The organism is Rothia sp. HMSC069C03, from assembly GCF_001811075.1.
Classification (GTDB): domain Bacteria; phylum Actinomycetota; class Actinomycetes; order Actinomycetales; family Micrococcaceae; genus Rothia; species Rothia mucilaginosa.
Map to the genome: position 1 here is coordinate 270,435 of NZ_KZ627137.1, position 56,192 is coordinate 326,626.

Here is a 56,192-nt window from a genome sequence, read left to right on the forward strand (position 1 = left end):
CCTATAGGCGGCTAAAGTCTGATTCCCTTTTAGGACTGGTTGGTGAGGGGCGTCAGGAGGCTCTGCGGTGCCCAGCTGGAGGGGTCAATTTCCAGGAGTAGACCGCTGTGGTCAGAGATGGCTTCGGGGGAGTTGTCGCGGAAGACTACCGCGTGTGAGTTCACCGTGAGCAGTCGGTCAGCGAACACGAAGTCAATGCGCTTGGCGTCCGTGCTACCTTCCCAGCCGGCGATTTCGCGGTGGACGGTGTTTTCGCCGTCGGTGTGTTCCGCCAGCGAGCGGGTATCAATCATGCCGCTGGAGGTGACCAGCGCGTAGCCTTCATCGCTCAGATGCGCGGCGGAGTTAAAGTCGCCGCCGAGCAGTACGGGTGCGGTGAGGGCACATTCTGCCAGGGACTGTGAGAGGCGGGTGTATTCCTGCGCGAAGAGGGGCTCGCCGTCGAAGTCCCACCAGGACATGTGGGTGGTTGCGCACCAGAAGGTGCCCGTCGCAGTTTCGATGAGCGCCGCCTGTGCTGCACGGCGCTGTACCTGGTGGTAGCCGTACTCAGGGGACATGTCGATGGGCTTGATGCCGCGAATCGGCAGGCGCGAGAGAATTGCTACGCATTCGTCGTAGAGGTCCCAACCGATGTGGGCTTCGGTGAGGGTCCACTCGTAGGTTGCGCCCATTTCGTTGAGTGCCTGTACGAGTAGCAGGGCGTAGTTGTCTTCGTGAACCGGCACGCCTGCGCCGCCGCGGTAGTTGAGAGGCTCCTTCACCATGGGAGTGGAGGTGAGCTGGTTGACTTCCTGCAACGCTATGACATCCACCTGCTGTTCAATGATGAACTTTGCGAGGGCGCGGATTTTGGCAATCTGGTGGATTTCGCACCAGCTGTGCGTGTTGAGGGTGAGGAAGCGCATGTATTAAGTCCGGGGTATGTGTGAGGTTGAAGAATGATATGCGCACCGCGTATTGAGGCGGCGAGTGTTTTACGCACTCTAATCTATGGGTGCACTGTTTATGCTATCGATTCTGTGCGCTAGGTAATAGGGGAAAAGTCTCATCTGCAGCAAGTATTTTTAACCAGTGCCGGGAGATGTTTCAGGTTCTGAAAAACTCTTTCAAAACTTCTATTTTTGGTATCTGCGGGTAGGTATGACCTGGCATTATTGTTTTTGTCTAAAACACATTCGGCATTTAGCGCACGCAGGATATGTGGCACCCGTCTCATATACTTTCGTTTGGGAGTATAAAGATACGACGTGACCATCGCAGGATGGCAATGATCGCCAACCCCTGCGTCCGCTCACTCGACAACCCGAAAGGGCGTATAGCCTCATGATGGAAAAAGTACAGAGGTTCGGCTCTGCCATGCTGGCACCCGTTCTTCTCTTCGCATTCGCTGGCCTCGCGGTCGGTATTGCGATCATTGCACAGAACGGCGAACTGATTCCCCTCGCTGCTGATAAGGAAAGCGCGTGGAACCACTTCTGGTCTGTTTGGGAGTCAGGCGCATGGACCGTCTTCAACCAGATGGAACTGCTCTTCGTGATCGGTCTGCCCATTGCACTGGCAAAGACCGCTAACGCACGTGCAGTGATGGAAGCTGCAATGGTCTACCTGACCTTCAACTACTTCGTCGGCACCATGCTCAAGGTATGGGGCAAGGGCGGCACCGGTTTCTTCGACCTGGACTACACCACCGACATCTCTGAGAGCGCGGCAGGTACCGGTCTGAAGATGATCGCCGGTATCAAGACCATGGACACCGGTATCTTCGGTGCCATCATCATCTCCGCAATCGTGGTGTGGGCACACAACCGCTGGTTCGACAAGAAGCTGCCCGACTTCCTCGGTATCTTCCAGGGTTCCCAGTACGTCTACGGCGTCTGCTTCTTCCTGATGATGCCCGTGGCATTCCTGTTCTCCTGGCTGTGGCCCTACGCTCAGCACGGCATCTCCTCCCTGCAGGGCTTCTTCATCGCATCCGGCGCACTCGGCGTGTGGGTTTACACCTTCCTCGAGCGCTTCCTGATCCCGACCGGTCTGCACCACTTCATCTACTCCCCGTTCGTCTTCGGTAACGTTGTTACCCCGAACGGTATCGCTAAGGACTGGCCGAGCCACCTGACCGAGTTCGCAAAGAGCGACAAGCCCCTGAAGGAACTGTTCCCCGGCGGCGGCTTCGCACTGCACGGTAACTCCAAGGTCTTCGCACCCATCGGTATCGCAGCGGCGTTCTACACCACTGCTCGTCCCGAGAAGCGCAAGGAAGTTCTCGCTCTGCTGATCCCCGTCAGCCTCACCGCAATCCTGATCGGTATCACCGAGCCCCTCGAGTTCACCTTCCTGTTCCTGGCACCCCCGCTGTTTCTGGTTCACGCAATCCTGGCAGCAACCATGGCTGCAATCATGTACCAGCTGGGTCTGGTTGGTTACATGGGTGGCGGTCTGCTCGACTTCCTGTTCCAGAACTGGATCCCGCTGTGGGCAAACCACTCCGGCACCTACCTCATGCAGATCGGTGTGGGCCTGTGCTTCACCGTTATCTACTTCCTGGTCTTCCGCTTCATGATTCTGAAGTTCGACTTCAAGACCCCCGGTCGTGAAGAAGACGGCGGCGAGACCAAGCTCTACAGCAAGGCAGAGTACAAGGCTGCCAAGGCTGCTGAGAAGGACGGCGGCGCAGCAGCTCCCGCAGCTGACGGCGACCTCTACGCACCCCGCGCAGCAGGCTTCCTCGAACTGCTTGGTGGCGCAGAGAACATCACCACCGTGAACAACTGCGCAACCCGCCTGCGTGTCTCCGTCGCTGATGAGTCCCTCGTCAGCACCTCGGATGCAGACTTCAAGAATGCAGGCGCTCTGGGTCTGGTCCGCAAGGGCAAGGCATTCCAGGTCATCGTCGGCATGGACGTTCCCCAGGTTCGCGAGCGTTTCGAGACCATGGTGAACGAAGCTAAGACCCTCTCCTAAGAGACTTCAGCTTTCAACCGCCTGACGGCATAACGCCTCATAAGGTATAGACTTCGCCGGCGGTATCGGATAACACCGATGCCGCCGGCGAAGCTGTACCCGGACACGTACCAGGCGCATACCCAGCTCAAATCTGCTGGCATACACACTCAAAGTGAGAGATGACCGTCCTCACCCACCCTGGCCGATGACTCTAGAGCGTGTACTATTTATATATTGCTCACCATCGGATTCAGGAGCTTTGAGTGGATTTACAAGACGTCGTGAATGCGAACCAGCACCGATTCAGTGAAACTGAACGGGAAATTTTGGCATTCATGCTAGAAAACGAAGAGTTCGTTGCAGAGTCAACGATCAACTCTCTGGCACATAAAACCTATACTTCGACCAGCTCAATTATCCGCCTGACGAAGAAGCTGAACTTCTCCGGATTTGCCGAGTTGAAGTACTTCATTAAGTCCTCTCTGAACCGCAGCGAACCTTTCAACCCGCGGTTCATTGAGAGCGGTCGCGAAGATATTCAGCGCACCTACGACTACCTCGAGCACATGGAACTGAGCGGACTGCTCAAGCGCATCCATGAGGCTCGCACCGTGTACTGCTTCGGTACCGGCTACGCGCAGCGCAACGCCGTGCAGGAATTTACCAAGTCCATGCAGGTGTGCGGTAAGTTCTGCCAGGTCATCCCGGCGCGTAATGAGTTCGAAAGCGCCATGAACAATATGACCCAGGACGATGTGGTCATCATTGTGTCTTTCTCCGGTCAGACCGAGAACATGCGCGAACACATTAAGATGCTGGCGCTGCGCCGCATCCCCATGATTGCGGTGACCGCCATTGGTGTGAACTACATGTCTTCACACGCCGAGTACTCCCTGCACTACCAGACGACCCCCACCCAGATCAGCACCCAGCGCAAGCCCTACTACTCCTTCGTTGCGCTGTCGGTACTGCTGGACTACATCGTGCGCCGCTACATTGAATTCGTTGAGAATGAGCGCCGCGAGTCCCTGCAGGACCAGGTGGATGACGTCCTCAACAGCGGGGGCGAAATCGACGCCTGACAAGGCATTACTGTGCCCACCTGCCCCTTCACTCACTCCTCCTGAATCCGACCGAATCCACCTGAGATCACCTGAAAGAGACACCCAGTGACCGCAATTTTCGCGCTCATCGAAAACACCGAGAAGATGCGTAAGTACCTGTTCTGGTACCTCATGATCATCCCCGCGCTACTACTGCTGTGGATTGCTCTGGGCGCAGCGAACTCCCAGATGGACTTCCAAGCAGCCCTGAAGATTCCCTTCTTCACCGTGGCATTCCTGAACGCATGCCTCAGCCTGCTACTGGGCGGCACCCTCAAATTCGCGGGCGCAGAGAACGAACGCACCGAACGAGCCTACGCCCTGTACCTGACCGTACTGCTGGTCATTATCGGTAACCTGCCCGGCGCTATTCTAAGCTTCTTCCTTTTCCGCTCCCTGCGCTTCGGCAACCTGGAAGGCGAACTGGCACCCAAATACCGTTGGGCGCTTCTGCCTGCCCTGGTCTTCTACGTATTGGTGACCGTAGTGCTACTCGCCGCGAACATCGCAATGTGGTCGAAGTAAGCACAGAGGAACAGGCAGCAAGCACGCGGGCACACTAAGCACGCATGCGCACGCTGACACCCGCCCCGTTTGAGGCACCCGGGCAGAGGACCCCGGAAGAACCACCATCTTCGGTGTGTACGCGCAAACGTACACCGCACTGACCCACAAGGACACTCACGACGTGAACCAGATTCCCGAGCCTACCGACGCGCAACACGCACCCGGCACTCCGGCTGATACTGCTCAGCCCGCCGCAGCCGCCGCGACCTCAGCAGAGGAAACCCACGAAGTAGCCGACGAAATCAACATCGCCGAGCTGCCCGCACACCTGAACCCCGCCCACGAGGACTTCGACCCCTCGGTGGGGCTTGAGCGCTGGGCAGAACAGATGGACGTCTACACCGGCCCGGACGCGATGCTCGACTTCAACCAGGTCGACTACGTGCACATCGACCTGTCCGAAGCAAACCCCTCCGGTCTGGCTCAGCTACTCGCCGGACGCAAGACCCGCCTCTCCACGATCCTGCGTGACAAGTCGCAGCTCGAGGCGGGTATGCGCTCTGCCCGCACCCTGCGCACCAAGATCTACGAACTCGCCACCGACCACGGCCTTGACTCCGGCTACTTCGTGGCGGGTACCGCCTCCTGGCTTTCGCACGACACCCGCGAGGACGCCGCCGCCTACGAGAAGCGTTTCATCGCGCCGATTCTTATGGCGCCGCTGAGCATCACCCCGCACCCGAAGGACGACGACTTCGAGCTACGCCTCGCCGGTTCCGCACGCCTGAACCCGGCGATGGTCCGCCAGATCAAGCAGGAGTACGGCATCGACCTAGGCACCATGGACGTGGCGCAGCTGGCGAACTCCATGTCCCGCCTGGACCCCGAGCCTGTTATCGAGCGTATGCGTGCATCCGCCGGTCGTATTCCGGGCATGACCATTGAGTCGAAATACTTCATCTCCACCTTTGCTGACCTGAAGGAAAGCCTGGGCGAGCTGCCGCACACCGCCATCACCCCGCTGGTTCGTGACCTGGCGGCACTGAAGGTTCCCGGCGTGAAGCCGCGCGAGCTCAACGCCCACAACCTGCAGCAGCCCCTGGATCAGCGCGACCCGGCGGAGGAAATGCTCCTGCTGGACGCTGACGCGAATGCCCAGGAGATTATCGACACCGCGGTCAGCGGTTTCTCCTTCACGATTACCGCGGCGCCCGGCACCGAGCCGCTGCGTACCGCTGTGAACATTGCTTCCGCCCTGATGGGTCGCGGTAAGTCCGTGCTCGTGGTGGGCGAGAAGCGCTCTACCCTGGCTGAATTCTCGGCGCTGCTCAAGCGCACCGGCATTGAGAGCCTGCGCTACGACCTGCTTGCCGAGCATGACGCTGAGGCTCAGCGCGCCGAGTTCATTCGCGCGATTGTGCGCAATGAGGGCGCGGAAGAGCCGAACTCTGAGGACCTGAACGAAGAGCTCGTGGTGACCCGTGCCGCGTTGCTCGACCACACTCGTGCCCTGCTGAACAAGGAAGCGAACTGGCAGATTTCTGTCTACTCGGCGCTGCAGCGTTTGGCTGAGCTGACCGCATCCGAGGACGGCCCGGCAACCCGCGTGCGTTTTGACCGCCCCATGCTCGATTCGCTCATGGAGCGTGAGCAGGTGCGCGCCGAGCTGGTGCGCCTGGGTGAGATTGACGGTTTTGCGGCGGCTTCGCGTACCTCCCCGTGGTACCGTGCCCGCCTGGTCAATGACGAGGAAGCCGCCGAGGCGTACGCCCTGGTCATTACCCTCAAGTCCTCCCTGCTGAACCTGCGCGAGGCGATGAACCGCATCAGCGCAATGCTGGGTCTGCGCCCGGGTCGTACCATCGCCGAGTGGGAGTCGCAGCTGGCGATTCTGATGCGCATCCGCGAGACGCTCAAGCGTTTCCGCGCGGACGTCTACGACCGCCCGGTGACCGACCTGATCGCGGCGACTGCCTCCGGTTCGTGGCGCCGTGAGAACGGCATCGAGATGAGCAGTATGCAGCGTTCCCGCCTGCGCCGCGCGGCGAAGGAATACATCCTGCCCGGCGTGAATATTGGTGACCTGCACGAGCAGCTGAAGGTGGTTCAGGCGGAGCGTGCCGAGTGGATTCGCCACATTGAGGCGCCCCGCACCCCGCAGATCCCGGAGAACCTGGATCAGCTGGCTGACGCCCTGAACTCCCTGGTTTCTGAGTTGGCGGGCCTGGGCATTGTCCTGGCTGACACCGTTGAGGGCACCGACTTTGTGCGCACCGACCTGGACGCACTGGATGCGCGTCTGGACGCCCTCATGGCGGACCGTGTGCTGTTGATGACCCTGCCTGAGCGTGACGCTCTGACCCAGAAGCTGCGTGAGCGCGGCCTGTCGGAGCTGCTCGATGACCTGTACGCACGTCAGGTTCCGACCGAGGTTGTTTCCGCTGAGCTGGAGCTCGCCTGGTGGCAGTCTGCCCTGGAATTCTTGCTGCAGCATCACGAGGGTAAGCTGCTGGACGGTGACCGTCTGCGCGATACGGAGTCCCGTTTCCGTCGCGCCGACTACGCCCACATGACCAGCGCCCCGGCGCGTCTGCTGGCGAAGATTGCGCGCGTGTGGACTGAACGTATTGAGTCTGAGCACGACCAGGCGGCGTACCTGAAGAGTCAGCTGCGCGGCTACGAGTTCGTGCTCGAGGAGCTACTGACTCACGCCCCGGTCATGGCGCGTACCCTGCTTCCGCTGTGGACTGCGAGCCCCTTCGCCCTGGCGCGTAAGGTTCCCGCCTCCATGCGTTTTGATACGGTGCTGCTGCTGGACTCCGAGTCGACCCCGCTGGCGGCGAACCTGCCAGCGATTACCCGTGCCGACCAGGTGATTGCCCTGGGTGACCCGCATTCGGGTTATCCCTCGCCGTTCATCGTGTCCGCGCCGACTTTCGGTGCACCCGAGCCGACCGACGAGCAGCTGGACAGCACCTTCGACGTGCTCGCTACCGTGCTGCCCAACCGCACCTTGGCGATGCTGCACCGCAGCATGGACCCGGTGATTCTGGACTACCTGAACCGTGAGTTCTACGGTTCGCAGCTGCATGCGGCTCCGGTGAGCCGCGCCTCCTCTCAGCCTGCCGGTTCGCTGACCGTTGAGTACATTGATACTCGCGGTAAGGTCAGCGATAACGCGAACCTGGACTCGCCCGGTGTTGAGGTGGAGCGCGTCACGAACCTGGTGCTTGAGCACGCGTACCGTACCCCGGATCGTTCGCTGGCGGTGGTGACGGCAAGCCCGAAGCACGCTCAGCGTGTGGCTGAGTCGGTGCGTCACGCCCTGAGCCTGTACCCGCAGCTGGCGCCGTTCTTCGCCGCCGGTGAGGAGTCTTTCCGCGTGGTCGATCTGACCCGCGCTGAGACCCTAGAGCGCGACACCGTGATTTTCTCTCTGGGTGTGGGCCGTGCCCGACTGGGCCAGGCGTCGTACGATTTGGGTCAGCTGTCTGCCGAGCATGGTCGCCAGGGCTTTGTGGTGGCGCTGACTCGTGCTCGCCGTGCCCTGCGCATCGTTTCGTGCATTGACCCGTCGGAGCTGGACTCGCAGAAGCTGCATCATGGTGCGGTGGACTTTTACCACCTGCTGCGTGAGCACGCGGAACGTCAGGCGCGTGAAGAGGCGGAGGCGAAGGCACAGCGCGTGCCGGAGACCCTGCCGCGTAACGCATTCTTGGCTGCCGACGATGCGGACACCCCGGATTTGGGCGACTGGCTGCTGAACGATTTGGTGGCGCGCCTGCAGGCTTGCGGTGTGCGTGTGAGCCGCGGTGAGGGCGATATCGCTCTGATTGCGCACGCCCCGGAGAAGCTGGCTGCTGAACCGGTGCCCGCGCTGGGTGTGGCTCCCGTGGTGTCTTCGCAGCCGAGTGCTCCGGCGGCTATGCCGCTGGTGGCGTGCTCTGATGGCGAGCAGAATTACGCGCGTGCTTCGGTGCGTGAGCGTACCCGTCTGCTGCCGGAGCGTCTGAGCCGCACGGGCTGGAACTACATTACGCTGGGCACCCTGGAGGTGTTCGCCGATCCGGACGCTGTGGTGGCGCGCGTGTTGCACTACCTGGATATGGATGAGGGCGCTGAGGTTCGTGGCTAGTTATTCGTCGACGCCGAAGCCTCGCCGCGGTCACCGCCGTGTGAGCGGCGGCGGTTCGGTGAGTGGGGCTGAGCCTCTGCTGGTGGGTGTGACGACGCCTCCGGCTGCGGCTTCGGGTGCCTCGTCTGCTGCGGGGGCTTCCGCGAAGAAAGCTGATACTCAGAGCCAGAACTCCCAGAAGAACCAGAACTCCCAGAAGGCGGGTTCTCAGAGAGCGGCTACTTCCACGCAGCCGCTGGTCCCGGAGGAGCGTGAGCGTCTGGAATGGATGCGTCAGCAACGTCCCCCGCACTGGGGTAACAATATCGTGTAGCGCCTCCGAGCTGGGAGTGCTTCTTAAACGCCGAGGGGCGGGGCAACCTGTGTTGCCCCGCCCCTCTTCGACTGGTGTGGAACTTCCGTTTAGGAGTTGCCCTTGTCGGTGCTGTAGAAGCCGGAACCCTTGAAGGTCACGCCGACGGTGTTGTAGCGCTTGCGCAGGGTTTCTTCGCCGCACTGCGGGCAGACGCGCAGTGCCTCGTCGCTAAAGGACTGGCGCTGTTCAAAGACGTGGTTGCAATTCTTGCACTGGTAAACGTAGACCGGCATTTTGTCCTTCTGTATCCGTTTTCGCTGTGATGGTTTATTAACGTGGTTTGAGTGTACCGCTTTTGAAAGGTTGGGAGCTATTTGCGTTTTCTTCTCAAATAGCTATTTCTGTTTCTTTTCGCCTTTTTCGTGAGTGATTTTGTTGGTGTGTTCCTGCATATCTTTGCGTTTTGCATAAAGATCCGGGGTGTCAATCAAGAGCGAATCGGGCGTGGGTGAGCCGGGCGCTTTTAGCTCTGTTGGTGAGCGTGGAAAATGCCCCGTTCGGTGAGAATCACCGGCAGAATAGCGTCCCACTGGTCGTAGGGGATAGCTTCGTAAATTTCGTCAGCAAAGACCACGCCGATGCTCTGCTCCTTCAGCTGCTGTGCGCTGAGCAGGGGGATAATCCGGTCGTAGTAGCCGCCTCCTTGACCGAGGCGGTGCCCGCCAGTATCAAAGGCGAGAGCGGGGATGAGGCGCAGATCGGCGTTCACGAATGCCTGTGAGTCCCGTTCTTCGCCTTCGGGTTCGGGGATTCCCATGGGGTTGAGCGGATGTTCAACGGCTGGGTCCCAGTGCACCCAGGCGAGTTTGCGGCCGGGACGCACGACGGGCACGAGGATGCGGTGTCCCTGCTCATGGAGAGCGTTTAGCGCTTGAATAATGGGCGGCTCAGATTTGGTGGGCAGATATGCCGCAATGGTGCCGGGGGAGTGGGTCCGCTGCGCGACCGCCTCGAGAATGTGGTGGGCAAAAAGATCAGCCAGCTGCTGCTGACCGTGTTCGTCACGATGGCTGCGTGCGGTGAGGCGGCGCGGGCGGATTTGGGAGCGGAGAATGTCTTTGTCTAGGGAGATATCGTCTGCGCTGGCACCGGTGTCGGAGTTGCTGGTGGCGGGGGTGGTGTTGAGGTGCATGGTGTGTCCCATCGTCTTTGCGGGTGAGGTCTTATGTGGGGCGGGGGAGAGCGGTTCTATGGGCTAGATTGGCTGGTTTGGGTCATGATGCCTCCGCGCTGAGGGGCGTTTCGAGGCAGGGGGAAAACGTTCTTGTAGATGACAAAAAGCAACCTACTCTGTTGGGCTGTAGATTCTACTTTTTAGTATAGAGATTACAGAAAATAGCATTGGGTTCTGAAGAAGGTATTTTCTCTACAGCCCGAAGAATGTACCTTCACCGATATGTAGTTAGTCACGTTGAAGATTTTTTCATGTCATAGTGTCGATAAATCGCATTGAGTACTTTACAACTTAGGGTATTCTTGTGGCATGGCTACTGAAATTAAGTCTGTTACTAAGGCAGTTATTCCTGCTGCTGGTCTGGGCACCCGATTCCTGCCCGCAACGAAGGCAACCCCCAAGGAAATGCTCCCCGTCGTCGATCGCCCCGCGATTCAGTACGTGGTGGAGGAAGCAATTCGTGCCGGTCTGAACGACGTTCTGATGATTACCGGCCGTAACAAGCGCGCTCTCGAGGATCACTTCGACCGCGTTCCCGTTCTGGAGCAGCAGCTCGCTGAGCAGGGTAAGGACGCCCTGCTCGCATCCGTGGTAGCTACCAATGAGATGGGCGGCGACCTGCACTACGTACGTCAGGGCGACCCTAAGGGTCTGGGCCACGCTGTTCTGCGCGCAAAGCGCCACGTTGGTGATGAAGCGTTCGCTGTTCTGCTCGGCGATGACCTGATTGATGAGAAGGAAGACCTGCTCGCTCGCATGGTGGAGGTCCAGGAGCGCACCGGCGGTTCCGTCGTTGCTCTGATGGAGGTTCCCCGCGAGGCTATTTCCGCTTACGGTGCAGCTGCTATTGAGGCTGTTGAGGGCGAGGACGGTTTCGTTAAGATCACCGGTCTGGTTGAGAAGCCTGCTGCTGATGAGGCTCCCTCGAACTACGCTGTGATTGGCCGTTACGTTCTGAGCCCGAAGGTCTTCGAGGTTCTGGAGGACACCGCTCCGGGCCGCGGCGGCGAGATTCAGCTGACCGACGCTCTGCAGACCCTGGCTCAAGGTGAGGGCGAAGGCGAAAGTGTCTACGGCGTGGTCTTCTCCGGCCGCCGTTTCGACACCGGTGACAAGCTGTCCTACCTGAAGGCAAACGTTATTCTTGCTGCTGAGCGCCCCGAGTTCGGTGACGACCTGCGCGCATGGCTGAAGGACTTTGTTGCAGAGAACTGCTAATTACTCTGCACCCGCTCTCTGATGAGGGCAACCGATAAATACCAACCACGCTGAGGAAGGCGTTCTTTCCGGTGGGGCGTTAGCCCCGGGGAAAGGCGCCTTCCTCGTTTCGCACATATCATTTCGTGTACTGGGTACTGCTGTGAGGGCTCAGTGGTACTTCTGGAGTGAGGCTACTGGGCATCCTCGTGTGCATATTCCTTCCGGGGTATATGCACATATCCAGCCCGATTCTTGCCGCTTATGGAAAGCATCGGGAATATAAGGGTATGATTAAAGTCTAGGGATAAAGGGACGATAGAGGGCGACCTGATATGACGCTGTTGAACACCTCGGGTGTGTTGGTAATTCTGACCGTGATTTTGCTGCTGTGGTTTGTGCCCAGGAGCCTGCGTCGCGCGCCTGCTGGTTCCGCCATGGAGCCTGAGCGTCCCCTGATTAGCGCCGAGCGTACTGCAGAGGATATTCTCGCCTCCGCGGGTGTGCTACTGAATGAGTCGGAGGCGTACCAGTCCTCCGATCATGCGGTGGCGCCGGGCACCTCCCTGCCCTCTTCCGCTCTTCCGCAGGCTTCTTCCCGTTCCTCCCACACGGTGGAGGAATCCGCCCACCCTGCGCCCGATACGGCTTCTATTTCGCAGATTCGCGAATCTTCCCCGACTGCCCCGTACACGGACGAGATTCCGGTCGTGGAGGACGCAAAGCCCTCGCCTCTGTCCTACTTTGATACTTCGAGCCCGAGCGGTATTGCCCTGCTGGTTGCAGCTGGTCTGGGTGTTCTTGCCCTGGTTACCGGTCTTCTGGCGCTCTTTGATGTGCTGGCGTGGGGTTGGGCTGTTCTCTTCCTGATTCTTTCCGGTGGCACGTGGGCTGTCAGTCGTTTCGGTCTGCTGGAGTCTGCAAATGCTCAGATCAAGGCTCGTCGTGCTGCTCGTCTTGCTGCTGCCTCTGAGGAGGAGCCCGGCGAAGAGGGCTCCGAAGATTCTGATGGGGATGGAGAGCCTGCCGATAGTGCCGATGAGTCTGCGGAGGCGCCGGTTGAGGACCCGATTGAAGAGGAAACCCCTGCTCGCCCCGCCACCCGCAAGTCTGCCGGCAACGTTAACCGTGAGGTGGTACGCCCGAGCCGCGCACATGCTGCGGTAGAGGCATCTGAGGATGCCCCCGAGGTTGTTGCTCGTGAGGAGGCGCCCGCGCCTTCTCAGGCTACTCGTCCTGCTCGCCCGGCACCCGCGCGTTCTACCGCTACTGGTTCTACCGAGCGGACTGCGGTGCACCGTCAGGAGCGTCGCCAGCAGCGCCCGAGCCGTTTCCAGCCGATTCGCCGCGGTAGCGTGCTCTTCGATCAGGAGAGCGGCTCCGCTGCTTCCTCCGCGGCTGCGCCTCGTACCGCAGGGCAGCCCCGGGTTGCACAGCCTCAGGTTGCACAGGCTCCGGTTTCGCAGCCTCAGGCTGTTCAGCATCAGCCTGCACAGCCCCTTCAGCATGCTCAGGCGCAGCAGGCTCCCGCTCAGGCACCTGTGCAGCCGGTAGCAACTGCCGCACAGCAGCCGGCAATTCACCCGGATCAGCCGGTGGCTCGCCAGGCTCTGCGTGACGGTTCCCCCGTCCGTCAGGCACCTGCGGCACCTGCTACTCAGGCTCCCGCTCAGCCGATTCCTGAAGAGATTCCTCTGCCGGATGTCCTGGATGATTCCGAGTTCGATGCACTGGATATCGCCTCGCTGAACGACCCGGCTCTTTCGACCGGTGTTACTGCGACCGGCGGTGTTCGTTCGACGAACCGCCACCCCGGTGCTGGCTCCTCCTTTGAGGCGGTGAGCAACACCTGGAACCCGGTTCAGTTGCCCAAGCCGCTGAGTGCTCTGCACCGTCAGGATAAGAAGTAAGCTTTAGCTTTCACTATGTGCAAAACCCCCGACAGTTTACGCTGTCTGGGGTTTTGCTTTTCCTTGTGGTGCTGGGTGGTCTGGGGGTGCTGGCTGGTTAAAAGAAAAGGAACCCCATCCATGGGGCTCCTTTTCTAGCATCACACACAGGAAGAAAGTCTTCTAGACCGATTAGGAAGGCCTTCCCACAAGGCCTGCCCTATTCGGTAATAAAAATATATCCTAATTCCCGTACGGGTGACAAGCTGAAAATAGCGACAGCCTGTCAATAAACTAAGGTTGACCTAAGTAAAATCCGCGCCATTGCAGGCGACAAGGGGCAATAACCCCCGGCTGAAAAAATTTAAAAAAATTTTCTGACCCCTCCAAAAGTCGAATAAGAAGCCTCAAAAAACCTTCAATCAGGTCAATATCGCCCACCCATGAGAGAATAGCCGGGTGAAAGAATGGTTTGACGCACTCCCGATTGAGGTTGCCCTAGCTTTCATGTGGGTGGTCGGAATCGTCCGCACCAGCATCGTGTACGCTCTTGGTGCGCTCGCTGCTGAAGGCGGCGCCCGCCTCGACCGCATCCGCAAAGCCATGGACAGCCCGCTCTACCGTAAAGCGCGCCGCTTGATTAACCGGTGGGGCGTTATTGCTGTGCCCCTCTGCTTTCTCACCGTGGGTCTGCAAACCGCGGTCATCATCACGACCGGCTTCACGAAAATGCCTCTGCGCCGCTGGGTTCCCGCGATGCTGGTTGGAACCTTCATGTGGGCGTGTATTTACACCACCATCGGCTTCGCAATTCTTGCGGCCCTCGGCCTGGAGCCGTGGATGTTCCCCCTCGCCCTTGCCATTGTTATTACGGTGATGGTCATTGTGGCTCAGCTGCGCGAACGCCGCATTAATCGCGAAACCGTTGAGAACACTGCGGATAACATCGCCGAGAACTAGTCCTACCTTCAGCGGGGGATAGGTGCACTATCTCGCAGGGTTGAGGCGGCTCACCTGACCCCACTCATTTGACCCCAATGCCCCCGCCCAAGATGTGCTAGCGTGGAGGGATGAGTTCATCCGCATCCTCCACCGCAGGCACCCCCGAAGAGCAGCCCGTCAACGCCCCTGCCCTCACCGCAATCGACCCCGAGTTCAGCGCGCCCGAAAATGCTACCGACCAGGTAGAAACCGAAGCGCCCACCGAGGCCCCCACCCGCGTGTACCTGCATCCCGAGCAGCTGGCAATGATCCAGACCCCGGAGGCTCTGCCCGTGCCCGTGCTGCAGCGCTCCGTGCTGCGTGTTAGCTACGTGCCGGCAATCATGCCCGGTAAGTGGTTCAACCGCTGGCATGAGCGTTTCGGTGACCGCGTGCAGCTGGCGGAGGTGCCCGTGCGTGAGGCGCGTGGCCTGGACTCTCTGCATCAGGACCTGTGCCTGATTGATCCCGCCGCTAACCCCGCTGCTGGATCCGCAGAAGAGGGAACCGCAGCCTCCGAGGCGCCCGCCGAGGTTAGCGCTGAGGCTACCGAGCACGCCCCCATTGAGCGTAAGGACGTACCCGAGAACCCCTTCGCGCACATGAGCATTGTGCGCCCCGACCGCGAACCGGCAAGCACCGACGGCGAGAAGTACCACAGCATCCGCCTCTACGAGGAGCTGCCCGTGGTCATTTTGCCGGTGGACCATGTGCTCACCGTACTTGATGAGGTGCCCGTGGAGGAGCTTGCCGAAGAGTTCCTGCTGCAGCCCGCCTCCGATATTCCGGCCTATGAAGAAGTCTCCCGCGCATGGCGTGAGAGTGCCGGTCGCATCGTGCCCGAAGGTCTGACCGATAAGGAAACCATCGAGCTGGTTGCCGCCGGTGTGGGTCTGTACATTGTGCCGATGTCCATTGCGCGTTTCTATCACCGCAAGGACCTCACCTACCGCCCCGTTGCGGGCCTGGACGTCTACCCGGTGCACCTGGTTTGGCCGCGTGCCCCCAAGGGCGAGCCGCGCAGCGAAGAGCTCGAAGCGCTCCTGCAGGACTTCATCGGTATTGTGCGTGGCCGCACCGCAACCAGCGAGCGCGGTAGCGAAACCCGACAGGCACGCGCCGAACGTATCGCCGCCGAAAAGGCAAAGGAAAAAGCGAAGGCACGAGCCGCCAACGCCCGCCGCGAAGCACGCGATAAAAAGCGCGCCAATGCCAAGAAAAACGGCAACGCGCGCCAGCACGCTCGACAGTCCGCCAAAGCCGCCAGCGCACGCCGCGGCAAGAAACGCTAACGAACGATAGACGGTAAAATCAAACCATGGCATTAGCAATGGAAACCCGACCCGCAGCCTACGCAGTGATCATTGAGCAGGGCAAGCTGCTTATGACCCGCTGGGTGCCCGAAGACCGCGCGCTCAGCCCCCTCTGGTCCCTGCCCGGCGGCGGCATGGAACCCGGCGAACAGGCCGACGAAACCGCGCTGAGAGAAACCCTCGAAGAGACCGGTTACAGCGTCGCCATTGAAGACATTCTGGGCGTGCACGCCGGACACTTCCCTGTGCGTTCCACCCAGAAAGACCCGCAAGCGCTACCCTTCTGCGCCCTGCGGGTGGTTTTCCGTGCCCATATTGTCACCGGCGAACTGCGCCACGAAATCAACGGCTCCTCCGACACGGCACGCTGGGTACCCATCGCTGAGCTAGACACCATCCGCTACGGCACTCTCATCGACGAGGTCGCCTCCATGATGGGCTACTCCAACGCTGCCAGCTGGGCACGTGAATACCGCGAATTTCTTGCCGACGAAAACGCACGGAAGCTTCCCTAATGAACCGACTAACCCTCACCCGCCGTGCGGCGCTCACCTCCCTGGCGCTCATGCCGCTACTCGCCGCTTGCGGGAATAATGACGCAACCCCGCAGGTGGACCCTTCCGCATCCAGCTACGGTACTCTGCGCATCGGCTACGGTGCTCTGCGTGAGATGCGCGCCGTGGCGCATGTGTACGCGCGCGCCCTGCGACAGGTTGGCTACTCCGTTGAACTTGTTGACACCGACAACAGCCGCGCCGCCGCCCTGCGAGGGCTCATGGTTCCTTCGGCTAATTCCGCCACCCCTACCGCAACTCTGCCCGACGATGAGGAAACCCGCAGCACCACTGCCGCCGCCCCTGAATCCTTGGATCTGGTTATCGACTACAGCGGCGACCTGCTACTCTACCTGACTGACGACGGCAAAATCAGCCCCGCCGCCGCCCATAACGAACGCATCGCCGCCTCCGTGAGCGCCTCCGCTCAAGCGGCAGGCGTGACCCTGCCCCCGGCGGCTACCCCCACCGCGGAGGAGAGCACCGCCTCCGCGCATGCTACGGACGGTACCGCAAGCCCCTCGGCAAGCTCCACCCGCTCCGCTGACCCCATCAACCTGCGCGCTATGAGCACCACCGACATGACCAACGCCATCTCGCGCATCCTGCCCGAAGAGCTCATGCTCCTCAACGGCGCCCACGCCACCAACAAGGATGTACTGGTTACCACCCGCGCCGTGAGTGCCCGCCACAAGCTCAACTCCCTCGCGCATCTGCGTGAGGTGCAGTCTTCTCTGACGTTCTCCATTCCGACCGGGTATTCCAGCGGCACCTACGGCGTGGATTCTTTGCGTAGCCTCTACCGCTACCGTGTGCACGACCCGAAGATCCAGGACAACCCCGCCGAACGCGTCAACGCCCTCACCGCAGACACCGTGCAGGTGACCCTGCTACACAGCTGCGACTCCGCGATTGACGATAACCGTCTGGTTACCCTGGAAGACCCGTCAACGGCACTTTTGCAACAGCAACTGGTGCCCATTATTCGTCGTACCCTGCCAGATAGCGCCCGGACGGCAATTAACCGCGTATCATCTACATTAGACACGGGTAACCTCTCGTTCCTGTTGCGTCTGACTAGCGGTTCCAACCCCATCGCAGATGATGACGCAGCACAATTCATTTTGGATCACCCTAGAAAGTAAAGCATCATGACGAAGTACCGTCAGTCCTCAAAGTTGAGCAACGTCCTGTACGACATCCGCGGCCCCATTCTGGACGAGGCCAATCGCATGGAGGCGATGGGTCACCGCATCCTCAAGCTGAACATTGGTAACCCCGCGCCCTTCGGCTTTGAGGCGCCGGATGCCATCATGATGGATATCATTCGTCACCTGCCCGAAACTCAGGGCTACTCTGACTCCCGCGGCCTCTACTCGGCACGTACCGCCATTGTGCACCACTACCAGAACCGCGGCATCATGAACCTCGACACCGAATCTATCTACTTGGGTAACGGTGTGTCTGAGCTGATCCCGATGACCCTGCAGGCACTGTGCGAGACCGGCGACGAAATCCTGGTCCCCATGCCCGACTACCCGCTGTGGACCGCAGCCACCGCGCTGGTCGGCGGCAAGCCCGTGCACTACCTCTGCGATGAGGAAAACAACTGGTACCCGGACATCGAAGACATTAAGTCGAAGATTACCGAGCGTACCAAGGGCATCGTGGTTATTAACCCGAACAACCCCACCGGCGCCGTCTACCCGCGTTCCGTGCTTAAGCAGATTGTGGATGTGGCGCGCGAACACGGTCTGGTCGTGTTCTCCGATGAGATTTACGAAAAGATTACCTACGATGGTGCAGAGGCCATCAACATGGCAACCCTCACCGGCGACGACGTGCTCTGCCTGACCTTCTCCGGCCTGTCCAAGGCGTACCGCGTCTGCGGTTACCGTGCAGGCTGGGTCGCTATCACCGGCCCGAAGAAGGACGCTGCAAGCTACCTTGAGGGTATTCACCTGCTTGCCTCCATGCGCCTGTGCTCCAATGTCCCGGCACAGCACGCAATCCAGACCGCGCTCGGTGGCTACCAGTCCATTAATGAGCTGATCGTTCCCGGCGGCCGTCTGTACGAGCAGCGCACCCTGGCGCACAAGATGCTCAACGAGATTGACGGCATCAGCTGCACCAGCGCGGACGGCGCGCTCTACCTGTTCCCGAAGATTGATGTTGAGCGCTTCGACATCACCGATGACGAGCAGTTCGCCCTGGATCTGCTGAAGAGCCAGAAGATCCTCTTCAGCCACGGCCGCGCGTTCAACTGGAAGGACCCGGACCACTTCCGCCTGGTGTTCCTGCCCGATACACAGACCCTCACCAGCGCCCTGGAGCGCCTGGGTAACTTCATGGCTGACTACAAGCAGAAGCACTAGCCCTGTTGCCTCTGCCTTGTGACAGATAGAAATAGCCTGCCCCGCAGTTCTGATGAGCTGCGGGGCAGGCTATTTCTGGTTGACGGCTGGAGGATGTGCCAGAGCGGGTGCTGGAAGCGGCTTTAGTTTGCCAGGTTCTCCTGACCAGCCTGTGCGCCGCGTGCTGCGTTCAGGCGCTCCTGCGCGCCCTGCAGCCACGCCTCGCAGCGGGCGGCAAGCGCCTCGCCACGCTCCCACAGGGCGATAGAGGTCTCCAGGTCGCTGGCGCCGGACTCCAGCTGACGCACGACCTGCTCCAGCTCGGCACGCGCCTGCTCGTAGCCGAGGGTTTCGACGGGTGCGCCCAGCTCGGCGCTGGTGAAGCTAATGTTCTCGCTCATTGAGGAACCTTTCAGAGGTAAAAACTAGGGATAAAAACTAGAGGTAAAACGTAGGTATCGAGGTTTAGGAGATGTTCGAGGGGTCCGTAGAAGTCACGGTTGCCTGCGCCGAACCGGTCGCCGCACGCACCGTAATCTGCTCGCCCTCACTCAGCGCCGAAGCGTCACGCACAATAGCGCCCGCGGCATCCTGAACTATGGAGTAGCCGCGGTTGAGCGTCTGCACAGGCGAGAGCGAACGCACCCGCGCCAACGTATGCGACAGAGTCGCCGACTCACGCTCCAGACGGTGCTGCACCGAACGGTGAGCGCGCTCGCGCAGCTGGCTCAGCTCCTCCACACGCATGAGCAGGGAGGACTCCGGGTGAGTGAGCACCGGGCGGCTCCGCAGCTGCGCAATGTAGTTCATCTGCATGCCCACGTAACCGAGTACCGCGCGGTCCAGGCGGGCGCGGGCCTCGGTGATGCGGGCGGTTTCCTCCGAAATATCGGGCACAATGCGCTTACCCGCATCGGTGGGGGTGGAGGCGCGCAGGTCGGCGACCGCATCGAGGATGGGGGAGTCCGCCTCGTGACCGATTGCCGAGACCACCGGGGTGGTGGCCGCCGCGACGGCGCGGATGAGCGCCTCCTCAGAGAAAGGCAACAGGTCTTCGAAGGAGCCGCCGCCTCGGGCGATGACGATGACGTCCACTTCCGGGTGGGCGTCCAGTTCGGCGAGAGCCGCAATGACCTCAGCCGCCGCGCCCTCACCCTGAACGCGGGTATTGCGCACCTCGAAGACCACGCCGGGCCAGCGCAGGGAGGCGTTGCGGATAACGTCCTTCTCCGCGTCAGAATCGCGACCGGTAATCAGGCCCACACGATTCGGTAGCATGGGCAGCGGCTTCTTGCGGGCGTCAGAGAACAGCCCCTCGGCGGCGAGAGCTTCACGCAGACGCTGCAGCTGCTCGTGCAGGTTACCGGTGCCGACCGCGTACACTTCCTTGCCGATGAGGGAGAGCTTGCCGTTCTTCCACAGGCTCGGCTTGGCGCGGGTGACGATGCGAGCGCCTACGGTCACATCAGCCGCCAGGCCGCTACCGGTACGCCCGAAGAGCGCGAGGGTGAAGGAGAAGTCTTCGTTGAGGTCTTTGAGCTCCATGAAGACGTTGCCGCCGCGGCCGTTGAGGGAGGCGACCTGCGCCTCCACCCAGAGCTCGGGAACCTTGTCTACGTAGTTTTTGAGGTTCTGCGCGAGCAGGGCGAGGGGCCAGGGGTTGGTGGCGGTGGTTTCCTGAGACTTCCCGGGAAGCTGCCGCTCATGCACGGGCGGCACCACCAATGCGGGTGCCGGCTGCGCTGCGGAGGGGTTGTAGAAGTTCATACCTTCTATTGTCCCTGATTGGTCGGTTATGCGCCTGCGCACAGGTCAGCCTGGCGACTCGGGTAGCTTGCACGGAGTGCAGGCAGAACTTAGCTTCTGGCGCATTCTGCGGGTCCGAATCGGCTTTGAACACCGTGAGCGGGTACCCTAGGCTCATGCGCTCACCCGATCAGTCAGCACACCAGAACAACGCCCTCAACACCGCCGCGGCTTCGTCAGCGGCGGGTACTGGCGCGCACAACTACCCGGCGGATACGACCCGAGTCGTCGACACCCGGATTACCCGCACGGACGGCTACTACACGGCGGACGAAGACACCACCCTGCTACAGCCCACGCGCACGCTCGGCCACGCCGCAGCCCCCACCAAGGCTGAACTGCAGGCAGCCCCCGAGCCTCCCTTCGCGGCAGGTTTGCGGAGGTTCCTGACCGTTGTGCTGTGCGCGCTGGCCCTGGTGACCGGTCTGGGTGTAACCGCGGGTGCCTGGGTGAACTCTAAGCTCATGTCAGAGCGTGGTTTCTCACAGATTTCCTCCACCCTGGCGGAAGATTCGCAGCTTGCCTCACGCATCGCGGACGGCGCGGTCGAAGACCTCATGAACTCCGAAGCTATGACAACCTTCCTCGACGGCACCAAACAAAGCGGCTTATACTCCATTCTTGTAAAGCCGACACAAGACGGCATACGTTCCCTGCTCAACCGTTCCGCGGCTGAGCTGTCAAAAACTGAAGAATATCGAAGCCTCTGGAAGGAAATAGCCGAGGAAACTCGCCGCTACAACCTCGAACACCAGGACGGCCCCGCCGTCATTGTGCTCACCCCCTTCTACCGTGCGCTGGATGCGAAGGTCGGCTCTATCGGCTCCTTCGACCCGGACCTGACGAAGCTCGGCCCTGAAACCCTCAACATTGACCGGGTAAAGGACGGCAACAACCAGCAGGAGCAGCAGGAGTGGTACCTGCACGCCGGCATTAACCGTGCCGCCGCGCTGGGCAAATCCACCGTGCCGCTGACCATCATCTCGGTGCTGAGCCTGCTGCTGGCTACGTTGCTGGCACCCAGGCACCGCATCCTGGTGCCGGTGGTTACGGCTCTGCTCTACGCCCTGCTGGGATGGGGGGCTGCAGCCTGGTTTGGCAGCCAAAGCCCTGAGTCCCTGGGAATTACCAGCCACAGCACCGCCGGAACGGCACTGATTACCGGGGCATGGAACCAGCTTGCACCGTCACTGGCCGGGCACTTGCAGGCGGCGGCAAGCTACGGGCTGGTCATGGCGATCCTCGCCCTGCTGCTCGGTATTCTGATTCGCCTCATCGCCCTGGGACGTAGCCCTGCGAGCGGTGCCACAGTCATCACACACTAAAAGTCCGAACAACGTAGGATAGTAACCATGTCCACTGAAACTATTGCCCTGGGCCTGCCGCCCGTACCCCGCGAGCGCCGCAGCCGCGCCGACGTTGAAGCCGCCGCACCCGTCACCGGTGAGAAGAAAGTCCTGCTCGCCACCCCGCGCGGTTACTGCGCAGGCGTTGACCGTGCCGTGATTGCTGTTGAGAAGGCACTGGAGCACTACGGCGCGCCCGTCTACGTGCGCAAGCAGATTGTTCACAACCGCCACGTGGTGGAGACCCTGGAGAAGCAGGGCGCTATCTTCGTTGATGAAGTGGACGAAGTTCCCGAAGGTTCCGTGACCGTGTTCTCGGCGCACGGAGTGTCCCCGGCGGTGGTTTCCGCAGCCGGCGACCGCTCCCTGAACACCATTGACGCGACCTGCCCGCTGGTGAACAAAGTGCACCGCGAGGCTGTGCGCTTCGCCAAGCAGGACTACGACATCCTGCTCATCGGTCACACCGGCCACGAAGAGGTCGAAGGTACCGCCGGTGAGGCGCCCGAGCACATCCAGATCGTGAACTCGCCCGACGAGGTGGATCAGGTGACCGTCCGCAACCCGGAGAAGGTCGTCTGGATTTCTCAGACCACCCTGTCCGTGGATGAGACTCTGGAAACCGTGGCGCGTCTGCGTGAGCGTTTCCCGTCCCTGCAGGATCCGCCCTCGGACGACATCTGCTACGCAACCTCCAACCGCCAGGGCGCTATCAAGGAGATCGCTCCGCGCGCAGACCTGGTGATTGTGGTGGGTTCGGCGAACTCCTCGAACTCCGTGCGCCTGAAGGAAGTAGCACTCGAATACGGCGCTAAGCGTGCCGAGCGTGTGGACTTCGCACACCAGGTGGACGAATCCTGGTTCGAAGGTGTAGCAACCGTGGGCCTGACCTCCGGCGCGTCCGTGCCCGAGGTTCTGGTTCAGGAGGTGCTGGCACTGCTCGCCGAGTACGGCTACAACACCATCGAAGAGGTGGAGACCGCGAAGGAAGACATTCTCTTCTCCCTGCCGAAGGAGCTGCGTTCCGCCCTGAAGAATGACGAGAACGTGGGCCGCCAGCTCGGTGGCCGCGGCGCTAAGCCCACTCGCTAAGACTTTTAGCTTATGACCCCGTGTCCTCTTCCCCGTGTGGGGAGAAGACACGGGGTTTTTCGTCTGATGTGCGGGATGCGCGGTAGGGACGCTTGCGCAGCTTCGCGCTCACGCTACGCGGGGGAGTGCCCCCTCTTCAGCGCCTGGGGGCGCTTCGAGGATGGAGCCCCCGCTTCGCGTAACGGGCCGCGACGCTCGCATATCCTCAACTCATGACATTTGTCATGGGCAGCTCATGACACTCTGTACCGCACCGGTGCGAAAACCGGCGGTGTAATAGAAACATGAACACCGCAGCACTTCAGAATAGCAAGCAAAACACCGCAGAAACCGTTATTTCCGCCCGCTCCCTCCGCCAGGTTTTCTCCACCCGCGCGGCAGGCACCGTGGTCGCCGTCAACTCGATTGACCTGACCGTCAAGCGCGGCGAAATCATCGCACTGCTCGGCCCCAACGGCGCCGGCAAGACCACCCTCATCGACATGATTCTTGGTCTGACCCAGCCCAGCGGCGGCGAGTTGAGCGTCTTCGGTCGCAACGCCTCCGAGGCGGCACGCGCCGGTCTACTCGGCGCGGTGCAGCAGACCGGTGGCCTGCTCAAGGACCTGACGATCCGCGCCACGGTCGAGATGATTGCCGCCCTGTACCCCAAGCCCATTGACGTGGATGAGGTACTCGCCGGCGCCGACCTGACCGATATCGCTAAGTGTAAGGTCGGCAAGTGCTCGGGAGGTCAGCAGCAGCGTCTGCGTTACGCCCTGGCGACCATGCACTCGCCGGAGTTGCTGATCCTGGACGAGCCGACCGCCGGCATGGACGTGAACGCGCGCCGCACCTTCTGGGAGCGCATGGAAGCCATCGCCGAACGAGGAACGACCATTCTTTTTGCGACGCACTATCTGGAAGAAGCACAGAACTTCGCCCAGCGCATCGTGCTCATGGAATCCGGCTCCATCATCGCTGACGGCTCCTCCGACGAGATTCGTGCCCTGACCGGCCACCGCCACCTCAGCTTCCTCGCACCCGCACCCATCACCGACCTGGACGTGCCGGTTGAGGTCACCGAAGAGTCCGGCGGGTACCGCCACCGCATCTCCGTGGTGGAGATTGAACAGGTACTGCGCACTCTGCTGAACAACTACAGTATCACTGACCTGGAGGTCACCAAGCCCTCCCTGGACGAGTCCTTCACCCTGCTGACCGAGCAGGCCGCCGCCTCCAAGGCATCCGAAGCCTAAATACCGTACCGCCCCAACACCGCACCGCCGCTACACACCTCAAGGAAAACATCATGCTCCGCTACGCACTCTACGACATCCGCGCTTCTATCCTCTCGACCGACCGTTTCTTCTTCGGCGTGGCACTGCCCATCGTCTTCTTCCTGCTCTTCGGCGCGATGCAGGACTACTCCTCCCAGCCGATGGGTGACGGTAACGTAGCTGCGTACGTCATGATTGGCATGGCGCTGTACGGTGCTGTGCAGAACACCGTGGCGATTAGCGGCAGCACCGTCACCGAGCTCTCCAGCGGCTGGAACCGCCAGCTGGCGCTGACCCCGCTGACCACCGGCAAGTACCTGGGCGCGAAGGCGCTGACCGCCCTGGTGATTTCTGCGCTGCCGGTGATTGCGGTGAACATTGTGGGCATGTTCACCGGTGTTGAGATCCCCGTGAACCAGCAGCTTGCCGCTGGCGCGCTGACGGTGCTGTGCGGTCTGGTGTTCGCCTTCTACGGCATCATGATGGGTCTGCTGATTCGTAACGAGAACGCCGTGTCCATTGCAAACGGTCTGCTGGTGATTATGAGTTTCTTCGGTACCGTGTTCTCCCCGCTGAGCACCGACCTGCTGAACTACGCACGCTTCACCCCGCTGTACGGTGCCGCTGAGATTGCCCGCTACCCCTTCAGCGCAGGTCAGACCATTATTTCGGGCGGTGAGGACTGGTTCGTCACCGAGCCGCTCTGGTACGCCGTGGTGAGCCTGGTCGTCTGGGCGGCTATCTTCCTGAGTGTTTCTGCCCTGCTGAGGCGCCGCGCAACCCGCCGCTAAATGATTCTTCCCGCCGCAGTCTCAAGGGTTCCGTAGTATCAGGAGCTCCCGAGGCTGCGGCGGAAGCCGTATCCACTCACGCTGCTCCTACTAACACTGCCGCTACTGACACCGCCGCACCGGTGGTATCTGCACCCGCGGCACCCGCGCGTTAGGCTAGAACCATGACCGAAACCCACACCCACCCGAACGAACACCCCCACGCAGAGAACGAGGTGGCACCCTCCGCCGCGAAGCGCACCCTGGGCAAGCACCGCTTCCGCTTCCTCTACCGTGAACGCCGTGGCAACGTGAACTGGCTGGCGCTGGGTTTCAGCGCCCCGTGGCTGGTGTTTCTGCTCATGCCGCTGGACAGCTTCCTCACCACCCCGGAGCTGGCGCCGGTGCGCTGGACCGGTGTAGTGCTGGTGGCACTTTTCGCGGTGGTGAACTGCTCGGCGTACGCAGTGCCGTGGCTGGTGCCGGTCGCCTCCACGGTGCGTAGAAGCGTTATCTGGACGGTGCTGATGGCACTGCCTGTAGCTGGCCTGACGGCACTGCGGCTTGAGTCGGCGTATGTGGTGTTCTTGTCGTTCAGCATGTACTTTGTGGCGTTCTGGATTTTTGGCACAATCGCCCCGTACCGCCTGCGGTTTGGTGTGGCCGCGACGATTGCCCTGGTCTGCTGGCTAATCTTTATGGCGGGCATCGGTTTTGACGTCACCGCGCACGGCGGAATTGCCCTCTTTATCGGTGCGCCGATGGTGGGCATGCTGGGCTTCTCCTACCTCATTGAGCTCGGTGAACGTGCGGATGTAGCGCGTGCCTCCCTGGCGCTCTCCGAGGAACGTGAAGAGATCGCCCGCGACGTGCACGACGTGCTCGGCCACTCCCTGACCGTCATCACCCTCAAAGCGGAGCTGGCGCAGCGCCTGCTGGAGATTGACCCCGCCCGCGCCGGCGCCGAGATGGAGGCGATTGCGCAGCTGTCCCGTGCATCCCTGGCGGAGGTTCGCTCAACCGTGACGCGCCTGCGTGTGCCCGACTTCTCGGGTGAGATTGAGGGTGCGGGTCGTGCCCTGCAGACCGCCGGTATTCGCGTCGAACTGCCGGAGGCTCAGAACGCGCTCGCGGTTGCTGGTGTGAACGCGAAGCTGTTCTCCTGGGTTCTGCGTGAGGCGGTTACGAACATGGTGCGCCATTCGGGCGCGAATGCGGCGCGGGTTCGTCTGAGCGCAACCGGTCTGGACATCCTCGATAACGGCGTGGGTGTGGGCGATGCCCGCGGTAACGGGCTGACGGGTATGGCTCAGCGTGTGGCGGCGTCCGGCGGTAGTGTGGTGATTGAGGCGGCGCCCGAGCAGTGGCTGGCGGAGAACCCTGGCAGTGGGATGGGTACGCGCATCCGTGTGAGCATGGACGGCGACACCTCACTGCTGTAGGTAGGTGCTGTAGATTGTGGAACTTGGCGCCGTGCCCTGGACGGGAGAGCCACCCGCCCCTGTATGGTGGTGGTAGACAACCTCACGCGGTTGTTCCGCCCGCCGTTATCACCCCGTCTTCACCCCTGGGAGGCTCCCATGATTCGTGTTCTGCTCGCTGACGATCAGCAGCTCATCCGTGAGGCTCTTGCCGCCCTGCTGGGCCTGGAGGTTGACCTGCAGATTGTGGGTCAGGTCGGTAGTGGTGATGAGGTGTTGGGCGCTGTCGCCCTGTTGAAGCCGGACGTGGTGCTGCTGGATGTGCAGATGCCCGGTACTTTGCTGGCTGATGGTATTGAGGCGGCTGCGGCGCTGCGTGATGCGGGTGCGTTGAGTGAGTCGGGTGAGCCGGTGCGTACGCTGATTGTGACGACTTTTGGTCGCCCGGGCTATGTGCGCCGTGCCCTGGAGGCTGGTGCGAGTGGGTTCGTGGTGAAGGATACGGGTGCTCGCCAGTTGGCGGAGGCGATTCGTCGTGTGCATGCGGGGTTGCGTGTGGTTGATCCGTCGTTGGCGGCGGATTCTTTGGTGACGGGTGCTTCTCCGTTGACGGAGCGTGAGGCGCAGGTGCTGCGTGAGGCGGCGTCGGGTAGTACGGCTCAGCAGATTGCCGCAGCGTTGTTTTTGTCGGCGGGTACGGTGCGTAATTATTTGTCGGCGGCGATGGCGAAGACGGGTGCATCGACGCGTCAGGACGCGGTGCGTATCGCTACGGAGAACGGCTGGCTCTAGCTCGATTTTCTGGTCCGTTCCGAGAATTTCAGAGATGCTTTGAAATAAAGAAGTGCTCGTGCACTGTGTAGAGTGCACGAACACTTCTTGTTGAAACGAGCCTCAAAACGAGGGAGCATCTAGGTACCGCTTTTAGATATTGGCGGTGTTCTTAATCCAAGCTGCTTCTTCGGCGTCGAGGGACGCGAAATTAAGCTGACCACTTGCGTTATCGATGGATGAAATTACCCCGGAAAGAACGCCATCACATACGACCGGTCCGCCGGAATCACCGGAAGACAGGGAGCCGTTGAGACCACGACCGTGCAGGTTGCCCAGAGCGGTGCTATCAATCGTGGCGCCGTCGGTCTCTGCGGAGGTCATACGCACCGAGACAGACTTGAGACGCTCCCCAACCTTACGGGGCTTCTGACGTACAGGGGTCTGGTCGCCGTAACCGTAGGCGGTGCAGGTCTTGGTGACGAGCTGCTGGGCGGTGCCCTTGGTACGAATCGGCATTGCGGGAACATGCGCGGTTTCGAGCTCGGGGGAGTGGATGAGCATCATGTCAACGCGGTAGTCGTCCGGGTATTCTGCACGGTCGGCAGTGCCTTCTACACCGTAGATTCGTGCATCGGCGCTGGTTTGTCCGCGTTCGGGGTTGTATGCACCGGTTCGGGAATCGCCCCATCCGACGCGGAGGGTCTTGTGGTGCATGTGCAGGCCACAGTGCGCGGCGGTAAGTACCCAACCGTTACCGATGTGGGTGCCAGTGCAGACCTTGGTGCCGTCGTGTTTGCCCTGGAGCCAGATTTTTACGACGGCGGGGTTATCGGCGTTCTTGCCACGTACGACTGCCTGGGATGCGGGAGCGTTCAGCCCGACGGCTGCGATAGCGAGCGCGCTGGAGGCGGTGAGGAGCTTCTTGAAACTAGTCATTGTTTCTCCATGATGAAAATATTGTATGATTGGTGCCCATTTGTTTTCAGCAGGCAGTAAATACTCTACATTAATCTTTATGTATTAAGTGAAGCTTGAAGAAATTCCTGGGTTCTAAATTTCTAGTGCTCTGCATTTCAAATGATTTAGTCCAGCCCAGTAACCCTATTTCTAGCACCCAGGGCGGCTCCTGTCCGAACACGGTAGAATGGTAGTGTCTATGCCCGCAGGCGCCCCGCACCCGTTTCTTCCCGAGACTTGCGGTGCCGCGCTTGGAAGCGGGCACCATTTTCGCCCTGTGCCCGCCCGCACCCGCCACATCACTTACGCGGCGCATCCGTGCGTATGGCGGGGTACATGATTCGAAGGAAAACTTGTGGCTCTAACTATCGGCATTGTTGGCCTGCCTAACGTGGGCAAGTCCACCCTGTTCAACGCTCTGACCGGCAACACTGTGCTGGCGGCTAACTACCCGTTCGCGACCATTGACCCGAACGTGGGCGTGGTGAACCTGCCGGATGCGCGTCTGAACCGTCTGGCTGAGATTTTTGGTTCGGAGCGTATTCTGCCTGCGACTGTTTCGTTCGTTGATATTGCGGGTATTGTGAAGGGCGCTTCTGAGGGTGAGGGCCTGGGCAACAAGTTCCTCGCGAATATTCGTGAGGCGCACGCTATCGCCCAGGTGGTGCGTGCGTTTGATGACCCGGACGTCATTCACGTAGACGGCAAGGTTGACCCCGCCTCCGATATGGAGACCATCAACACTGAGCTGATTCTGGCTGACCTGCAGACTCTGGAGAACGCTATTCCGCGTCTGGAGAAGGCTGTGAAGATCAAGAAGGGCGACGCCGCTCAGCTGGAGACTTACAAGGCTGCGCAGAAGATTCTGGAGGATGGTGACACCATCATCTCTCGTGCGAAGGACGCGAAGCTGGAGCTGGCTCATTTGAAGGAGCTGAACCTGCTGACTGCTAAGCCGTTCATTTACGTGTTCAACGCGGATGAGGGCATTCTGGCCTCTGAGGAGAGGCAGCAGGAGCTACGTGACATGGTGGCGCCGGCTGAGGCTGTGTTCTTGGATGCGAAGCTGGAGGCTGATCTGGTGGAGCTGTCTGAGGAGGAGGCTCGCGAGATGCTGGAGATGAACGGTCAGGATGAGTCCGGCCTGGACCAGCTGGCTCGCGTGGGCTTCTCGACCCTGGGTTTGCAGACTTACCTGACTGCTGGCCCGAAGGAGGCTCGCGCTTGGACTATTTACAAGGGTGATACTGCGCCGCAGGCTGCTGGCGTGATTCACTCTGACTTTGAGCGTGGCTTCATTAAGGCTGAGGTTGTGTCGTTCAAGGACCTGGATGAGGCTGGCTCCATGGCGGAGGCGAAGGCTCGCGGTAAGGTCCGTATGGAGGGCAAGGACTACATCATGCAGGACGGCGACGTGGTGGAGTTCCGCTTCAACGTCTAAGCGATAAAACATACAAGCGGAGCCCCGCACTGTGTGTACAGTGCGGGGCTCCGCCCTATTAACCCTCGCGCGCCACACAAGGCAGCCGCCCGGGTATGAGCCTTATCGACCGGGATTAGTGGTCAGCACCAACCATAACGTTGGAAGCCTTAATCACTGCGTAAGCAGTCTCGCCAACCTTCAGGCCCAGTTCCTTAATGGACTCGTTGGTAATCGAAGCGGAGATAACAACCTCCGGAGCGATCTCAATCTTAACGATGCCGTTGGTTGCACCCTCAGTAATCTCAACAACCTTGCCAGCGAACTGGTTACGTGCAGAAAGCTTCATGAAGCCGTGCCTTTCACTCAATAAACGTACAAATGCTCTAGATACTTTACACGCCTTATCTTCTGCATAATGAGCAAAAACCCGAATTTTCGTAAATATTACGCACGAACCAGGCAAATTTTATTTTCGGCTCCATCCACGCCCCTAGAAGACCTAAAAATATAGACTCAAAAATACGTAAATCACCCTGACGAACCCGGAATAAAACCCCACCTCGGGCACGTTAGACATATATAAGGAGACAACAAACCACCCAGATCTATGGAGGGGTCCATGACCATCCGCCTGGAAGAAGATCGCGGAACGTTGGGATAACAAGGAGCCCGTTCCGGCGCGTTCGGAGCTGACCAGCTGGGATAAGTTCTAGGGTGAATGCTCCAACCCGGTATAGAAACCTCAGATACAGTGGAGCACCGCACTGTGAAGGTACAGTGCGAGGCTCCACTTTATACTTGTTGGCTTCTTCTGCAGATCTGACGGGGATACCTTCTTGCCTGAATCTATAGGAGGACAAGACGGAAAGCCGTCTTCCGAAGTGGTCGTCTGTGGTGTTGCGGTGACTCTTATCTGGCGGGATATACGGCAATGGTGCGCTACCTATCTATATGTTTGTGATGGATTGTTACGCGCACAAGAAGACCTTTTTTGAACTAAGTGATGCACTGCATAAAATAAAGTTATGACGAAACCGCAGTTGGTGGCGTCTAACTATTAGCACGGCGAAGATGACAGTTTGCACAACCAGTCAGATCAGTTAATGAAGAAAGCTGATCGTGGATGCCACCGAGGGCACCTTGGCTACATTGCTTACTGCATCGTGCATAACCGTTATTAACCATCTCGGATTTTTACGAAAGAGGCTCCAAATGAGCAACAACGCTATCCCCCAGACCGCAAAGCAGCGCGAGCACAACGAGAACAAGGCTGAAGAGACCAAGGAACCCAGCGGCCCCCTCCAGACCGAGCACGGTGTTACCACCATTGATGAGAGCGTCGTCGCAAAGATTGCTGGCATGGCAGCTCGTGAAATCCCCGGCGTCTACGACATGGGCAACGCTGTCCGCCGTGCGTTCAACGCAGTGACCGACCGTATCCCCAACGCTCAGACCAACGTTGCTGGCGGCATTAGCATCCAGAAGGGTGAGACCCAGGCAGCTGTCGAGGTTACCGTAGTCGTCGAGTACGGTGTCTCCATCGTCGAGGTTGCCGACGCAATTCGTCGCAACGTTATCGAGCAGATTGAGGGCACTACCGGTCTTGAGGTTGTTGAGGTCAACATCAACGTTACCGACGTTCACCTGCCCGAGGACGACTCTGACAAGTCCGAGGACACCGACCTCAAGTAACCCGCATCCAACGCCTTAATCTAAGGAGTTCTTATGAAGACAACGCACCTGGCCCTCCTGGTGGGCCTGTTCCTTGGAGCCGTTCTTGCCTTCGGTTCTTTCGGAACGTTCGCTCTGGTAGCCCTGTGTGGCTTTGCCGGATGGGCCGTAGGCCTCTGCCTGGAGGGCCGGGTCGATGTCCGAAGCCTCCTGGCCGGGCGAAAGAAGTGACGATGGTGACCGCGAACCAGCGTGCAAACACGCAGCTAAGTGCTTCCCAGGAAGAACGTTCTTCCTGGGAGCACCGCGGCACCACAACCATCCCCGCGCGACTCGTTGCAAAGATTGCAGCTGAGGCTGCAAACGAAAGTGCCAACGTTGGCTCAAATGCTGGAGGTGTACTGGGAATTGGTACCCGCCACAACTTCGACTCGCGCCCTGAAGCCCAGTGTGAACTCTACGGCCAGGTAGCAGTCCTGCACCTGGACATCGGACTGGTCTTCCCAGCACCTTTGTCCCCCATCATCGAAAATCTGCGCGCACACGTGCGTAACCGCGTTGAGTACCTCACGGGGCTTAGCGTGGGCAAGATTAACATCGAGATATCCTGGCTCAATCCGAGCAGCCACGTTAGGAAGAGCCTTAAATGAGTACACCTGTTCCGAAACTAATTCGTCGTCCCTCGCGAAGTATCCCTAGCATCCTGTTGGCTCTGGTTTTGCTCGCACTGGGGGGACTGGTGGTTTGGCTTGCGGTTCACCGAATGGTGAACGGTGCCTGGCCCGAGTCTATGGTGGGTACCCTCACCGCTATTGGTTCTACCACTCTTGGCTCCGTCACGGCTACCATCTTCGCCATCATCCTGGCGGTGTGCGGTCTGACTATGATCATTGGCGCTGTGTGGCCGGGAGCTCCGGATCGTGTGGAAATTTTCCCCGACGATATTCCCGGTCAGACTGTCGCAAAGTGCCGAGACTTGGCTAACCTCATTCAGACCCAGGTTGAGCAGATTGACGGCGTCCACTCCGCTATCGTTACCGCTAACGGCTCCCGCGTAGACGTTGTTGTCCATAGCGTCTTGGACGACCTCGACCCCGTGCGTGAAGCTGCACGGAAGAAGACCGACGAAGTTCTAAAGATGCTCGCACCCGTGGGTATTGCACGTAGTCGCGTGCGGATTAAGCATATTAGCTAAAGGAGATACGAATATGCGTTCAGTTTCTGGTGTTTTGAACAGAACTGTTCTGGCTACCTTTGGGTTTCTCCTTGTAGTAGCGTCCGTTTGGCTTTTAGCCTCAGGTTTTAATGCTGGTCAGGTTTGGCCGGAAATTGCACCTTTCCTGGCCTCTGCACAGGACCCGGTAGCTAGCTTTATCGGACCCATGGTGCACACACCGTGGTTCCTGCCTGTAGTAGCACTGGTATCAGTACTTATTATCCTTGCCGGCTTGTTCATGCTGGTTGCACAGGTTCCCCGTAAAGCTGTTGCATCCCCTTTGAAGTTTAGTGGTTCTGAGGGTGTGCTAATGGCTACTTTGGCACCTGAGGTTCTGGCGCAGGCTCTGTCTGAGCGTGCTCAGGAAGTCCCCGGTGTGGAAAAGTGCGCTGTCTGGGCTACTGGCTCCCCGAAGAGCCTGTGGGTTCAGGCAGAGGCTACTGTCTCTCAGGGGTGTGAGGTTGAGTGGGCTATTGCTGAACTCAAGAACCGACTTAATAATGATGTGGCAGTATCTTTCGGCGCGAGCCCCAAGCAGATTGACGTTCTAGTACGGCTGGAGCGTTCATCGAAGTCGCGTAATGTCTCCGAATCTGTAACTGGCCATCATGCACCCGAAATCACGGGAGAGAGCATTGGCGCATAACCCTCAGAGCGAGATGGCGCCGGAACCTCAAACCCATCAGTACCCCACCGCGCAGCTGAGCGCTCTGTCTGAAGCAACGCAGGACGAGGACCGATACCTTGTCCTGCGTGCTCAGGACGGAGACATTGACGCCTTTGAGAAGCTTGTTGAGCGTTATCAAGGGCGTCTTTTTCGCTCTGCATATATGATTGTTCGGAACCGTCAGGACAGTGAGGATATCGTTCAGGATACCCTCGTCCAGGCTTGGCGTAGCCTTCACCTAGTTCGGGAACCGGCAGCTTTTCGTGGCTGGATTATGCAGATTTGCACTAATAAAGCTACTAGTATGGTGCGTAAGCGTCAGCGTCGTGCCACGGATCCTTATGATGCAGAAGGGCTCGAAGGTGTGAGCGCTGCGGCTGAGATGATGTCGAGCAGTACCGCTGACCCGGCTGATTCCAGTGAAGTTAATGCGCAGATTCAGGCCCTTGCCAATCTTTTGGCGTCCGTGGAACCTGAACTGCGTATAGTATGGATTCTTCGAGAAATCGATGAGATGTCATACGAAGAGATTGCCAAGACACTGAACCTGACAGTTTCGACCGTCCGTGGGAGGCTGGCACGAGCCCGTTCTCTCGTCATACGCCTGATGAAGGAGTGGGCTTGAGTAACGCCAAAAACCTCTCAAATAAGGTCCGGCACTCAGCAGCGTCGGCAAAATCACTCTTGCGCTCGCACGAGCAGGACGACGCGGACACCCAGGAATATCTGAGTCTTATCGCCTCCATCCACAAGGAATGGGACCGGCTAGAGGCTATGGGAAGTACCTCGGTTATGCCGCGGCCCCGTTCCATAATGGACGCTATTATCGCTGAGACTCGTCACGGTGCTCAGGTGGAAATGCCCGATACGGATTTGGGTCCCTACAGCATGTCTGAGTTTTCGCTGAGGGCGCTTATTCGCCGCGCTGTAGACTCAGTACCCGGTGCACGTTCCTTGCGTTCTTCTTTTGAGCACGCACCGTCAAGCGAAGAGCATCGCGGTCTGGGGGTTCCGGAGGTTGTATCCTGCCGAATCTCGGCTCACGGTGCCGTTGAAAGCCTACCGCAACTGGCCCAGCAAGTCCGCGAAGCCGTCCGCGAAGCCTGCGATAAGAACCTGGGAGTCTCCCCGACAGTCAATGTACATATCGAGGATATTCATCATGACGACTAACTTCTCTGCCGCCGAGCTACTTCGGCTGGTCACAGCCATTCCCGGAGTACGAGGAATCGAACCTGGACTGGGTAGCACCCTGAAAGTAATTGGTAGCCGCATGCCGCAGGCCCGATTTGGTGTAATCGTTGAATCAGGCTCGCGCCAAGCTACTATTGAGGTCGGCATTGACGAATCCAGGCCGGTCAAAGATATCGTACGAGATATCCAAGAGACTGTCATTCGTTCGCTGTCTCAAGCGCAGCAACACGACGAAGAGCAATCAAACTCTCAAGCCTTAGACTCAACCAGTAGCGATGACGACAATACCCCGCAGGTTAGGGTGAGGGTCCAGTCCCTCCTGTAGGGGGTCTACCTCAGAAAGCAACGGAGCCCCGCACTGTGTGTACAGTGCGGGGCTCCGCCCTATTAACCCTCGCGCGCCACACAAGGCAGCCGCCCGGGTATAAGCCTTATCGACCGGCACGCCCCCGCACTCACCCTAAAAGACCGGCAAAAAACAGCCCCACACATGCGGTTCACACCCGCCAAATGGTATAGTCAGCACGAACGCGAGAATCCTCGCACCCTCCACCGTCGCACCCCGCCCTCGCTGACGCGCACCCACACGCTGCAGCACCACCGCAGTAACACCGCGGAAACAGAGGAGCGGCGCATCCGCACAGATCGAAGAAGGAACCATGAGCGAAAACCTCAACGAAATCGAAGCACCCGCCTGCCCCGAATGCAGCGAAAACTACACCTACGAAATGGGCGAACTCTGGGCATGCCCCATGTGTGGCCACGAATGGGAACGCACCGCAGCAGGCGAAACCGAAGAAGAAGCAGGCACCAAGGTTCTCGACTCCGTCGGTAACGAGCTCGTCGACGGCGACTCCGTCACCATCGTCAAGGGCCTGAAGGTCAAGGGTGGCGCAGACATCAAGGCAGGCACCAAGGTGCGCGGCATCCGCCTGCTCGAATCCCCCGTCAACGGCCACGACATTGAGGCGAAGGTCCCCGGCGCAGGCCAGATGTACCTGAAGTCCTCCGTCGTCAAGAAGGCATAACCCAAGGCGATATAAGCCAAGAAGACATAAAACGCCTCCTGCGAGGCGCAGAAAAGGCGGCACCTCCCGCACTAGCTCACGCTAGGGGAGGTGCCGCCTTATGCTTTATAAAATTGCTTAGGTTTTAAAAGAAATTGGCAAATATCTCTTTACTTTTTACCGGTCAAGCCCATGTACAGGGAAATGGTCAGCATTGCAGCAATAATTGAGATAATCCAGCGGATCCAGTCAATGCCGCTAGTGTCTGCAACACCCAGCTGGGTCGCTGCCCAGGTACCGATAGCTGCGCCGACAGCACCGCAGATAATGGTCCAAAGAATCGAAATGTTCTGGCGGCCTCGCATAAAGAAGCGTGCAAGTGCACCAATAATTGCGCCGGTAATAATGGTGCCAATAAAAGTACCCATTGTAATCTCCTTGGGTTTATATATCTGCCACTGTGGCAGATAGTATGTTGTTTTCAATTATACGTAAATATGATGTAAGAAGAGCTTATAAGAGCTTTTATTAAGCTAAAAGCACCTTAGTGTTTTATCTCTAAAACACTAAGGTGCTTTTCTCATCAATGAGATGAGTGTCGAATGTATCGAATGGTGAATGTATTGACTACTTCGACTTACGCCAAATCTTCAGAGCGCTACAAATCAGCGGCAGTTGCAGGGGCAGGCGACCGTACGCAATAGCCTTACGCTGAGTGGACTGGTTACGCGCATCCAGAGCCATCTGAATGTTCGCGGGGAATACCGCAACAAACAGCAGAGCCGCCAGCAGACCACCGGCACGGCGGGTCTTATCATTAGCCAGCAGGGCAGCGGTGCCCAGCTCAGCTACACCCGAACCGTGAGTGTACGCGTGGGCAGGACCCGGCAGGTACTTCGGCACAATCGAGTCGAAGGAATCCGTGATGATGAAGTGCAACGCACCCATCACAGCGAGGGCACGAGCCATACGAGTAGCCGAGCGCTCAGCGCTGTACTCTTTCTTCTTAAAAATACTCATGCTCCCATTATGCGCCCGTCAGGGGCTTATTCCCCGCCTCAACGATGCGCTGAACCGCTGCGTGTTTGACTGTCTAAAATGCGGACTAGGCACGTCAAACAGAAAAACGTTGTTCAAAAGCAGGTAAGATAGGGAGCAACGGCACCACGTGCGGATGACGCTCCGCCTGCCCTCATCTTTAGGTGAGTCGCAGACGGAGTAAAACACCGGGTGCCTACCGGAACAATCAAAGGAGTTATACCGTGAAGAAGATCCTGTGCATCGCTATCCTGGCAGGCGCCGCATACTTCGGTTACAAGAAGTTCGTTGCCTAAATAGCTAGCCCTCGGGCACTCTACATATCCTTAAGCAACGAAAACCCGCCGTCTCACATATGCACCATATGCGAGACGGCGGGTTTCTCGTACGCCCAGTTTGTGCGCCCCAAGCACGTAGCCTAAGAGTTATAGCTCGGAGGCGGGGTACCTTCCATATCGACTTGGTTCTTTGCCGGGTTCCAAGTGAACTCAGCAGTCGTGCTACCACTCGCGCTAGCGGGAGCTTCGTCTTCCTTCATGTAACGGTAGGTCACACGAATCGAGCTGTCCGAGGTGCGGGTAATCACCGGAGAGAACGAGTACGGCTCATAGGTTGCGGTACCAATGAACTTGCCGCGGTGGAACAGCAGAATGTGATGCACCATCGAGGAGATGCAACATTCCTTATGAGAGCTTCCCGGAATAGCGTCAATCCAGGACAGCTCAGCACAGGAATCATAACCCTCGTAGTCTTCTGAAACGTTCGTCCACTGATCCCACTTGCTCTTATTCTTCAACTCGCGCAGAGCCTTAGACACCACGGTCGATGCAGAATCAGACGCGCAGGTGGAGTCCTTCTTCGACTCAGACTTAGCCTCAGACCTGGAATCCGACTTCGACTCGGATGCGGTCGGCTCAGCATGAACCGTAATCGTCACCACCGACGGCACCGGAGCAGGCGACGAAGCACTCGGGGTAGCGCCCGCGGATGCGCTCGGGCTCGCCGACGGGGTCGGGAACAGTGCTTGAGTGGAGGTCGCGCTCGCGGAGGCAGAAGCGCTGCCAGAAGAAGACACTACGGTACCCGAAACAGCAGAATCAGTGCTTGCCGAGCAGGAAGTGACAACAAGAGCTAGAGCGGCGCCCAACGCGGGTAGAGCCAAAGCGGTACGGCCGGTGAAACGGCGGCGATTAGAAGACATGGATACTCCTGAAGATGCGCGGCAGCGCGCATCAGTGCTGGTCAAGAAGTGAATAGTGAACTCGTCCAGTATAGGGAAAAGATGCGGGCACGTGGTGCGCACGGTCAGTGCCGTTCGTTACCGTGGCATGGGCGAGTATCTGCCCGGCCCAAACCCCCGGCCCAAACACCCAGCACCAAAAACCGGCTAGCAGACCTTATCGTCCGTCAGATAATGCACCAGCCAGGCGCGCCTCGCGGTCGCAATACGCGCCGTAATCCGCGGAAAAACCCACAGACTAATCGCGCCCTGAGCCCACAAAATCAGCGAAAACAGCAGCGGCCGGAACGCAACATCGCGCGGATCCACGCCGGGGTTGAGAAGGCGCGCGAGCGCATCCGACAGGAAAATCGACGGGAACATCAGCGACATCAGCACCGTACCCAGCACCCAGCCCGGCCCGAAACAGAGCAGAACCCAGCGGGCACTCATCCGCAGGTTCTTGCGGTGCGCCCAGCGGAACTGCCAGCCGCGCAGACGGTACGGATACATCACGCCCAGAATCGAGCCCAGGGACACCACAATAGCCGGCACCACAAAGAACGACAGGGACATCATGAGCGTGGGGGGCAGGTTCTTGTCCTGACTGTGCAGAATCAGCGTCAGCAGAGTGCCAGAAACACCCGTGATCAGACCGATTGCAATAGCCTTCGTGCGCACGAACAGGTGCAGGGCGTGCGGGTCACTACTGCGCAACGCACGCAAGGCATGCTCCTCATCGTGGCCCATCAGGTTAGTTGAGGTGACGTCCGCAACCATCCAGCCGACCATCACCAGCGCAAAACCAGCCGGGCCCTTAAACTCGCTAAACAGCCACGAACGCCAGACGTCCGGGAGCAGGTACCAGCAGATTGCCGCCAGCAGGGCGTTACACATGAGCGTCTGCGTTTCCACCGGGAGGGGGCGCGTGAACATGCGGCGCAGCTCAGCGCGCACACTCGGACGGTACGTATTCTGCGGATCAACGAGGGCGCGACCCACCACCCGCTGACGGCGCAGGTCCTGACGGAGTGCCCTGAAATTCGTCACGGGATGCGCCAGCGGCGCAAGGCGGGAAGATACGTGCCTCAAAATGCTCACCTGTCCATTGTAGAGATGCCGCTGAGGCGAAGCGGCACCGCAGAAAATCAGCTATGCGGAAACTCTGCCCGCTAGTGCCTGTGTCCCCTTGCACACCCGCCCTATCCGGGGGACAATGAAGGCATGGCTGAAGTAACTCTACAGAACGAACTCGTAATCCACACCAACGGCGACCTGCCCGCAGTCGGCGCAAAGCTGCCCGAATTCTCGGTTCTCGCGGCTGATCTCTCCGAGATTTCCTCCGCAGACTTCGCAGGTAAGAACCTGGTGCTGAACATCTTCCCCTCCGTCGACACCAGTGTTTGCGCAACCAGCGTCCGCACTTTCAACAAGCAGGCTGCAGGCCTGGAGAACACCGTCGTGCTGTGCGTCTCCAACGACCTGCCCTTCGCAATCGGCCGCTTCTGCGCAGCCGAGGGCATTGAAAACGTCGTCACCTCCTCCGCTTTCCGCTCCTCCTTCGGTGAGGACTTCGGCGTGAAGCTGATTGACGGCCCCCTGGCTGGTCTGCTGGCACGCTCCGTGCTTGTCGTGAACCCCGACGGTGAGGTTGTCTACACCGAGCTGGTTCCCGAAACCACCAACGAGCCCAACTACGAAGCAGCCCTGGCAGCTATCAAGTAAGCTAAGCTTAGTACGGGAGCCGGACGCAAGCCCGGCACCCGCGTAGTACTTCCGTCAGGGACACCTGGCGGTACACAGCACAGCAGATACTGAACGTCTACAGCGCATGATCTGGGGTTCACCCACACATGCGGCTGGCGACAGCATAACGCCCCGCCCACCCGGTATTTCGGGTGGGCGGGGCGCTTTACTATATCCAGACTTAGTGCGCGATTTAGACTTAGCGCGGGATTCAGACTTAGTGTGCAGAGTCGCCGGGATGAGCGGGAGTGTCGGCGGCTTCGGCAGTTTCGGCGGGGTCCTCATCCGCGACCAGCATATGCTCCGGCAGGGTGCCGCGGCGCTTAGCCACCACAAAACGCGACACCAGCAGCAGAATGTACACCACCATCGAAATCAGCAGCATTGACTGCGGCGCCACCAACAAACCAACCGCCGCAGACACACCTGCGATAGCCGCAGTGGTATGGTCTTTTGAACTCTGATAGGCATCGATAGCGAGCACCGCAAAAAGCGCAGTCATCACAAAATCCACGCCCTTGAGCTCACTCAAGAAACTTGCACCCAGCACGTAGCCGAGCGTAGCGCTCGCTAGGACGCTCAGGTGCAGACCCGCGTGAATCAACAGGATGCGGGAGGCACGAAGCTTATGGCGGTCCGGTCCGGTGTTCAGCGCGTATGCCTCATCGATGAGGGTGTACACGGTGTAGAACTTCGCCAAGCCGCCACGCACACGCTCAATCGGGTAGGACAGACCGTACATGAGGTGGCGTGAGTTAATGAGCAGAGTCATCACCGCAATAGAGAGCAGCGAGGCATGATTCGAGATCATGTCGATCAGCACGAACTCTACGGAACCGGCAAACACCAGGAGCGGCAGCAGGGGAGCCACCCAGAACGGCAGACCGTAACTGTGCACCAGCACGCCCAGACCAATGCCGACAAAGAACAGGCCCAGTATGATCACGCCGGCAACGCGAATCGCCTCGGCGAAGCCACTCTCGCGCGGCTGCTGAGGCTCCTGTGCATCGGGGGAGGTTGGCGCCTCCACCACGGGAATCATGCCGGTTAGCGGAAGGGCGGAGGCAATAACATGCTCAACCTGCTGCTGGCTCGCCTGATGAGGCTCGGGCTGAGAAGAAACGGCGGGGGAAGAAACAGACTTCTTAGAGATGCTCATTGTATCCCCCTAGAAAACCCAGTTAGCCAGCACAACGCAGGTGACGGTACCCGCCACCATACTCAGCACCATATTCTTACGCCACAGGTGAACCGCCACGGTCACCACCAGACCCGCCAGGTACGGTGCCGCCGTAGCGAACGAAGAATAATCAATCTTCGCCACCGCATAGATGGCAAGCAGCGCGACTGCGCCGAGCGGAATCCAGTGGCTGAGCGCATCCAAAAGTTCGGAGCCAGCCAGTGCCTTCTTCAAACCGAAGGGAAGCAAACGAAGCAGGAACGTAATACCTGCAGCCACAAGAATCGCGGCAAGAATATAGCCGGTGGTCACTTCACTGTTCATGAAGATTTTCTCTTTCTGCACATACTCAGCGAAAGACCCCGAAAGAGTGCCCCGAAAGGGGGGAAGAACCCCGGAAAGAGGCGCGCGGGTGAAGCCGTGAAAGCATCCGCGAAAAGGGTAGGGAGAGCCCAACCGAAGAAGGGGCTGGGGGGGGGCTAAGTAGTGCGGTAGGTACGTAAGTTGATGAAAGCCGCGAAACATGGAGGCAGAGGGTCGTTCCTCCTGCACGAGTTTTCTGTGTGGACAGTTCTGTGTGGACAGTTCAGCGCGGGTAGTTGCGCGCGTCAGTAGTTCTCGTGCGTGACCTCGGGTGATGCCGCTCCCGGTGCGGTGTTACTCCGGGGCGGCACAGCGTTCTGCGTCGCTAGTTTCCTTAGCGGTGTCTTTCATCTGAGTCATGGTGTACCTTCACCTCTGGGAGCCTCCGTGCAGGTTCGCGCGGGAGGCATTGTACGAATCCTAGAAATAGAAAGAGGGGAGAGCGAAGCTCCACTCATCTATCCTAACCGGTTTCGAACACGTATGTAACGTTCTTATCGCTGTGTGGAAGCGGGGGCATCAGCGGTAGCGGCGCTTTCAGCCTCAGCCGCTACCTCATGCGCAGCACGATGCGGCAGCGTACCGCGGCGCCTCGCCATCGGGAAACGCGCCAGCAGCAGCACCACATACGAACCCAACGCCACCACCAAGAACGAGGACGGCGCAAAAATCAGCGCAGCCGCAGCCGAAACCGCCACAAAGAGCGCCGTCACACGATCCGGGTTGGCGCGGTAGCCGTCCATCGCAAGAACCGTGAAGATAGCCACCATCACGAAGTCCACGCCCTTCAGACTGCTGAGGAAGCTCGCGCCCAGCACATACCCGAGGACTACGCTCAGAACCCACGACACGTAAATCAGCACGTTCACCCACAGAATGCGCGCCCCCGAACGCTCATTACGGTCGGGACCGGAGTTAACCGCGAACGCCTCATCGCAAAGAGTGTGAATCGCCAGAGCCTTAGCCCAGAAACCCTTCACATTGTGCAACGGGTAGGAAAGACCGTACACCAGATGGCGCGCATTCACCAGGAACACCGTCAACGCAATCGACGCTAGGGGCGCGCCACCACTGACCATGCCCACCATAAAAAACTCCACCGAACCGGCAAAAACTAGGGCAGATAGCAGCGGCGCAGTCCAGACCGGCAGGCCGTGCGCGTTGAGGATAATACCCAAACCCAAACCCAGCACAGCGATACCGAGCATCACCACGGAAGAATCCGCAACAGCCAAGCGGAAATCATTCTGCGTGCTCGTACGCTCAGCGCTGGGGGTCTGTGCCATAAAAGAGTTCCTTGTGCCTGTTGTGCTCTTCAAAAAATCTACTGTGTGCGTGAGGGACTTCGAAGCTCCGCCGCGGTTTTCCAGTGTATAGGAGCGCTTAGATGGCCGTCGAGAAAAAGAGTCCGGGAATAAAATAATGAGAAACACGCTTATAGTGAATGACGCTAAACAACGCGGCGCTGAATAACCTAGCGACCGTGCAGATAACCCGAAAGGAACCTCAATGGCCGAGCAGAACAACGCTGAACAGAACAACAGCGTGCAGAACAACGCCGAGCAGACTGTAGAAGAGCAGAAGAAGGTGTACTCGCGCCAGCAGGAACGCCGCGAACTCGACAACTACCGCCAGACCAAGATCGAGCGCATCGACCGCCTGCGCTACCGTGCCTACGGTGCTAACGGCGCAACCCTCGACTTCGGCGTGGGCGAGGGCCTGCTGACCCCCGTCGAGCTGCTGCTCGCCGCGATTGCCGGCTGCTCCTCCGTGGACGTGGACGCGGGCACCTCCCGCCGCTCCACTCCCGAGGTGTTCGAGGTGCTAGCCTCGGCGCTGAAGCAGACCGAAGACGGCGCGGTGAGCCTCGACGACGTTGAGGTGGACTTTGATGTGCGATTCCCCGCCGATGAGCAGGGCGCCAAAGCGCAGAAGATGGTGGACCGTCTGATTCAGCTCAGCGAGCAGAAGGACTGCACCGTTTCTCGTACCGTGGAGCACCCCACGAACGTTTCGTTCCACAACCTGGCAGACTAAAGCCGGGTGAGCTGAATAGATCGGGTGAATTAGCCCGATAGGGAACCCTCCTGTACCGCTTGTATTGAGATGGTACGGGAGGGTTTTTCTGTGTTTTTGTGGTTTTGGGGTGGAAAAGAGTCTAAAAAGCGAGTAGGATTGACCCTCAGATTAGGAAAACTTACGGTACGTAAGAAATCCTTAAGATTGAAGAATTTCTTGACCCAGGCACAAACCTTCGGCGGCACAGCCCGCAGCAAGACTAGACTGGACACCAGACTAGACCGCTAGCAAACGCACGAAACAATAGCCTCAGAAAGAAGACCTGACATGGCACAGCCTACAGAGACTTCCGGCGCTGCATCGGAAGCCACCCCCGCAGAGGGTGAACTGAAGCGAGGCCTCTCCGCCCGCCACATGCAGATGATCGCAATCGGCGGCGCAATCGGCACCGGCCTCTTCGTCGCCTCCGGTAAGACCATCTCCACCGCAGGCCCCGGCGGCGCAATCCTCGCCTACGCCCTCATCGGCGTCATGGTTCTGTTCCTCATGCAGTCCCTCGGCGAGATGGCCGCGCACCTGCCCGTCCCCGGCGCATTCCAGACCTACGCGGCACGCTACGTGTCCCCGTCCTTCGGCTTCGCCATGGGCTGGAACTACTGGTTCAACTGGGCGATTACCGTCGCCGCCGAACTCGTCGCCGTCGGCGAGGTGATGAGGTACTGGTTCCCGGACATCCCATCCTGGGTGTGGGCGGCAGGATTCCTCGTGCTGCTGACCGGCATCAACGCCCTCTCGGCACGCTCCTACGGTGAAAGCGAATTCTGGCTCGCCACCATCAAGGTCGTCACGGTGGTCGTCTTCCTCATCGCAGGTATCGCCATGATCTTCGGCATCCTGGGTGGTAGCTCCCCGGGCGTCTCCAACTGGACCGTCGGTGAGGCACCCTTCGTCGGCGGCGCACCCGCCGTACTCGCCATCTTCATGGTGGCAGGCTTCTCCTTCCAGGGCACCGAAATGATAGGTGTGGCTGCCGGCGAATCTGAGAACCCCCGCCGCGACGTGCCCCGCGCGCTGACCAGCGTGTTCTGGCGCATCATGCTCTTCTACATCGGTGCGATGGTCGTCATCGGCTTCCTGATTCCTTACTCCGACCCGAACCTGCTCACCGCAGCGGACGGCAACATCAACATCTCCCCGTTCACCCTCATCTTCGAGCGTGCGGGCATCGCCTTCGCGGCTGCCATCATGAACGCCGTGATCCTCTCCGCAGTGCTCTCTGCAGGTAACTCGGGCCTGTACGTTTCGGCTCGTATGCTCTTCGCACTCGCCCAGGAGGGTAAGGCACCGAAGATGTTCACCCGCATCAACTCCGGCGGCGTGCCCATGAACGCACTGCTGGCTACCGCAGCTATCGGCGCGGTCGGCTTCATCGCCGCACTGCTCTCGCCCGATGGTGCGTACCTGTGGCTGGTGAACGTGTCCGGTCTGGCTGGCTTCATCACCTGGGTGGGTATCGCCGTGGCGCACTACCGTTTCCGCCGCGCGTACCTGAAGCAGGGTAACAGCCTAAAGGACCTGCCTTACGTGGCGCCGTTCTTCCCCGCGGGCCCGATTATCGCCTTCCTCATGTGCCTGGTCGTTATTGGCGGCCAGAACTACGAGGCGTTCCTGAGCGGTGACTGGGCTGGCGTGCTCAGCTCCTACATTGGTCTGCCCGTGATTATCGCGGTCTGGCTGGTGCACCGCGTGGTCACTCGTGACCGCCTGATTCCGCTGGAGCAGATTGACGTGAGCGGCATCGAGGTTAAGGCTTCGAAGTAACGCGAACGATTGCACCAGCTGATTGAACGAGCTGATACGTGAAGAGCCGCCGGTTCCCCTGATTGAGGGGAGCCGGCGGCTCTTTGCTATCCGCAGTTTATTCCGTACGGGTGAGCTAAGCTGTGCGCCCTGCAGCTCTTAGGAGTGGCGGCGCGAGCGCAGAACGCTCAAACCCAGACCCGCACAAATCGCGACAACGCCAATGCCAACAATCACGCCAACACTGGATGCGCCGGTGTTCGCCAGGGTAGCCTTCTTGGGGCTGTCCTTTGCCGGGGTGTTCATTGCCAGCGTGTCCTGAGCCGAGCGGGCGGCGGTCACCGGAGCCTCCTGAGCGGGCTTGCTCTGAGCTGGCTTACTCTTAGGATGCGCCACGGTTGCGTCCTCCAGCTTGTCAGCGTTGGGGGTCTTATCGGCAACCGGTGCTTCCGGCAGTGCAGGAACGGTCGGTGCGTCGGTCGGGTTTACACCGATGGTTGCTTCCGGCAGTGCGGGAACGGTCGGTGCATCAGTGGGGTTTACACCCACGGTTGCCTCGGGCAGGGGAGCCACGGTGGGAGCATCGGTCGGGTTCACGCCGACTGTTGCTTCCGGCAGAGCGGGAACCGTCGGTGCGTCAGTGGGGTTCACGCCCACGGTTGCCTCGGGCAGAGGTGCCACGGTGGGCGCGTCAGTGGGGTTCACGCCAACGGTTGCTTCGGGCAGGGGTGCTACGGTCGGCGCGTCGGTCGGGTTTACACCTACGGTTGCCTCAGGCAGAGGCGCCACGGTGGGTGCGTCAGTCGGGTTTACACCAATGGTTGCTTCGGGCAGAGGTGCCACGGTGGGTGCATCGGTTGGGTTAACGCCAACGGTTGCCTCGGGCAGGGGAGCCACGGTCGGTGCGTCGGTGGGGTTCACGCCCACGGTTGCTTCAGGCAGGGGCGCCACGGTGGGCGCGTCCGTCGGGTTTACGCCCACGGTTGCCTCGGGCAGAGGAGCCACCGTCGGAGCATAGGTCGGAACCGCAGAAACTACGGGCTCCTGCGCGAAAAGCTCAAGAGGCTTCTGTGCATCAAACGAGCCGTACTCAGCACCCTGAACGCCAGCCGCCATGGTGCCCGCAATGTACTTGTGAGAGGTATTCAGCGTCGCCGCAACATCCGCCGGAACCTTAACCTCCGTCTCAAAGACACCGTTGTGAATCTGCGAAGCAGGTACGGTCACCTCAGCCACGAAACGCATACCCTGCTGGGGAAAACGACCGGGAACCCACACATTCGTATCAGACACCACCACGCGCACACCGTGCGGGGTCGCCTCACCGGTGTAGCCGGTACCGCGCACCTTCAACACGGTCTCACCCTTGGTGTTCAGACGCGGCGAATCCACGTGCAGAACCGGTGCGGCGCTATCCTTCACAACGTCCATGCGCAGAATCTGACCGCCCCCGTAACCATCAACGATGATATTAGCGACGAAGCTGTAGTTCTTCGCCGGGTCAATCAGGCTACCGGGAACGTAATGGGTCGCAGTCGCCGTGCCGTCCTTGAACGGGCCCTCAACGCGCACCGTCTGAATCGGGTTCAGAAACGGGAAACCCCTATGGTTTGCCTCGTGCAATGCCGGGGCGAAAGCGGTAGTTTTCGCGGGCAGTTTCGATGCCTTGAACGTAATCTTGTTCAGACGCAGGGCGGTCTTCAACTCACGAGTATTGGTCTCAACCTTGTAGTTGTAGACCGTAATAACCGGCGGGTTATCCGGATTCGGGGTATCAGCTGCCGCAACAGAAGGCAGAGCGCACAAGCTCAAGGATGCGGCAAGAAGAACAGAAGCGCCGGCGCTACCGTAGCGGCGGGCACGAGAAGAGTTAGCCATCATGAAGTTCCTTCTACATGGGTGATTGAGCGATCCGCACTCTTCCTGTATCGCGCCAAGTCGAGTGCGTATACGGTACCGCGACATCGCGGTTAATTACACCGTAACACGCACCTAAACGCATGAACCGGACATAAGATAACTCGCCGAAATATTACGTAAAACCAATGCCTACAGGGCGCATAATAGGGCGGATGAATAAGACAAACACGCACAGCGCCGGCTGGAGGATACGGAAATGCTAGGGTAGAAAGATGCCCACGCAGAAGAACCCGCAGAACCGAGTAGAAGTAGCCCCGCCCGCCCCGCCCGCCGAACCCAACGCTACTGAGTACAGCGCTACTGAACACAGCGCCATCGACAGCACGCACCGCGTCGTGAACGTGTGCGCTGTAGCAATCCGCAACCGGGACGGGCTCGTACTCACCGTGCGCAAGCAGGGCAGCGACGGGTTCATGATGCCCGGCGGCAAACCCGAACCGGGGGAGACCCCGCTACAGACCGCCTGCCGCGAAGTAAGCGAAGAAATCGGACTCACCCCAGACCCCACCCGGATGCACCACCGCGGACTCCTCGAAGCGGCGGCACTGAACGAGGCAGGCTTTACGGTACGCGCCGAAACCTACGAGTACGCACCCACCGACGAGCAGCACGAGCTATTGGCTTCTCTGGTGCCGCAAGCCGAAATCGCTGAGTTGCGCTGGTTCAACCCCGACATGGGCTGCCCCTCCGATTCTGCATTGCAGGCACCGCTGAATACCGAGCAGATCTTCCCGCTGCTGGCACGTACCCCGCTACCGTAACCACCGCCCCTAACGCGCCCCCTGAACCTGCGGGCGGCACACATGAGGTACACAGGTGCATCCGGTACCCTCAACACAGCAACATCTATCGCGGGTAGAACGCATAGAGGCGCTCCACCCCGGAACCCCCCATACACCCCAAGGAGAACCATGAAGAAGACTGACTACAACCTCGCCGTCTACTGCGGTGCACGCTCCGGCAACGATCCGCTCTTCACCACCCGCGCCCAGGAACTCGGCACCCTCTGCGCCCAGAACAATATTGGCGTGGTCTACGGCGGCGGCCGCACCGGCCTCATGGGCACCGTCGCGGGCGCAACCCTGGACGCCGGCGGCGTGGTCTACGGCGTAGTCACCCACAAGCTGGTCGGCCTGGAGGGCGTGTACCCCGGCCAGACCACCCTCGACATTGTGGACACCATGCACCAGCGCAAAATCGCCATGATCGACAAGGCTGACGCATTCGTCGCCATGCCCGGCGGCCCCGGCACCCTGGAAGAGTTCTTCGAGGTGTTCAGCTGGCAGTTCCTCGACATCCACTCCAAGCCGGTTGCGCTGCTGAACGTGAGCGGCTACTGGGATAAGCTCATCGACGCGATGCACTACATGGCCTCCACCGGCCTGCTGAACGAGCGCTACCTGGACGAACTCATTATCGCGACCACTCCCGAGGAGCTGCTGGATGCGCTCGCCAAGGACCTAGAGCGCCGCGCCGCCGAAAAGACCAACGCAGAAAGCTGAACTGCCATGGCCAATACCCTGCTACTGACCTACTTCGGACCGTTCCCCGGCGTGCCCGTCAACCCCACCGTGGCGCTCGCAGAAGGCTCCGTGCGGGCGCTGAATACCGCCCGCCCGGACCTGCGCGTCGTGGCCTGCGAGCTGCCCGTCAGCTACAACGGTTCTAGCACTGCACTGCGCACCGCCCTGCAGGATGTGCAGCCCGATGCGCTCATCAGCCTGGGCGTGGCGGTTGGCCGCGACGTAGTCAGCCTCGAACAGGTCGCTATCAACCTGGACTCCGCCGGTATTGAAGATAACGACGGCGACCAGCGCTGCGATGAGCCGATCGCTCCGGGCGGTCAGGAGGCATACTTCTCCTCCCTGCCGGTGCGCGCCAGCTTTGAGCGTCTGCGTGCGGTGGGGGAGCCGGTCGAGATTTCGTACACCGCCGGAACCTACGTGTGCAACCACGTGTTCTACGAGGGTCAGCGCATCAGCCGTGAACTGGGTCTGAGCATCCCCGCCGGATTCGTGCATGTGCCCGCAACCTGCGCCGACGGCGAAGAGACCACCGAAGACACCGGCATGACCGCCCACCGTGACGCCGGTGGCGTGGTGCGTGACGAGCAGGGCATCCCGCAGCTACCCGAATCCACCGTGGTGCGCATTATTGCGGAGGTCGCCTCCGACACCCTGCCCGCCGTGAACTAGCAGCACGGCATTTAGCTAGAACCCGTACAACAAAACCGCCGGATAGCCTCCCTAACTGGGAGCCTATCCGGCGGTTTGTGCATCTGCGCTGACCCTACACAGCCGGGCTATAACACCGGCACATGCAGGCTCAAGCTACTACTTGGTGCGGTTCTTCAGGTAGTAGTCAATCAGCGAAGCGGTCGAAGAATCCTGACGAGCCAGAACCTCACGGTCACCCTCAATAGCGGGAACCAGGTCCAGTGCCAGCTTCTTACCGAGCTCAACGCCCCACTGGTCGAAGGAGTCAATGCCCCAAACAACACCCTGAACGAAAGTGATGTGCTCGTACAGGGCAATCAGGGAACCCAGAACGCGCGGGGTCAGGCGCGGCGCCATGATGGAGGTGGAGGGGCGGTTACCGCTGAAGATACGTGCGTTGACCACGTGCTCTGCGGTGCCCTCTGCACGAACCTCTTCCTCGGTCTTGCCGAACGCCAGAGCCTGAGACTGCGCGAAGAAGTTAGCCAGGAACAGCTCGTGAACGTCCTGCTCGCCGTCCTTGGTCGGGTGGACCGGGTTAGCGAAGGCAAGGAAGTCCGCGGGGATCAAGCGGGTACCCTGGTGGATCAGCTGGTAGAAAGCGTGCTGGCCGTTAGTGCCGGGCTCGCCCCAGAACACTTCACCGGTTGCGTAGTTGACGAAGGAGCCGTCCGCGCGAACGGACTTGCCGTTGGACTCCATGGTCAGCTGCTGCAGGTATGCGGGGAAGCGGTGCAGGTACTGGTCGTAGGGCAGAACCGCGTGGGTCTCAGCACCCAGGAAGTTCACGTTCCAGATGTTCAGCAGACCCATCAGAACGGGTACGTTCTGAGCCAGGGGAGCGGTGCGGAAGTGCTCATCCATTGCGTGGAAGCCAGCGAGGAATTCAGCGAAAACCTTCGGGCCGAAAACGATAGCCAGGGAGGTACCAATAGCGGAGTCTACAGAGTAGCGGCCGCCAACCCAGTCCCAGAAGCCGAAAGCGTTCTCGGGGTCAATGCCGAATGCTGCAACCTTATCCAGTGCGGTGGAGACAGCCACGAAGTGCTTAGCCACAGCCTCGGATGCTTCCTTACCTTCCAGAGCGCCAGCCTCAGCCAGTGCGGACAGCAGCCACTCGCGTGCCACGCGCGCGTTGGTCAGGGTTTCGAGGGTGCCGAAAGTCTTGGACGCGACAATGAACAGGGTGGTCTCGGGGTCCAGGCCGGAAACCTTCTCAGCCACATCGGTGGGGTCAATGTTGGAGATGAAGCGTGCGGTGATACCTGCATCAGCGTAGGGCTTGAGAGCCTCGTACACCATGACCGGGCCCAGGTCGGAGCCACCGATACCGATGTTCACAACGGTCTCGATGCGCTTGCCGGTGATGCCGGTCCACTTGCCGTTGCGCACGCGCTCAGCGAATGCGTAGATCTTCTTCAGCACGGCGTGAACGTCTGCGTCTACGTCCTGGCCGTCAACGGTCAGTGCAGGGGTGTAACCCTCGGGGCGGCGCAGTGCGGTGTGCAGTACTGCGCGGTCTTCGGTGACGTTAATGTGCTCGCCGGAGAACATTGCCTCGCGAGCCTGCTCCAGCTTGACCTCTTCAGCGAGCTTGACCAGCAGCTCGACGGTTTCGGGGGTAATCAGGTTCTTGGACAGGTCGACGTGCAGTTCGTCGGCGGTGAAGCTGAGCTTCTGCGCGCGTTCCGGGTCAGCGGCAAACCATTCGCGCAGGTTCGGGGTGAGGGACTTGTGATGAGCGGACAGAGCGGACCACGCGGAGGTGGTCGTAGGGTCAATAGAAGTAGTCATGCTCCCATTCTCTTATTTTCGGGGTTCTCTGTCACCTCTTTCGAGAGTGATATGGGACGATACGGCGAAAAATCGAAACCTGGCACTGCTGTGAGCGGCACAGAAACGAGGTAGTAATTCGAAGAAAACGAATAGGATGACGTGCCTTGTCGGGCGCGTATCCGTCGGCAAAGGGAATGGTCCACAAAGGGAGTGGGGAAAGCCCACAATCCTTGAAGTTTCAATTTAAAGAAAGTTATACTGACGGGAATAGTGCCTGGATTTAAGAAACACACATGGGCGACATTCTCTCATCGCTCCTCCACGCACTAATAGTGAGGTTCTCCGCCCGGTACGACCTTTGGGGCGGAGTGCCGCCTCAAACTCTCAAACACAACACTCAGGACAATCAAATATGGCATTTAACCTTTTCAAGGGGATTCGTGTGCCCAAAAATGGTCAGAATCCTCCCTATGAATCTTTCCTGGAAAGTCGTGGCTTCCGCCCCGATTTTCGCCAAGTATGCTGATCGTGGTGCCTACCTGATTGACCTGAAGGACGTGTACTGCCCCGACGGTAAGTGCTCGGTTCTGCATGGCAACGTGTACATGTACGCTGACTCGAACCACCTGACGAATGTCTACGAGGCAACCCTCACCGATATCGTCTACGAGCGTGCCTTTGCCGCTGGCTGGGACCCGAAGGGAATCACCCGCAAGTAAGCAATCCGTTTGGCTAATTCGCATAATGTGTTGACTGTAAAGTCCTCTTCCGCCGCGTGCGGGAGGGGACTTTGCTGCGCTTTGTAGGCTTTCGTGGATTTTGGACGAGCAAGGGGGTTTGGCTAGGAAGGGGATGCGGGTTTTAGTTTTGCCAGGCGAGCGGTTGCCGCGCGTGGGCTGTTTGAACGGAATGGAGCTGAGCAGAGTAGAGTAAAACCTATGACTTCTTCACCTGAACACACACCCGCTGACGCTTACGCACCGCGCTACCTGCTCATTTCTTGCGAAGGGGAAACCCTCCTCAACGATGACGGAACCCTGCACTACCTGACCGGTAACGATACTGCCGAGCCGCTGACCGAAGAGGCTATCCTTGCGTGCAGTGTGATCCGCCCCGCCGCCTACGGTGCTGATGCCCAGAAGAATAGTGAGGCAGAGGTGCACGTGCTCTACTGTGAGGACGAAACCCTCGCGCAGGTCGCCGCCGACCTGAACGACCCTCGGGTGCGCGCCTCCACCAGTGGTTTCCGCTACTACCCGGTCCACGATGACCCGGAAGGCCGCGCCCACTACGCCACCGCCCTGGCACGCCGCGACTACCTCATCGATATGCGCTACTCCGCCTACAGTGGCGAGGAGGCGCCCCTCGGCTCCAAGGGCATCCGCCGCACCGCCTCCGGCGAGATGGTGTTCCCCCGCATTGAACCTGCCGTCATGGCGCTGGTGACTAGTCGCGACGGTGAGCGCGTGCTACTGGCGAATAACCGCCAGTGGCACCCCAACCGTTTCGCCCTCATCGCCGGTTTCGTTGACCCCGGCGAAAACCTTGAAGAGGCAATTGCCCGCGAAGTCTACGAAGAGACCGGTCTGCACGCCCTCAGTACCGAGTACCGTATGAGTGATGTGTGGCCTTTCCCGCGTTCGCTCATGATTTGCTACCGGGTGCGCGTAGATGAGAACGAAACCATCATCCATCACGACGGTGAGATTCGTGTCGCCCGCTGGTTTACCGCGGCTGAGTTGCGTGAGGCGATTGCTATTTCGGAGGAGCGCGGTAACAGCGACGAGGACGACCCCGCCAAGCTGGAGCTGCCCGGCACGAACGCTGTCGCCCGCCGCATGATTGATGAGTGGCTCGCAGAAAAGCCCTAGTGATACACTGGTAGCTAAGCCCAACGGAGGGGGGTCGGTTTTGGCGTGCCCGGAAACGCTCTCATTGCAGAGCGGCTCCACCGGCAAACACTCCAACCGGCAAACACCCCCAGATATCTATCTGAAGGTACTGCCCCGTGACCCCCGCGCTGTCTAGAGCGCACCCGCTGGCAAGACTATCCCCTAGATTTAAGCGAGAAACTTAACGCATGTCTGAAAACACCGCTTCGCGCCCCGACCTTCGCAATGTGGCCATCGTGGCACACGTTGACCACGGCAAGACCACCATCGTCGACGCGATGCTGCAGCAGACCCACGCCTTCTCTGCCCACGCAGATGTTGAAGACCGAGTCATGGACTCCGGCGACCTCGAAAAGGAAAAGGGCATCACCATTCTGGCGAAGAACACCACCGTGTTCTACAACGGCCCTTCCGCCAACGGTGAGACCATCACCATTAACGTTATTGACACCCCCGGCCACGCCGACTTCGGTGGCGAGGTGGAGCGCGGCCTGTCCATGGTTGACGGCGTTGTGCTGCTCGTGGACGCATCCGAAGGTCCGCTGCCCCAGACCCGCTTCGTGCTGCGTAAGGCACTGGCTGCTAAGCTACCCGTGATCCTCGTGGTGAACAAGGTTGACCGCCCCGACTCCCGTATCGACGAGGTCGTTGGCGAGTCCATGGACCTGCTGCTCGGCCTGGCATCTGACCTGGCGGACGAGGTTCCCGACCTGGACCTGGACGCTGTGCTGAACGTTCCGGTAGTGTACGCATCCGGTAAGGCTGGCGCTGCATCCCTGAACCAGCCCGCAGACGGCCAGCTGCCCGACAACGACGACCTGGAGCCGCTGTTCAAGACCATCATCGAGCACGTGCCCGCCCCCACCTACGACCCCAACGAGGTTCTGCAGGCACACGTGACCAACCTGGACTCCTCCCCGTTCCTGGGTCGTCTGGCACTGGTCCGTATCTTCAACGGCACCCTGAAGAAGGGCCAGACCGTTGCATGGGCACGTCACGACGGTGAAATCAAGAACGTCCGTATCTCCGAGCTGCTGGCTACCAAGGCTCTTGAGCGTGTTCCCGCAGAGTCCGCTGGCCCCGGCGAAATCGTCGCAGTGGCAGGTATCGAGGACATCACCATTGGTGAAACCCTCACCGACGCTGAGAACCCCAAGCCCCTGCCGCTGATCAAGGTGGACGATCCCGCGATCTCCATGACCATCGGTATTAACACCTCCCCGCTGGCTGGCCGCGTTAAGGGCGCAAAGGTCACCGCACGTCAGGTGAAGGACCGCCTGGACCGCGAGCTGATCGGTAACGTGTCCATCAAGGTTCTGCCCACCCAGCGTCCGGACGCGTGGGAAGTTCAGGGCCGTGGCGAGCTCGCCCTGGCTATCCTCGTGGAGCAGATGCGCCGCGAAGGCTTCGAGCTGACCGTGGGTAAGCCCCAGGTGGTTACCAAGACCATCGACGGCAAGGTCTACGAGCCCATGGAGCACATGATTATTGACGTGCCCGAGGAGCACCTGGGTGCTGTCACCCAGCTGATGGCTGCACGTAAGGGCCGCATGGAGAACATGTCGAACCACGGTACCGGTTGGGTCCGTATGGAGTTCGCTGTTCCCGCACGTGGTCTGATTGGTTTCCGTACTCAGTTCCTGACTGAGACCCGCGGTGCCGGTATTTCTTCCTCCTACTCGATTGAGCACGAGCCCTGGGCTGGCGACATTGAGTACCGCACCAACGGTTCGCTGATCGCTGACCGTGCCGGCGTGGTGACCCCCTACGCAATGATTAACCTGCAGGAGCGTGGCACCTTCTTCGTGGAGCCCACCTCTGAGGTGTACGAGGGCATGATCGTTGGTATGAACTCCCGTGCAGACGACATGGAAGTTAACATCACCAAGGAAAAGAAGCTGACCAACATGCGTTCTTCGACCGCGGACAACTTCGAAAACCTGACCCCGCCGAAGAAGCTGACCCTGGAAGAGTGCCTGGAATTCGCTCGCGAAGACGAGTGCGTTGAGGTGACCCCCGAGGCGATTCGTATCCGCAAGGTCATCCTGGATTCCAACGAGCGTGTCCGCGAGTTCCGCCGCCGCGCCCGCGCGAACTAGTACAGCGCGAACTGATAGCGCGTTAGCGACTCACCTGCTGTAGCGGGTGCTGTCGTTGCCCGAGCGCTGTTGTTGTTCAAGAACCGCCGCTACCTTCCATATGGAAGGTAGCGGCGGCTCTGTTTACCCACCGTTTAACCACCCCGATCCGTTCGGGAAATAACGGCGGGGCGGCGGGGGGGAAGGGGGAGGAGAGCCGGGCGCTTCTGCTTTCTGCCTAAAACTGCTTTCGAAAAGCCTGAACACCCCGTGCTGTACATGCGAGTGTGTAAGATAAAATAATGCGCCTGCGCGGTGGCGGCACCTGTCCGCGACTCAACGTTTGCTGATCAACGATGTAAATTGCCGGCGCGCTTTGACCGTCCAAGAAACCCAACCCTGCGTATGAGAGGGAAAGCCTGTGTCTGAAACCGAGAACACTCAGCCTGATTCTGCGACCCCCAGCTACCCCACGCAGGGTGAGCGCATCGCCCCCAGCTCGCGTCGCGACCTGCTGCCGAATAACTACGATGCGAAGAAGGCGCGCATCCTGTTTGTGCATGCACACCCGGACGACGAAACCTCCTCGACCGGCGCGACCATGGCGTACTATGCGCAGAAGGGCGCGGAGGTGTACCTGCTGACCGCTACCCGCGGTGAGTTGGGTGAGGTTATCCCCGAGGAGCTACATCACCTGGAGGTCGGTAAGCCCGGCTGCCGTGATAACGGTGAGGCGCTGGGTGAGTACCGCACCGGTGAGCTTGCCGGCGCTATCAAGGCGCTGGGCGTGAAGAAGCAGTTCTTCCTGGGTCAGGAACCCGCCGTCGCGGAGGGCGCGCTGCCGTTGTACCGTGACTCCGGCATGGCGTGGGGCCCGGAGGGTAAGCCCGTCGCCAACCCGGTGGCGGCGGAGGATTCGTTGACCGCGCAGCCTCTGGAACCGCAGGCTCAGGCTCTGGTTGCCGCTATCCGCGCCCTCACCCCGGATGTTCTTGTCACCTACGATTCGGACGGCGGTTACGGCCACCCCGACCACGTGCGCGTGTACGAGATCGTGCACCGCGCTCTGCAGATTCTTGAAGATGACGAGGACCGCCCGATTCTCACCTGGGGTATTGAGGGTGAGTTCGACGCGGCTGATCAGCGCGTGCAGGCGGCAATCTACGGTGACGGCACCGCCAAGCGCAAGGCGATGGAGGCGCACCGCACCCAGATTACGGTGGTGGACGAGAAGACTTTCGAGTACTCGAATAAGGTGCCGCAGAAGATTTCTGCCGTAGAGACTTTTCGTGTGCTCGACGGCGACCCGACGGCGACCGTGCACCCGAAGCCGCAGGAGGCGGGCCTGGTGGCGGGCGTTCTGACCGGCTCGATTCTGGGTATTTTTGCCGGTATTGCCGGGTCAATCTACCACGCTTGGGTCGTGTACGCGGGGGATACCGCTCTGCCCCTCGGCTTGCTGGTGGCGTACCTGACGGTTTTCTTTACCGCCCTGTGGTGTGCCCTGTCATTGCGTCGCGGCTACGCGGCGGCTGTCGTGGCTGTTGCGGTGTTCGTGACTGTGTACGTGCTTGGTTATGGTCGCCCCGATTCGCCGTTTGTTCTGGTGAACCCGGGCCATTCGGCGATTGGCTTGTACGGTGCCCTGTGGTGGTTTGGCGCCCCGGTTGCGGCGATGCTGGGCATGCTCGTGTACACGCGCGCTCGCGTGAAGGACGCGCAGTATTTCTCGCCGCGTGCGGCGCATCAGCGTGCGCGCGCCAAGAAGTAGCCTGAAGGCTATTACTATGTCATAACGTGGGGGAGGGGCGTTCCGGCTAGCCGGAACGCCCCT

At 59.8% G+C, this 56,192-nt stretch carries 53 protein-coding genes; 37 read left to right on the forward strand and 16 right to left on the reverse strand.

Going from position 1 to position 56,192, the window contains the following annotated elements:
- Nucleotides 1-29 precede the first annotated feature (29 nt).
- Nucleotides 30-908: an endonuclease/exonuclease/phosphatase family protein gene (locus HMPREF2779_RS05305; RefSeq protein ID WP_105360996.1), complete on the reverse strand. Its 879-nt coding sequence runs from the start codon at nucleotides 906-908 to the stop codon at nucleotides 30-32.
- A 418-nt stretch (nucleotides 909-1,326) separates the two neighbouring features.
- Here HMPREF2779_RS05305 and HMPREF2779_RS05310 point away from each other — a divergent pair, with 418 nt between their 5' ends.
- The 5 genes from HMPREF2779_RS05310 to HMPREF2779_RS05330 all read left to right on the forward strand — a co-directional run bounded on the left by HMPREF2779_RS05310 (nucleotide 1,327) and on the right by HMPREF2779_RS05330 (nucleotide 9,004).
- Entirely contained in the window at nucleotides 1,327-2,964 is a 1,638-nt protein-coding gene (locus tag HMPREF2779_RS05310) for an alpha-glucoside-specific PTS transporter subunit IIBC (protein ID WP_070616172.1), read from the forward strand.
- Between the two features lie 263 nt (nucleotides 2,965-3,227).
- A complete protein-coding gene (locus tag HMPREF2779_RS05315; protein ID WP_255402013.1) occupies nucleotides 3,228-4,028 on the forward strand; it encodes a MurR/RpiR family transcriptional regulator in 801 nt (266 codons plus the stop codon).
- A gap of 87 nt (nucleotides 4,029-4,115) precedes the next feature.
- Entirely contained in the window at nucleotides 4,116-4,574 is a 459-nt protein-coding gene (locus HMPREF2779_RS05320) for a cell shape determination protein CcmA (protein ID WP_105360997.1), read from the forward strand.
- A gap of 115 nt (nucleotides 4,575-4,689) precedes the next feature.
- On the forward strand, nucleotides 4,690-8,691 hold the full coding sequence (locus tag HMPREF2779_RS05325) for a DEAD/DEAH box helicase (protein ID WP_105360998.1): 4,002 nt from the start codon (nucleotides 4,690-4,692) through the stop codon (nucleotides 8,689-8,691).
- On the forward strand, nucleotides 8,684-9,004 hold the full coding sequence (locus HMPREF2779_RS05330) for a hypothetical protein (protein WP_105360999.1): 321 nt from the start codon (nucleotides 8,684-8,686) through the stop codon (nucleotides 9,002-9,004). The genes HMPREF2779_RS05325 and HMPREF2779_RS05330 overlap by 8 nt, the downstream gene beginning before the upstream one ends.
- An 89-nt stretch (nucleotides 9,005-9,093) precedes the next feature.
- Here the strand turns inward: HMPREF2779_RS05330 and HMPREF2779_RS05335 are convergent, their stop codons facing one another.
- Both HMPREF2779_RS05335 and HMPREF2779_RS05340 read right to left on the reverse strand, forming a co-directional pair.
- Nucleotides 9,094-9,279, reverse strand: coding sequence for an FmdB family zinc ribbon protein (locus HMPREF2779_RS05335; RefSeq protein WP_070685532.1), 186 nt, complete (start codon nucleotides 9,277-9,279; stop codon nucleotides 9,094-9,096).
- 230 nt (nucleotides 9,280-9,509) lie between these two features.
- On the reverse strand, nucleotides 9,510-10,178 hold the full coding sequence (locus HMPREF2779_RS05340; protein WP_233992281.1) for a 5-formyltetrahydrofolate cyclo-ligase: 669 nt from the start codon (nucleotides 10,176-10,178) through the stop codon (nucleotides 9,510-9,512).
- A 351-nt stretch (nucleotides 10,179-10,529) separates the two neighbouring features.
- Here HMPREF2779_RS05340 and galU point away from each other — a divergent pair, with 351 nt between their 5' ends.
- From galU to HMPREF2779_RS05375, 7 genes are all read left to right on the forward strand, one after another.
- Nucleotides 10,530-11,438 carry a UTP--glucose-1-phosphate uridylyltransferase GalU gene (gene galU, locus HMPREF2779_RS05345; RefSeq protein ID WP_070685526.1) on the forward strand — a complete coding sequence of 303 codons (909 nt, stop codon included), beginning with the start codon at nucleotides 10,530-10,532 and terminating at the stop codon, nucleotides 11,436-11,438.
- A 314-nt stretch (nucleotides 11,439-11,752) separates the two neighbouring features.
- Nucleotides 11,753-13,327 carry a hypothetical protein gene (locus HMPREF2779_RS05350; RefSeq protein WP_105361000.1) on the forward strand — a complete coding sequence of 525 codons (1,575 nt, stop codon included), beginning with the start codon at nucleotides 11,753-11,755 and terminating at the stop codon, nucleotides 13,325-13,327.
- Between the two features lie 438 nt (nucleotides 13,328-13,765).
- Nucleotides 13,766-14,266 (forward strand): DedA family protein, encoded by a 501-nt coding sequence (locus tag HMPREF2779_RS05355; protein ID WP_049363258.1) that lies wholly within the window; start codon nucleotides 13,766-13,768, stop codon nucleotides 14,264-14,266.
- A 110-nt stretch (nucleotides 14,267-14,376) separates the two neighbouring features.
- Complete coding sequence (locus HMPREF2779_RS05360; protein ID WP_105361001.1) at nucleotides 14,377-15,579, forward strand: LysR substrate-binding domain-containing protein; 1,203 nt, start codon at nucleotides 14,377-14,379, stop codon at nucleotides 15,577-15,579.
- Nucleotides 15,580-15,605: 26 nt separating this feature from the next.
- The gene (locus tag HMPREF2779_RS05365) at nucleotides 15,606-16,115 is read left to right on the forward strand and encodes an NUDIX domain-containing protein (RefSeq protein WP_005508451.1); all 510 of its coding nucleotides are present in this window, start codon (nucleotides 15,606-15,608) and stop codon (nucleotides 16,113-16,115) included.
- Nucleotides 16,115-17,299 carry a glycine betaine ABC transporter substrate-binding protein gene (locus tag HMPREF2779_RS05370; protein WP_105361002.1) on the forward strand — a complete coding sequence of 395 codons (1,185 nt, stop codon included), beginning with the start codon at nucleotides 16,115-16,117 and terminating at the stop codon, nucleotides 17,297-17,299. Before HMPREF2779_RS05365 ends, HMPREF2779_RS05370 begins: the two co-directional genes overlap by 1 nt.
- A 6-nt stretch (nucleotides 17,300-17,305) precedes the next feature.
- A complete protein-coding gene (locus tag HMPREF2779_RS05375; RefSeq protein WP_049341826.1) occupies nucleotides 17,306-18,529 on the forward strand; it encodes a pyridoxal phosphate-dependent aminotransferase in 1,224 nt (407 codons plus the stop codon).
- Nucleotides 18,530-18,651: 122 nt separating this feature from the next.
- Here the strand turns inward: HMPREF2779_RS05375 and HMPREF2779_RS05380 are convergent, their stop codons facing one another.
- Nucleotides 18,652-18,909 (reverse strand): exodeoxyribonuclease VII small subunit, encoded by a 258-nt coding sequence (locus HMPREF2779_RS05380; RefSeq protein ID WP_105361003.1) that lies wholly within the window; start codon nucleotides 18,907-18,909, stop codon nucleotides 18,652-18,654.
- Nucleotides 18,910-18,973: 64 nt separating this feature from the next.
- Nucleotides 18,974-20,275 carry an exodeoxyribonuclease VII large subunit gene (gene xseA, locus HMPREF2779_RS05385; RefSeq protein ID WP_105361004.1) on the reverse strand — a complete coding sequence of 434 codons (1,302 nt, stop codon included), beginning with the start codon at nucleotides 20,273-20,275 and terminating at the stop codon, nucleotides 18,974-18,976.
- Between the two features lie 155 nt (nucleotides 20,276-20,430).
- Between xseA and HMPREF2779_RS05390 the strand changes: the two genes are divergently transcribed.
- From HMPREF2779_RS05390 to HMPREF2779_RS05415, 6 genes are all read left to right on the forward strand, one after another.
- Nucleotides 20,431-21,639: a dehydrogenase gene (locus HMPREF2779_RS05390; protein WP_105361005.1), complete on the forward strand. Its 1,209-nt coding sequence runs from the start codon at nucleotides 20,431-20,433 to the stop codon at nucleotides 21,637-21,639.
- A 27-nt stretch (nucleotides 21,640-21,666) separates the two neighbouring features.
- Nucleotides 21,667-22,752, forward strand: a complete 1,086-nt coding sequence (locus HMPREF2779_RS05395) for a 4-hydroxy-3-methylbut-2-enyl diphosphate reductase (RefSeq protein ID WP_012903115.1) — start codon at nucleotides 21,667-21,669, stop codon at nucleotides 22,750-22,752.
- 284 nt (nucleotides 22,753-23,036) lie between these two features.
- Nucleotides 23,037-23,990: an ABC transporter ATP-binding protein gene (locus HMPREF2779_RS05400; RefSeq protein WP_070685494.1), complete on the forward strand. Its 954-nt coding sequence runs from the start codon at nucleotides 23,037-23,039 to the stop codon at nucleotides 23,988-23,990.
- A gap of 53 nt (nucleotides 23,991-24,043) precedes the next feature.
- Complete coding sequence (locus HMPREF2779_RS05405; RefSeq protein WP_070685491.1) at nucleotides 24,044-24,802, forward strand: ABC transporter permease; 759 nt, start codon at nucleotides 24,044-24,046, stop codon at nucleotides 24,800-24,802.
- Between the two features lie 164 nt (nucleotides 24,803-24,966).
- Nucleotides 24,967-26,223 carry a sensor histidine kinase gene (locus tag HMPREF2779_RS05410; protein WP_105361006.1) on the forward strand — a complete coding sequence of 419 codons (1,257 nt, stop codon included), beginning with the start codon at nucleotides 24,967-24,969 and terminating at the stop codon, nucleotides 26,221-26,223.
- 138 nt (nucleotides 26,224-26,361) lie between these two features.
- Nucleotides 26,362-26,994, forward strand: coding sequence for a response regulator transcription factor (locus HMPREF2779_RS05415; RefSeq protein WP_070685485.1), 633 nt, complete (start codon nucleotides 26,362-26,364; stop codon nucleotides 26,992-26,994).
- Nucleotides 26,995-27,126: 132 nt separating this feature from the next.
- Here the strand turns inward: HMPREF2779_RS05415 and HMPREF2779_RS05420 are convergent, their stop codons facing one another.
- Nucleotides 27,127-27,912 carry a trypsin-like serine protease gene (locus tag HMPREF2779_RS05420; RefSeq protein WP_070685482.1) on the reverse strand — a complete coding sequence of 262 codons (786 nt, stop codon included), beginning with the start codon at nucleotides 27,910-27,912 and terminating at the stop codon, nucleotides 27,127-27,129.
- Between the two features lie 376 nt (nucleotides 27,913-28,288).
- On the opposite strand from HMPREF2779_RS05420, the gene ychF reads away from it, so the two are divergent.
- Entirely contained in the window at nucleotides 28,289-29,374 is a 1,086-nt protein-coding gene (gene ychF / locus HMPREF2779_RS05425) for a redox-regulated ATPase YchF (RefSeq protein ID WP_070685479.1), read from the forward strand.
- Between the two features lie 115 nt (nucleotides 29,375-29,489).
- Here ychF and HMPREF2779_RS05430 read toward each other — a convergent pair whose 3' ends face one another.
- The gene (locus HMPREF2779_RS05430; RefSeq protein ID WP_005505155.1) at nucleotides 29,490-29,702 is read right to left on the reverse strand and encodes a TOBE domain-containing protein; all 213 of its coding nucleotides are present in this window, start codon (nucleotides 29,700-29,702) and stop codon (nucleotides 29,490-29,492) included.
- An 866-nt stretch (nucleotides 29,703-30,568) separates the two neighbouring features.
- On the opposite strand from HMPREF2779_RS05430, the gene HMPREF2779_RS05435 reads away from it, so the two are divergent.
- From HMPREF2779_RS05435 to HMPREF2779_RS05470, 8 genes are all read left to right on the forward strand, one after another.
- Nucleotides 30,569-31,048, forward strand: coding sequence for an Asp23/Gls24 family envelope stress response protein (locus HMPREF2779_RS05435; protein WP_105361007.1), 480 nt, complete (start codon nucleotides 30,569-30,571; stop codon nucleotides 31,046-31,048).
- Between the two features lie 212 nt (nucleotides 31,049-31,260).
- The gene (locus HMPREF2779_RS05440) at nucleotides 31,261-31,677 is read left to right on the forward strand and encodes an Asp23/Gls24 family envelope stress response protein (protein ID WP_070685473.1); all 417 of its coding nucleotides are present in this window, start codon (nucleotides 31,261-31,263) and stop codon (nucleotides 31,675-31,677) included.
- The gene (locus tag HMPREF2779_RS05445; RefSeq protein ID WP_105361008.1) at nucleotides 31,674-32,222 is read left to right on the forward strand and encodes a DUF6286 domain-containing protein; all 549 of its coding nucleotides are present in this window, start codon (nucleotides 31,674-31,676) and stop codon (nucleotides 32,220-32,222) included. The genes HMPREF2779_RS05440 and HMPREF2779_RS05445 overlap by 4 nt, the downstream gene beginning before the upstream one ends.
- 331 nt (nucleotides 32,223-32,553) lie before the next feature.
- Nucleotides 32,554-32,889, forward strand: a complete 336-nt coding sequence (locus HMPREF2779_RS09190; RefSeq protein WP_233992282.1) for a hypothetical protein — start codon at nucleotides 32,554-32,556, stop codon at nucleotides 32,887-32,889.
- Nucleotides 32,879-33,535 (forward strand): RNA polymerase sigma factor, encoded by a 657-nt coding sequence (locus HMPREF2779_RS05455; protein ID WP_233992283.1) that lies wholly within the window; start codon nucleotides 32,879-32,881, stop codon nucleotides 33,533-33,535. Before HMPREF2779_RS09190 ends, HMPREF2779_RS05455 begins: the two co-directional genes overlap by 11 nt.
- Nucleotides 33,532-34,083 (forward strand): Asp23/Gls24 family envelope stress response protein, encoded by a 552-nt coding sequence (locus HMPREF2779_RS05460; RefSeq protein WP_070685461.1) that lies wholly within the window; start codon nucleotides 33,532-33,534, stop codon nucleotides 34,081-34,083. Before HMPREF2779_RS05455 ends, HMPREF2779_RS05460 begins: the two co-directional genes overlap by 4 nt.
- On the forward strand, nucleotides 34,073-34,429 hold the full coding sequence (locus tag HMPREF2779_RS05465; protein ID WP_070685458.1) for a transcriptional regulator: 357 nt from the start codon (nucleotides 34,073-34,075) through the stop codon (nucleotides 34,427-34,429). Before HMPREF2779_RS05460 ends, HMPREF2779_RS05465 begins: the two co-directional genes overlap by 11 nt.
- Nucleotides 34,430-34,763: 334 nt before the next feature.
- Nucleotides 34,764-35,132 carry a zinc ribbon domain-containing protein YjdM gene (locus tag HMPREF2779_RS05470; RefSeq protein WP_070642857.1) on the forward strand — a complete coding sequence of 123 codons (369 nt, stop codon included), beginning with the start codon at nucleotides 34,764-34,766 and terminating at the stop codon, nucleotides 35,130-35,132.
- Nucleotides 35,133-35,281: 149 nt separating this feature from the next.
- Here the strand turns inward: HMPREF2779_RS05470 and HMPREF2779_RS05475 are convergent, their stop codons facing one another.
- The 4 genes from HMPREF2779_RS05475 to HMPREF2779_RS05490 all read right to left on the reverse strand — a co-directional run bounded on the left by HMPREF2779_RS05475 (nucleotide 35,282) and on the right by HMPREF2779_RS05490 (nucleotide 38,460).
- The gene (locus HMPREF2779_RS05475; RefSeq protein ID WP_044150247.1) at nucleotides 35,282-35,539 is read right to left on the reverse strand and encodes a GlsB/YeaQ/YmgE family stress response membrane protein; all 258 of its coding nucleotides are present in this window, start codon (nucleotides 35,537-35,539) and stop codon (nucleotides 35,282-35,284) included.
- A 199-nt stretch (nucleotides 35,540-35,738) separates the two neighbouring features.
- On the reverse strand, nucleotides 35,739-36,131 hold the full coding sequence (locus HMPREF2779_RS05480; RefSeq protein ID WP_105361009.1) for a DoxX family protein: 393 nt from the start codon (nucleotides 36,129-36,131) through the stop codon (nucleotides 35,739-35,741).
- A gap of 436 nt (nucleotides 36,132-36,567) precedes the next feature.
- Nucleotides 36,568-37,350, reverse strand: a complete 783-nt coding sequence (locus HMPREF2779_RS05485; RefSeq protein WP_105361010.1) for an LppP/LprE family lipoprotein — start codon at nucleotides 37,348-37,350, stop codon at nucleotides 36,568-36,570.
- A 186-nt stretch (nucleotides 37,351-37,536) separates the two neighbouring features.
- Nucleotides 37,537-38,460: a hypothetical protein gene (locus HMPREF2779_RS05490; RefSeq protein WP_233992284.1), complete on the reverse strand. Its 924-nt coding sequence runs from the start codon at nucleotides 38,458-38,460 to the stop codon at nucleotides 37,537-37,539.
- 132 nt (nucleotides 38,461-38,592) lie between these two features.
- Here HMPREF2779_RS05490 and tpx point away from each other — a divergent pair, with 132 nt between their 5' ends.
- Nucleotides 38,593-39,093, forward strand: a complete 501-nt coding sequence (gene tpx, locus HMPREF2779_RS05495) for a thiol peroxidase (RefSeq protein ID WP_070685449.1) — start codon at nucleotides 38,593-38,595, stop codon at nucleotides 39,091-39,093.
- A gap of 238 nt (nucleotides 39,094-39,331) precedes the next feature.
- Here the strand turns inward: tpx and HMPREF2779_RS05500 are convergent, their stop codons facing one another.
- The 3 genes from HMPREF2779_RS05500 to HMPREF2779_RS05510 form a co-directional block, all read right to left on the reverse strand.
- Nucleotides 39,332-40,273: an AzlC family ABC transporter permease gene (locus HMPREF2779_RS05500; protein WP_070685446.1), complete on the reverse strand. Its 942-nt coding sequence runs from the start codon at nucleotides 40,271-40,273 to the stop codon at nucleotides 39,332-39,334.
- Between the two features lie 9 nt (nucleotides 40,274-40,282).
- The gene (locus tag HMPREF2779_RS05505; RefSeq protein WP_060824483.1) at nucleotides 40,283-40,618 is read right to left on the reverse strand and encodes a branched-chain amino acid transporter permease; all 336 of its coding nucleotides are present in this window, start codon (nucleotides 40,616-40,618) and stop codon (nucleotides 40,283-40,285) included.
- Between the two features lie 533 nt (nucleotides 40,619-41,151).
- Entirely contained in the window at nucleotides 41,152-41,943 is a 792-nt protein-coding gene (locus HMPREF2779_RS05510) for an AzlC family ABC transporter permease (protein ID WP_105361012.1), read from the reverse strand.
- A 223-nt stretch (nucleotides 41,944-42,166) separates the two neighbouring features.
- On the opposite strand from HMPREF2779_RS05510, the gene HMPREF2779_RS05515 reads away from it, so the two are divergent.
- Both HMPREF2779_RS05515 and HMPREF2779_RS05520 read left to right on the forward strand, forming a co-directional pair.
- Complete coding sequence (locus HMPREF2779_RS05515) at nucleotides 42,167-42,694, forward strand: OsmC family protein (protein ID WP_199774560.1); 528 nt, start codon at nucleotides 42,167-42,169, stop codon at nucleotides 42,692-42,694.
- Between the two features lie 309 nt (nucleotides 42,695-43,003).
- Nucleotides 43,004-44,497, forward strand: coding sequence for an amino acid permease (locus HMPREF2779_RS05520; protein ID WP_049353320.1), 1,494 nt, complete (start codon nucleotides 43,004-43,006; stop codon nucleotides 44,495-44,497).
- A 138-nt stretch (nucleotides 44,498-44,635) separates the two neighbouring features.
- On the opposite strand, the gene HMPREF2779_RS05525 is transcribed toward HMPREF2779_RS05520, so the two are convergent.
- Complete coding sequence (locus HMPREF2779_RS05525) at nucleotides 44,636-46,354, reverse strand: hypothetical protein (protein WP_233992285.1); 1,719 nt, start codon at nucleotides 46,352-46,354, stop codon at nucleotides 44,636-44,638.
- Nucleotides 46,355-46,608: 254 nt separating this feature from the next.
- Between HMPREF2779_RS05525 and HMPREF2779_RS05530 the strand changes: the two genes are divergently transcribed.
- The 3 genes from HMPREF2779_RS05530 to HMPREF2779_RS05540 all read left to right on the forward strand — a co-directional run bounded on the left by HMPREF2779_RS05530 (nucleotide 46,609) and on the right by HMPREF2779_RS05540 (nucleotide 48,591).
- A complete protein-coding gene (locus tag HMPREF2779_RS05530) occupies nucleotides 46,609-47,157 on the forward strand; it encodes an NUDIX hydrolase (protein ID WP_105361014.1) in 549 nt (182 codons plus the stop codon).
- A gap of 150 nt (nucleotides 47,158-47,307) precedes the next feature.
- Complete coding sequence (locus HMPREF2779_RS05535; RefSeq protein ID WP_070685437.1) at nucleotides 47,308-47,898, forward strand: LOG family protein; 591 nt, start codon at nucleotides 47,308-47,310, stop codon at nucleotides 47,896-47,898.
- Between the two features lie 6 nt (nucleotides 47,899-47,904).
- A complete protein-coding gene (locus HMPREF2779_RS05540) occupies nucleotides 47,905-48,591 on the forward strand; it encodes a pyroglutamyl-peptidase I (RefSeq protein ID WP_070685434.1) in 687 nt (228 codons plus the stop codon).
- Nucleotides 48,592-48,729: 138 nt separating this feature from the next.
- Here the strand turns inward: HMPREF2779_RS05540 and pgi are convergent, their stop codons facing one another.
- Entirely contained in the window at nucleotides 48,730-50,406 is a 1,677-nt protein-coding gene (pgi, locus tag HMPREF2779_RS05545; protein WP_070685431.1) for a glucose-6-phosphate isomerase, read from the reverse strand.
- Nucleotides 50,407-50,858: 452 nt separating this feature from the next.
- Between pgi and HMPREF2779_RS05550 the strand changes: the two genes are divergently transcribed.
- The 4 genes from HMPREF2779_RS05550 to HMPREF2779_RS05565 all read left to right on the forward strand — a co-directional run bounded on the left by HMPREF2779_RS05550 (nucleotide 50,859) and on the right by HMPREF2779_RS05565 (nucleotide 56,129).
- Nucleotides 50,859-51,107, forward strand: coding sequence for an SGNH hydrolase domain-containing protein (locus HMPREF2779_RS05550; protein WP_070685429.1), 249 nt, complete (start codon nucleotides 50,859-50,861; stop codon nucleotides 51,105-51,107).
- Between the two features lie 219 nt (nucleotides 51,108-51,326).
- Complete coding sequence (locus HMPREF2779_RS05555) at nucleotides 51,327-52,259, forward strand: NAD(+) diphosphatase (RefSeq protein ID WP_105361015.1); 933 nt, start codon at nucleotides 51,327-51,329, stop codon at nucleotides 52,257-52,259.
- 209 nt (nucleotides 52,260-52,468) lie between these two features.
- On the forward strand, nucleotides 52,469-54,379 hold the full coding sequence (gene typA, locus HMPREF2779_RS05560) for a translational GTPase TypA (protein WP_060824490.1): 1,911 nt from the start codon (nucleotides 52,469-52,471) through the stop codon (nucleotides 54,377-54,379).
- A gap of 400 nt (nucleotides 54,380-54,779) precedes the next feature.
- Nucleotides 54,780-56,129: a PIG-L family deacetylase gene (locus HMPREF2779_RS05565; protein ID WP_105361016.1), complete on the forward strand. Its 1,350-nt coding sequence runs from the start codon at nucleotides 54,780-54,782 to the stop codon at nucleotides 56,127-56,129.
- Nucleotides 56,130-56,192: the final 63 nt, after the last annotated feature.

Excerpts from the sequence above, each read along its gene's own strand:
- HMPREF2779_RS05305 (WP_105360996.1), bottom strand. The coding sequence starts at position 908 with ATGCGCTTCCTCACCCTCAACACGCACAGCTGGTGCGAAATCCACCAG.
- HMPREF2779_RS05310 (WP_070616172.1), top strand. The coding sequence starts at position 1,327 with ATGATGGAAAAAGTACAGAGGTTCGGCTCTGCCATGCTGGCACCCGTT.
- HMPREF2779_RS05335 (WP_070685532.1), bottom strand. The coding sequence starts at position 9,279 with ATGCCGGTCTACGTTTACCAGTGCAAGAATTGCAACCACGTCTTTGAA.
- HMPREF2779_RS05340 (WP_233992281.1), bottom strand. The coding sequence starts at position 10,178 with ATGCACCTCAACACCACCCCCGCCACCAGCAACTCCGACACCGGTGCC.
- galU (WP_070685526.1), top strand. The coding sequence starts at position 10,530 with ATGGCTACTGAAATTAAGTCTGTTACTAAGGCAGTTATTCCTGCTGCT.
- HMPREF2779_RS05350 (WP_105361000.1), top strand. The coding sequence starts at position 11,753 with ATGACGCTGTTGAACACCTCGGGTGTGTTGGTAATTCTGACCGTGATT.
- HMPREF2779_RS05360 (WP_105361001.1), top strand. The coding sequence starts at position 14,377 with ATGAGTTCATCCGCATCCTCCACCGCAGGCACCCCCGAAGAGCAGCCC.
- HMPREF2779_RS05365 (WP_005508451.1), top strand. The coding sequence starts at position 15,606 with ATGGCATTAGCAATGGAAACCCGACCCGCAGCCTACGCAGTGATCATT.
- HMPREF2779_RS05370 (WP_105361002.1), top strand. The coding sequence starts at position 16,115 with ATGAACCGACTAACCCTCACCCGCCGTGCGGCGCTCACCTCCCTGGCG.
- HMPREF2779_RS05375 (WP_049341826.1), top strand. The coding sequence starts at position 17,306 with ATGACGAAGTACCGTCAGTCCTCAAAGTTGAGCAACGTCCTGTACGAC.
- HMPREF2779_RS05380 (WP_105361003.1), bottom strand. The coding sequence starts at position 18,909 with ATGAGCGAGAACATTAGCTTCACCAGCGCCGAGCTGGGCGCACCCGTC.
- xseA (WP_105361004.1), bottom strand. The coding sequence starts at position 20,275 with ATGAACTTCTACAACCCCTCCGCAGCGCAGCCGGCACCCGCATTGGTG.
- HMPREF2779_RS05390 (WP_105361005.1), top strand. The coding sequence starts at position 20,431 with ATGCGCTCACCCGATCAGTCAGCACACCAGAACAACGCCCTCAACACC.
- HMPREF2779_RS05395 (WP_012903115.1), top strand. The coding sequence starts at position 21,667 with ATGTCCACTGAAACTATTGCCCTGGGCCTGCCGCCCGTACCCCGCGAG.
- HMPREF2779_RS05400 (WP_070685494.1), top strand. The coding sequence starts at position 23,037 with ATGAACACCGCAGCACTTCAGAATAGCAAGCAAAACACCGCAGAAACC.
- HMPREF2779_RS05405 (WP_070685491.1), top strand. The coding sequence starts at position 24,044 with ATGCTCCGCTACGCACTCTACGACATCCGCGCTTCTATCCTCTCGACC.
- HMPREF2779_RS05410 (WP_105361006.1), top strand. The coding sequence starts at position 24,967 with ATGACCGAAACCCACACCCACCCGAACGAACACCCCCACGCAGAGAAC.
- HMPREF2779_RS05415 (WP_070685485.1), top strand. The coding sequence starts at position 26,362 with ATGATTCGTGTTCTGCTCGCTGACGATCAGCAGCTCATCCGTGAGGCT.
- HMPREF2779_RS05420 (WP_070685482.1), bottom strand. The coding sequence starts at position 27,912 with ATGACTAGTTTCAAGAAGCTCCTCACCGCCTCCAGCGCGCTCGCTATC.
- HMPREF2779_RS05430 (WP_005505155.1), bottom strand. The coding sequence starts at position 29,702 with ATGAAGCTTTCTGCACGTAACCAGTTCGCTGGCAAGGTTGTTGAGATT.
- HMPREF2779_RS05435 (WP_105361007.1), top strand. The coding sequence starts at position 30,569 with ATGAGCAACAACGCTATCCCCCAGACCGCAAAGCAGCGCGAGCACAAC.
- HMPREF2779_RS05440 (WP_070685473.1), top strand. The coding sequence starts at position 31,261 with ATGGTGACCGCGAACCAGCGTGCAAACACGCAGCTAAGTGCTTCCCAG.
- HMPREF2779_RS05445 (WP_105361008.1), top strand. The coding sequence starts at position 31,674 with ATGAGTACACCTGTTCCGAAACTAATTCGTCGTCCCTCGCGAAGTATC.
- HMPREF2779_RS09190 (WP_233992282.1), top strand. The coding sequence starts at position 32,554 with ATGGCTACTTTGGCACCTGAGGTTCTGGCGCAGGCTCTGTCTGAGCGT.
- HMPREF2779_RS05465 (WP_070685458.1), top strand. The coding sequence starts at position 34,073 with ATGACGACTAACTTCTCTGCCGCCGAGCTACTTCGGCTGGTCACAGCC.
- HMPREF2779_RS05470 (WP_070642857.1), top strand. The coding sequence starts at position 34,764 with ATGAGCGAAAACCTCAACGAAATCGAAGCACCCGCCTGCCCCGAATGC.
- HMPREF2779_RS05475 (WP_044150247.1), bottom strand. The coding sequence starts at position 35,539 with ATGGGTACTTTTATTGGCACCATTATTACCGGCGCAATTATTGGTGCA.
- HMPREF2779_RS05480 (WP_105361009.1), bottom strand. The coding sequence starts at position 36,131 with ATGAGTATTTTTAAGAAGAAAGAGTACAGCGCTGAGCGCTCGGCTACT.
- HMPREF2779_RS05485 (WP_105361010.1), bottom strand. The coding sequence starts at position 37,350 with ATGTCTTCTAATCGCCGCCGTTTCACCGGCCGTACCGCTTTGGCTCTA.
- tpx (WP_070685449.1), top strand. The coding sequence starts at position 38,593 with ATGGCTGAAGTAACTCTACAGAACGAACTCGTAATCCACACCAACGGC.
- HMPREF2779_RS05500 (WP_070685446.1), bottom strand. The coding sequence starts at position 40,273 with ATGAGCATCTCTAAGAAGTCTGTTTCTTCCCCCGCCGTTTCTTCTCAG.
- HMPREF2779_RS05505 (WP_060824483.1), bottom strand. The coding sequence starts at position 40,618 with ATGAACAGTGAAGTGACCACCGGCTATATTCTTGCCGCGATTCTTGTG.
- HMPREF2779_RS05510 (WP_105361012.1), bottom strand. The coding sequence starts at position 41,943 with ATGGCACAGACCCCCAGCGCTGAGCGTACGAGCACGCAGAATGATTTC.
- HMPREF2779_RS05515 (WP_199774560.1), top strand. The coding sequence starts at position 42,167 with ATGGCCGAGCAGAACAACGCTGAACAGAACAACAGCGTGCAGAACAAC.
- HMPREF2779_RS05520 (WP_049353320.1), top strand. The coding sequence starts at position 43,004 with ATGGCACAGCCTACAGAGACTTCCGGCGCTGCATCGGAAGCCACCCCC.
- HMPREF2779_RS05525 (WP_233992285.1), bottom strand. The coding sequence starts at position 46,354 with ATGGCTAACTCTTCTCGTGCCCGCCGCTACGGTAGCGCCGGCGCTTCT.
- HMPREF2779_RS05530 (WP_105361014.1), top strand. The coding sequence starts at position 46,609 with ATGCCCACGCAGAAGAACCCGCAGAACCGAGTAGAAGTAGCCCCGCCC.
- HMPREF2779_RS05535 (WP_070685437.1), top strand. The coding sequence starts at position 47,308 with ATGAAGAAGACTGACTACAACCTCGCCGTCTACTGCGGTGCACGCTCC.
- HMPREF2779_RS05540 (WP_070685434.1), top strand. The coding sequence starts at position 47,905 with ATGGCCAATACCCTGCTACTGACCTACTTCGGACCGTTCCCCGGCGTG.
- pgi (WP_070685431.1), bottom strand. The coding sequence starts at position 50,406 with ATGACTACTTCTATTGACCCTACGACCACCTCCGCGTGGTCCGCTCTG.
- HMPREF2779_RS05550 (WP_070685429.1), top strand. The coding sequence starts at position 50,859 with ATGAATCTTTCCTGGAAAGTCGTGGCTTCCGCCCCGATTTTCGCCAAG.
- HMPREF2779_RS05555 (WP_105361015.1), top strand. The coding sequence starts at position 51,327 with ATGACTTCTTCACCTGAACACACACCCGCTGACGCTTACGCACCGCGC.
- typA (WP_060824490.1), top strand. The coding sequence starts at position 52,469 with ATGTCTGAAAACACCGCTTCGCGCCCCGACCTTCGCAATGTGGCCATC.